This is a genomic window from Streptomyces sp. NPDC094448 (assembly GCF_044763775.1).
Taxonomy (GTDB): domain Bacteria; phylum Actinomycetota; class Actinomycetes; order Streptomycetales; family Streptomycetaceae; genus Streptomyces.
Genome location: NZ_JBIWGU010000006.1, coordinates 241,397 through 299,067, shown reverse-complemented (window position 1 = coordinate 299,067; position 57,671 = coordinate 241,397). Strand labels below are relative to the sequence as shown.

Genomic DNA, 57,671 nt, shown 5'->3' with positions numbered 1-57,671 from the left:
CCCCGGCCGCCGGTCCGGCGGTGGACGAACCCCTGAGGTACGCCCGGTTCCGCCCCCTCCGGCCCGACCGGTGCCGCGCCGTCCGGACGCCGGGCGGACGGTGACGCCCCGGGGCGCCGGGAACCGTCGCGACGGCCTTCGCGGATAGGAACGCCACAACCGGTGAACATGTGTGCAATACGGGTGGCCGGATCGGCGGGACCGGGTCGGCGGCGGTTGTCCACAGGGCCCCCACGGGCCGTCCCCGGACGCCTACCCTGGCGGACATGGCCACCCTGATTCTCGTACGCCACGGACGCTCCACCGCCAATACGGCGGGCGTGCTCGCGGGCCGGACCCCCGGAGTCCATCTCGACGAACGCGGAGTCGAACAGGCGGCGGCACTGCCCGGACGCCTCGCCGCCGTCCCCCTCGTCCTCGCCGTCTCCAGCCCCCAGGAGCGCTGCCGGGAGACCCTCGGGCCGCTTCTCGGCGCCCGCCCCGGGCTGGAGCTGCGGACCGACGAGCGCGTCGCCGAATGCGACTACGGCGACTGGTCCGGGCGCAAGCTCGGAGAGCTGGCCGACGACCCCCTGATGGCGGTGGTCCAGCAGCACCCCTCGGCGGCCGCCTTCCCCGGCGGGGAATCCCTGCGCGGGATGCAGGCCCGCGCCGTCGACGCCGTCCGCGACTGGAACGCCCGGGTGACCGCCGAGCACGGCGAGGACGCGGCCTATCTCGTCTGCACCCACGGCGACATCATCAAATCCCTCGTCGCCGACGCCCTCGGCCTCCATCTCGACCTCTTCCAGCGGATCCATGCCGAACCGTGCTCCGTCACCGCCGTCCGGTACACCGGGACCCGCCCCTTCCTGCTGCGTCTCGGAGACACCGGCGAATTCGGCTCCCTCGTACCCCGTCACGACCGCCGGACCGGCGCGGGTACGACCGGCGGTGACCCCGCCCCCGAGGGGAACGCGGTGGTAGGGGGTGGTGCGGGCGCCCCGTGATCGTCCGGCGCAGTAGGGTGGACGGGCGGTCGGCGCATACGGCCGTACAGCCCGTGACACCGTGCCCGCGCGGCCGGACCGCCGTCGTCAACAGCACAGCCACTCCGCCGTCACCGCACCGGCCCCGGCCGCCGGAGCACGGCCCGGCGGCTGTCCCCGAGCCCGAGGGAGTCAGAGCGTGTCCCGTCAGGTGTTCCTCTACGACCCGCCGGACCGGTTCGTGGCCGGTACGGTCGGGCTCCCCGGACGCCGTACGTTCTTCCTCCAGGCGTCAGCCGGAGGCCGTGTCACCAGCGTCGCCCTGGAGAAGACCCAGGTGGCGGCGTTGGCCGAGCGCATCGACGAGCTTCTCGACGAAGTCGTACGGCGTACCGGAGGCAATGCCCCGGTGCCCGCGGTGGCCCCCGCCGACATCGCCGACACCGCACCGCTCGACGCCCCCGTCGAGGAGGAGTTCCGGGTCGGGACCATGGCGCTGGCCTGGGACGGCGAGGAACAGCGCATGATCGTCGAAGCCCAGGCCCTGGTCGAGCTGGAAGCCGATTCGGAGGAAGACCTCGCCGAGGCCGAGGAGCGGCTGCTCCAGGACGAGGAGAACGGCCCCCCGATGCTCCGGGTCCGGCTCACCGGCGCCCAGGCACGGGCCTTCGCCAAACGCGCTCTCGACGTCGTCAACGCGGGCCGCCCGCCGTGCCCCCTGTGCAGCCTCCCGCTCGACCCGGAAGGACATGTATGCCCGCGCCAGAACGGATACCGCCGGGGGGCATGACCGCCCCCGACGGCCGTACCGGGGCGCTCCGCCTGCTCGCCGAAGGCGAGCTGACCGTACGCGGCCGGATCCCCGGGGCGTCCAACGCGGTACTCCTCTGCACGGTGGCGTACCAGGGCGAGGAGGCGAGCTGCGTCTACAAGCCCGTCACCGGTGAGCGCCCCCTGTGGGACTTCCCCGACGGCACCCTCGCCGAGCGCGAGATCGCCGCCTGGGAGGTCTCCGAGGCGCTCGGCTGGGGACTCGTCCCGCCGACCGTGCTGCGCGACGGCCCCCACGGCCGCGGCATGGTCCAGCTCTGGATCGAAGCGGACCCCGACGCCGGACTGCTCGCCCTGGTCGACGGCGACGAACCCGGCGACGGCTGGAAGGCGGTCGGCTTCGCCGAGGTCGGCGAGGGCCGCACCGCCCTCCTGGTCCACGCGGACGACGACCGCCTCCGCAGGCTCGCCGTACTCGACGCGGTGATCAACAACGGTGACCGCAAGGGCGGCCATCTCCTCCCCGCCGTGGACGGGGCGCTGTACGCGATCGACCACGGCGTCACCTTCAACGCCGAAGCCAGGCTCCGCACCCTCCTGTGGGGCTGGGCGGGGGAGCCGCTGCCGCCCGACGCCGTGGCGGCCCTGGCCCGGCTCGCGGACGCCCTGCGCCCGGACGGGCCCCTGGCCGCCCGGCTGGCCGAGCTGCTGACCGCCACCGAAGTCCACGCCGTCCGCGTGCGCGTGGACCGCCTCCGGGCCACCGGCACCCACCCGGCGCCGACGGGGGAGTGGCCGGCCATCCCCTGGCCCCCGGTCTGACCCGTCCCGATCCGCGGCCGGGCGGCGCTCGCCCGCAGCTCCGCGGCCCCGGGGGGTTTCGCCGGGCGGGGCCCGGGGAAGCCTGGGGCACGGAGGCTCACGCCAGGATCGTTGCACCCCGCGGCAGCGTCGGCGCGGGGGCTGAGGTTAGGCTCGGATGCATGCATGCCTGGCCCGCTTCCGAGGTCCCCGCCCTGCCCGGCAAGGGCCGCGACCTCAGGATTCACGACACCGCGACCGGTGAACGAGTCACCCTCGCACCCGGTCCCGTCGCCCGTCTCTACGTCTGCGGTATCACCCCGTACGACGCGACCCATCTGGGTCACGCGGCGACTTACAACGCGTTCGACCTCGTCCAGCGCGTGTGGCTCGACACGAAGCGACAGGTTCACTACGTCCAGAACGTCACGGACATCGACGATCCGCTCCTGGAGCGCGCCGTCCGGGACGGCGAGGACTGGACGGAGCTGGCACAGCGCGAGACCAAGCTGTTCCGCGAGGACATGACGGCCCTGCGGATGCTGCCCCCGCGCCACTACATCGGTGCGGTCGAGTCGATACCCCGCATCGTCCCGCTCGTGGAACGGCTCCGCGACGCCGGGGCCGCCTACGACCTCGACGGCGACACCTACTTCTCGGTGGAGAGCGACCCGCACTTCGGCGAGGTGTCCCGCCTCGACGCCGAGGCCATGAGGCTGCTCTCCGCCGAACGCGGCGGCGACCCGGACCGGCCCGGCAAGAAGAACCCCCTCGACCCGGTCCTGTGGCTGGCCGCCCGGGACGGCGAACCGCACTGGGACGGCGGCACCCTCGGCCCCGGCCGCCCCGGCTGGCACATCGAGTGCGTGGCCATCGCCCTCGACCACCTCGGCATGGGCTTCGACATCCAGGGCGGCGGCTCCGACCTGGTCTTCCCCCATCATGAGATGGGCGCGTCGCACGCCCAGGCACTCACCGGCGAGCATCCCTTCGCCCAGGCGTACGTCCACGCCGGAATGGTCGCGCTGGACGGCGAGAAGATGTCGAAGTCCCGGGGCAACCTGGTCTTCGTCTCGGCCCTGCGCCGGGCCGGCACCGACCCGGCCGCCATCCGGCTCGCGCTCCTCGCCCACCACTACCGCAGCGACTGGGAGTGGACGGACGCGGACCTCACGGCCGCCGAAGAGCGTCTCGCCCACTGGCGTGCCGCGGTGTCCCGCCCCGACGGACCGTCCGCCGACGGGATGCTGGAGGAGGTCCGTACCGCACTCGCCGACGATCTCGACACACCCGCCGCGCTCGCCGCGGTCGACCGCTGGGCCGAACTCCAGCGGTCGGCGGGCGGTACGGAAGAGGACGCCCCGGGCCTTGTCTCACGGACCGTGGACGCGCTGCTGGGCGTGGCGCTCTGAACCGAGCGGCCTCACCGGGGGAGACGACTCCCCGGTGAGGCCCTTGCGGCCGACGGTCCGGGGCCGCGCTGAGGGAGAACACAGCACGGCGGGGACGCGCCCGCGGTGTGCGGGCGGCGTCCCCGCCGGGTAGCCGACGCCGTCGGCGTCAGGTGTCTTCCTCGTCGGAGTCGGAGTCGGAGTCGGAGTCGGAACCGGGGCCCGTACCGGATTCGGCACCGGAGCCCGCGCCGGGGCCCTTGTCGGACTCCGGTGCCGGGCCCGACTCGGCCCCGTCCCCGGAATCCGTATCCGAACCGGATCCGGAGCCGCCGGAGCCGCCGGAGCCGCCGGAGTCCGTGGATCCGTCCGGCCGTCCGTCGGCGGTCGCGTCCGCCTGCCCATCGCCGGCATCATCGCCGCCCCCGTCGCCGGGCCCGGTCTCGCCGTCCGGCTCCCGGTCCCGCGCATCGGCCGCCTCGTCGCGCTCCGGCCACCGCGCCTTGGACGGACGTCCGAGCCCGCCCGACGGATCGCGCAGATACGATCCACCGGCCGTACCGGCGGAACCGCCCGGTCCCGGCTCGCCCGGATCGGGCCCGACACCCGGCCCCGGCCCCAGTCCGCCCACCGCGCCAGGACCGCCGTCCCGTCGCCGCAGATAGCGTTCGAACTCGCGGGCGATGGCCTCGCCCGAGGCCTCCGGCAGTTCCGCCGTGTCGCGCGCCTCCTCCAGCGTCTGGACGTACTCGGCGACCTCGGAGTCCTCGGCCGCGAGCTGATCCACCCCCAACTGCCAGGCCCGAGCGTCCTCGGGCAGTTCGCCCAGCGGGATCCGTAGCCCGATCAGATCCTCCAGCCGGTTCAGCAGTGCCAGCGTCGCCTTGGGGTTCGGCGGCTGCGACACATAGTGCGGCACCGCCGCCCACAGGCTCACGGCGGGCACCCCGGCATGTGTGCACGCCTCCTGGAGGATGCCGACGATGCCCGTCGGCCCCTCGTACCGGGTCTCCTCCAGGTCCAGCGTCCGGGCCAGATCGGGATCGGAGGTGATGCCGCTGACCGGGACCGGCCGGGTGTGCGGGGTGTCCCCGAGCAGTGCGCCGAGGATCACCACCATCTCCACGCCCAGTTCATGGGCGAATCCGAGGATCTCATTGCAGAACGAACGCCAGCGCATGGACGGTTCGATACCGCGCACCAGCACCAGATCACGGGGCTTGTCGCCGCCCACCCGGACCACCGACAGCCGGGTCGTGGGCCAGGTGATCTTCCGTACTCCGCCGTCCATGTACACCGTGGGCCGGTTGACCTGGAAGTCGTAGTAGTCCTCGGCGTCGAGTGCCGCGAAGACCTCGCCCTTCCACTCCCGGTCCAGATGTGCGACCGCGGTGGAGGCAGCGTCGCCGGCGTCGTTCCAGCCCTCGAACGCGGCCACCATGACCGGGTCGATCAGCTCGGGTACCCCCTCGAGCTCGATCACCCAGTGCCTCCTTCCGAAGTTCCCTCTCGTACGCCCCAACCTTACGGCTTTCGGGCGGTGCCACCGCAGCCCCTGTGCACGGCCGGGTGAACGGGTGTCCGTCCGTTTCCTTGCCCCCAACGCCGCTGATTCATCCGAGCTGTTACCAGGAGATTCCCAGCATTTTCCGATTGCACAGGGCGGCGTCCGCGGCAGCCGGTCGCCGGAGCGGTCCGGGGAACGCGCCGTCTCAGTGCGCCGAGCGGAGCCACCGCTCCGCACTCGCGATATGCACCGTCGCCCAGGAGCGGGCCGCTTCCGCGTCCCCGTCGCGCAGTGCGGCCAGGATCGCCCGGTGTTCGTCGACCGCGGTCCCGATGGCACTCTCCCGGCTCGGCCCCCGCCAGATCCTGGCCCGGCTCGCAGGTCCTGCCAGCCCGTCGAGGAGGGCGCACAGGACCGAATTGCCCGACCAGCGGACGATGCCGCGGTGGAAGGCGAGATCGGCTTCGACCAGCTCGTCCACCGAGGTCTCCGGGCCCAGCGCGTCCACCTGCGCGTCCAGCTCCGCGAGCGCCGCACCGGTGATCCGGCCGGCCGCGAGACCCGTCGCCGCGGGCTCCAGGATCCGGCGTACGGCAAGGAACTCCGGCGCCGTGTCGTCGCGGTGGCAGTCCGCGACGAAGCGGAGCGCCTCCCTCAGCATCCGGGCGTCGAGACCGGTCACATAGGTGCCGTCGCCCTGCCGGACGTCGAGGATCCGGAGCACCGAGAGCGCCCGGACGGCCTCCCGCAGCGAATTGCGCGACAGTCCGAGACCCGCGGCCAGTTCGCTCTCCCGGGGGAGCCGGTCGCCGGGCCGCAGCTCGCCCGAGACGATCATGTCTTTGATCTTCTCGATCGCGTCGTCCGTGACGGCCATGAGGCGCCCCCGTCCCGTGAGTCATCGGACGTCTGACGGTGTCCGAGAGTACCGCGTGGGCGGCTCCGGCGGAGCCGCCCACGACGGGGGTGCGACCGGGTGCCCGCGGGGAGGGCGGGCACCCGCGGGGGGTCAGGACCGCTGCGCCAGCAGACCCTCCACCCGGCCCCGGATCTCGTCCGTGGCCAGGCCGCGAATGGTCAGCGTGGTACGGCGGCGCAGCACGTCGTCCGCGGTCTCGGCCCACTCGTGGTCGCGCGCGTACACGACCTGGGCCCAGATCTCCGGGGCGTCGGGGTGGATCCGCTCGGCCAGCGCGCGGTCGTCGTTGGCGAGCCGGGCGATGTCGAACGCCAGCGAACCGTAGTGGGTGGCGAGATGGCGGGCGGTGTCCGCGGCCATCCGGGGGCCGGGCGCCGGCCCGTCGACCAGCAGCCGGTGCTCGACCGCGCGCGGATTGGCTATGCCGGGCAGCGGCAGCTTCCGCGGCAGGCTCCCGATCGGGGTCATGTCCTCGGACAGCGGCTGTCCGGGCAGAGCCGCCAGCTTGTTCATGATCGTACGGCCGATATGGCGGAAGGTCGTCCACTTGCCGCCCGCGATCGACAGCATGCCGCCCGCGCCCTCGGTGACCACGGTCTCCCGCTTGGCCCGGGAGGTGTCGCCGGGGCCGCCCGGCAGCACCCGCAGTCCGGCGAAGGAGTAGGTGATCAGATCGCGCGAGAGCTGCTGGTCCCGGACCGAGAAGGCGGCCTCGTCGAGGATCTGCGCGGTGTCCTTCTCGGTGACCGACACATCGGCGGGGTCGCCCTCGTACATCTCGTCCGTCGTACCGAGCAGGAGCATGTCCTCCCACGGCAGGGCGAAGGTGATCCGGTACTTGTCGATCGGGGTGGCCAGCGCCGCCCGCCAGGGGGAGGTGCGCTTGAGGACCAGGTGCGCGCCCTTGGAGAGCCGGATCGACGGGGCCGCGTTCGGGTCCTCCATCCGCCGCAGGTGGTCCACCCACGGGCCGGTGGCGTTGAGGACCAGCCGGGCGGTGACCCCGAACTCGGTTCCGTCGGTACGGTCCCTGAGGTCGGCACCGCTCACCCGGCCCTTGGTGAACCGCAGTCCGGTGACCTCCGCGTGGTTGAGGACGGTGGCACCGGCGGCGACGGCCGCGCGGACCGTCATCAGCGCCATCCGGGCGTCGTTCATCTGGTCGTCGCCGTAGACCGCGACGGCCTTCAGCCCGTCGGTGCGCAGCTCGGGCACGTCCCGGCGGGCCCGGGACGGGCTGATCACATGGCCGACGCCGTCGCCGAAGGCGGAGAGGGCCGAGTACGCGAAGACACCGGCGCCCAGCTTGGCCGCACCGTGCGGTCCGCCCTTGTAGACGGGCAGATAGAAGGTGAGCGGGTTGGAGAGATGCGGGGCGACCTCGCGGGAGACCGCCCGCCGCTCGAAGTGGTTCTCCGCGACCAGCTTCACCGCACCGGTCTGGAGGTAGCGCAGACCGCCGTGGAGCAGTTTGGAGGAGGCGGAGGAGGTGGCGCCGGCGAAGTCGCCGGCGTCCACCAGGGCCACCCGCAGCCCGGCCTGGGCGGCGTGCCAGGCGGTGGAGATGCCCAGGATGCCGCCGCCGATCACCAGGAGATCGTAGGTGGCCCGGGCCAGCTGCTCCCGGGTCTCGGCACGGCCCGGCAGGGAGCCTGCGGCCGGGTGCGTCCCGAGGGCCGGAACGCTCTGCAGGGTGGTCATTTCGATTACTCCTCGTGCTCGATCCAGCCCATGGTCCGCTCGACGGCCTTGAGCCAGTTCTTGTACTCGCTCCGGCGCCGGTCGGCGTCCATGCGAGGGGTCCATTCGGCGGCCCGGCGCCAGTTGGCGCGGAGCGCGTCGGTGTCCGGCCAGAAGCCGACCGCGAGGCCGGCGGCGTAGGCCGCGCCGAGGCAGGTGGTCTCGGCGACCATCGGGCGCACGACGGGTGCGTCCAGAACGTCGGCGAGGGTCTGCATCAGCAGGTTGTTGGAGGTCATTCCGCCGTCGACCTTGAGGGCGGTCAGTTCGACGCCGGAGTCCTTGGTCATGGCGTCCGTGATCTCACGGGTCTGCCAGGCCGTGGCCTCCAGCACGGCACGGGCGATATGCGCCTTGGTGACGTACCTGGTCAGACCGGCGATCACACCGCGGGCGTCCGACCGCCAGTAGGGGGCGAAGAGCCCGGAGAAGGCGGGGACGACATAGGCGCCGCCGTTGTCCTCCACCGACAGGGCGAGGGTCTCGATCTCGGCGGCCGACTTGATCAGCCCCATCTGGTCGCGCATCCACTGCACCAGCGAGCCGGTGACGGCGATGGAGCCTTCCAGGGCGTAGACCGGGGCCTGGTCGCCGATCCGGTAGCCGACCGTGGTCAGCAGTCCGTTGTACGAGTTCACCGGGGTGCCGCCGGTGTTCATCAGCATGAAGGTGCCGGTGCCGTACGTGGACTTGGCCTCGCCCTCGGAGAAGCAGGTCTGGCCGAAGAGGGCGGCCTGCTGGTCACCGAGAGCGGAGGCGACGGGCACACCGTCGAGTACGCCGCCCTTGGCGGTGCCGTACACCTCGGAGGAGGAGCGGATCTCCGGCAGGACCGCCGCGGGCACCTCCATGGAGGTGAGGATCTTGTCGTCCCACGCCATGGTGTGGAGGTTCATCAGCATGGTGCGCGACGCATTGGTCACATCCGTGACATGGACACCGCCGTCGACTCCACCGGTGAGGTTCCAGATGACCCAGGAGTCCATGGTGCCGAAGAGGATGTCACCGCGTTCGGCGCGCTCGCGCAGGCCCTCGACGTTGTCCAGCAGCCAGCGGACCTTCGGCCCGGCGAAGTAGCTGGCGAGCGGCAGCCCGGTCTCGCGGCGGAAGCGGTCCTGGCCGACGTTGCGGCCCAGTTCCCGGCAGAGCGCGTCGGTACGGGTGTCCTGCCAGACGATCGCGTTGTGCACCGGCTCACCGGTGGCGCGGTCCCACAGCAGCGTGGTCTCGCGCTGGTTGGTGATGCCGATCGCCTGCACGTCGTCCCGGGTGATCCCGGCCTTCGCGAGGGCGCCCGCCACCACCTCCTGGACATTGGTCCAGATCTCGGCGGCGTCGTGCTCGACCCAGCCCGGCTTCGGGAAGATCTGCTCGTGTTCCTTCTGGTCGACCGAGACGATCCGGCCGTCCTTGTCGAAGACGATGCAGCGACTGGACGTGGTGCCCTGGTCGATGGCGGCGATGAACGGTCCGGCGGTGTGTGCGTCGGTCACGGGGTGCTCCTGCTCGGAAGGCTCGGTGGTCGATGGGGTCTCACGGGACTCGGATCCCGTCTCAGGCGAACGCGAGATCGTAGATACCCGCTGCGAGGGCACCGCCCGCAAGCGGTCCCACCACGGGGATCCACGCATAGGTCCAGTCCGAGCCGCCCTTGTTGGGCAGCGGGAGGAGGGCGTGGACGATCCGGGGACCGAGGTCACGGGCCGGGTTGATGGCGTAGCCCGTCGGGCCGCCGAGGGAGAGGCCGATACCGACCACGACGAAGGCGGTGATCAGGGCGCCGAGGGTGCTCAGCCCCTTGCCCTCGGCATTCAGGCCCTGGGTGAGCACGGCGAGCACGAGGACGGCCGTACCGAGGATTTCGGTGGCGAGGTTCTGCCAGACGACGCGGATCTCGGGGCCGGTGGAGAAGATGCCGAGGACCGGCCCGGCGTTTCCGCCCCCGGAGCCTTCGATGACCGGCTTGTCCGCGGGATCGCCGATGATCTCGCGGTCGGTGAGATGCGCCATGAACTGTCCGTAGTAGGCGACCACGACGAGCGCGGAGCCGATCATCGCGCCGAGGATCTGGCCCAGGACGTAGTAGGGGACGTTCGACCAGGTTCCGTCCGTGATGGCGATACCGATGGTGACGGCGGGGTTCAGATGGGCGCCGGAGAGGGAACTCGTCATGTACACGGCGGTCATCACGGCGAAGCCCCAGCCGAAGGTGATGGCCAGCCAGCCCGCACCGCGCGCTTTGGACTTCTTCAGCGAGACGGCGGCGACCACACCGCCGCCGAGCAGGATCAGGACGGCGGTACCGATGACTTCGCCGATGAAGATATTGGAGCTGGACACCGCGACTCCTTTGTCCTTTGTCCAGGTGTGGCGAACCCCGGTTCCTCCGGTGGCTCGCGTCCCGCGGCGGGAGCCGGCGGGGCGGGTATCGGTCCTTGGGCGCTGTCACACTCTAACGCGGATTTTCGTCAGTTGTTCGACAATGCCGACCGATGAACGGCAGTTTTCCTCCGCCTCAACATGCCGTCAAGGCCTGGACGCCCTGAGGTTCGGAAAAACCGGAACCGAGGCCACCGTTCCGGCGTGTGGTGACTCTATGGAAATGTGCGGTTATCCGATGATGCGCCCGGAATTGCCGTTGCGCTCGATGTCATGCGCCGGTCCGGTGTGCGGCCCTGCTCCGGCGGAGCCGGGAACGGTCCGGCGCGCGGCAGGTGGGGCCCGGATCCGGTGCCGCGCGGCGAGTGCGCCGCCGCGCGGGGGCCGGGCCTTCTGCGGGTATGCCCCGGTGCGGAGCCGGCCCCGGCCCTGCCTGCGATGCTGTGCGGCCGGGTACGAAGGGCGCGGGACGCGCCGGGCCCGGCGGCGGCTCAGAAGCGTCCGGCGCCCAGATCGCGCGAGACCGCCCTGGCGCACTCCCGTACGGCCGTGATCAGCTCGGGGCGCAGCTCCCGCCGCTCCTCCCGGAACTCGCACACCCGTTCCACGGCCCCTGTGATGGCGACCGCGCCCACCGGCATCCGGCGCCGGTCGTGGACGGGCGCCGCGACCGCCGCCACGCCCTCCCAGGTCTCCTCCACGTCCGCGCCCCAGCCCCGGGCCCTGGTCTCCGCCAGGACGGACTCGAACGCGGTCAGTCCGGTCACGGTCAGCGGGGTGAAGGTCTTGCGCTCCGCCTCGACCGCCTCCGAGTGCGCCACCGGGTCGTACGCGGCCAGCACCTTCCCCAGGGCAGTGGAGTGCAGCGGCTGCATCGCGCCGACCTCCAGCACCTGACGGCTGTCGTCGGGCCGGAAGACGTGGTGGACGATGAGGACCCCGTGCTGGTGCAGCACCCCGAGGTGGACGCTCTCGCCGCTGGAGCGGGCCAGATCGTCCGTCCACACCAGGGCGCGGGCGCGCAGCTCGTGGACGTCGAGGTAGCTGTTGCCCAGCCGGAGCAGCTCCGCGCCGAGCTGGTAGCGGCCGGACGCCGGGTCCTGTTCGACGAAGCCCTCGGCCTGGAGCGTACGGAGAATGCCGTGGGCGGTCCCCTTGGCCAGATCGAGCGACGAGGCGATGTCCGACAGGCCGAGCCGGCGCTCGCCGCCCGCGAGCAGCCGCAGCATCGCCGCCGCGCGCTCCAGCGACTGGATGTTCTTCGCCATCGGATCGGGCCCTCTCCACTGCTGTTCGACAATGCTGAACACTATCGGCCGATGTCGACCATGCCCGCTGTGGAGTGAGTATCTCGCGGCCGAAAGCTTCACGAGAACCCCATAAACCCCATAAACCTGGGAGTCGGCCGCCGGAGCCGCCGGCCGGTCCGCCCTACCGCCCGGTATCCGGCCGGGGAATCAGCCGCACGGCCGTACTCGCCGGGTTCCCTGTACCGGCGCCGGACCCGGCCGGAAGGCGGCGGCCGGCCCCGGACCGTACCCCGGCATCCGGCGGAGGGGCTTATTCCGTGCGTCCGCCGGATGGGACGGCCTCACCGTCCGGCGCCGGGCCCGGTTACCCTGACTCCGTGCGCCTTCTCGCCGGAAGCCGCAAAGCCGACAGCCGTCGCAGCCCAGGGAGCCCGTTCATGGCCTCGTCGCCCACCCCTTCCGTACCCTCCGCAGACAGCCGGGCCCGGATCGCCGGTCTCCGCGAGGCCCTCGCCAACCGGGTTGTCGTCGCCGACGGTGCCATGGGCACGATGCTCCAGGCCCAGGACCCCACGATGGAGGACTTCCAGGATCTGGAGGGCTGCAACGAAGTCCTCAACGTCACCCGTCCGGACATCGTCCGTTCGGTCCACGAGGCCTACTTCGACGCCGGTGTCGACTGCGTCGAGACCAATACCTTCGGTGCCAACCAGTCCGCCCTGGGCGAGTACGAGATCGCCGACCGCATCCACGAACTGTCCGAGGCGGGCGCCCGGATCGCCCGTGAGGTCGCCGACGCCTACACCGCGTCCGGCGGCGGGCAGCGCTGGGTCCTCGGCTCCATCGGGCCCGGCACCAAACTGCCGACCCTCGGCCACGCTCCGTACACCGCCCTGCGCGACGGTTTCCAGGCCAACGCCGAGGGGCTGATCGCCGGCGGTGCGGACGCCCTGCTGGTCGAGACCACTCAGGACCTGCTCCAGACCAAGGCCGCGATCCTCGGCTCCCGGCGGGCCATGGAGGCCACCGGCATCGAGCTGCCGCTGCTGTGTTCGATGGCCTTCGAGACCACCGGCACCATGCTGCTGGGCTCCGAGATCGGTGCCGCGCTGACCGCGCTGGAACCGCTCGGCATCGACATGATCGGGCTGAACTGCTCCACCGGCCCGGCCGAGATGAGCGAGCACCTGCGCTATCTCGCCCGCCACTCCCGTATCCCGCTGCTCTGCATGCCCAATGCCGGCCTCCCCGTCCTCGGCAAGGACGGCGCCTACTTCCCGCTGGACGCCGAGGGCCTGGCCGATGCCCAGGAGACCTTCGTCCAGGAGTACGGGCTCTCCCTGATCGGCGGCTGCTGCGGTACGACCCCCGAGCATCTGCGCCAGGTCGTCGAGCGGGTCCGCGGGCTGACGCCCCCCGAGCGCGAGCCGCGCCCGGAGCCGGGTGCCGCCTCCCTCTACCAGACCGTGCCGTTCCGCCAGGACACCTCGTACCTCGCGATCGGCGAGCGGACCAACGCCAACGGCTCCAAGAAGTTCCGTGAGGCGATGCTGGAGGCCCGCTGGGACGACTGCGTCGAGATGGCCCGCGACCAGATCCGCGAAGGCGCCCATATGCTCGACCTCTGCGTCGACTACGTGGGCCGGGACGGCGTCGCGGACATGGCCGAACTGGCCGGCCGGTTCGCCACCGCCTCCACCCTCCCGATCGTGCTGGACTCCACCGAGGTCGACGTCATCCGGGCCGGACTGGAAAAGCTCGGCGGCCGGGCCGTCATCAACTCCGTCAACTACGAGGACGGCGACGGCCCCGAATCCCGCTTCGCCCAGGTCACCCGGCTGGCGCAGGAGCACGGCGCCGCGCTGATCGCGCTCACCATCGACGAGGAGGGCCAGGCCCGTACCGTCGAGAACAAGGTCGCCGTCGCCCAGCGACTGATCGCCGACCTCACGGGCAACTGGGGCATCCACGAGTCCGACATCCTCGTCGACACCCTCACCTTCACCATCTGCACCGGCCAGGAGGAGTCCCGCCGCGACGGTGTGCACACCATCGAGGCCATCCGGGAGCTGAAGCGACGGCACCCGGACGTCCAGACCACCCTCGGTCTGTCCAATATCTCCTTCGGCCTCAACCCGGCCGCCCGGATCCTGCTGAACTCGGTCTTCCTCGACGAATGCGTCAAGGCCGGACTCGACTCCGCCATTGTCCACGCCTCCAAGATCCTGCCGATCGCCCGCTTCGACGACGAGCAGGTCGGCACCGCGCTCGACCTCATCTACGACCGGCGCCGCGAGGGCTACGACCCGCTCCAGAAGCTGATGGAGCTGTTCGAAGGCGTCGACACCAAATCCCTGAAGGCGGGCAAGGCCCAGGAACTGCTCACCCTGCCGCTGGAGGAGCGGCTCCAGCGCCGGATCATCGACGGCGAGAAGAACGGTCTGGAGGCCGACCTCGACGAGGCGCTGCGCGACCGGCCCGCCCTCGACATCGTCAACGACACCCTCCTGGAGGGTATGAAGGTCGTCGGCGAACTCTTCGGCTCGGGCCGGATGCAGCTGCCGTTCGTCCTCCAGTCCGCCGAGGTCATGAAGAACGCGGTGGCCCATCTGGAGCCGCATATGGAGAAGTCGGACGCCGAGGGCAAGGGCACGATCGTGCTCGCCACCGTGCGCGGCGACGTCCACGACATCGGCAAGAACCTCGTCGACATCATCCTCTCCAACAACGGCTACAACGTCGTCAACCTCGGGATCAAGCAGCCCGTCTCCGCGATCCTGGAGGCCGCCGAGGAGCACCGGGCCGATGTCATCGGCATGTCCGGTCTGCTGGTCAAATCCACGGTGATCATGAAGGAGAACCTGGAGGAGATGAACCAGCGGAAGATCGCGGCGGACTACCCCGTGATCCTCGGCGGTGCCGCCCTGACCCGGGCCTATGTCGAACAGGACCTGCACGAGCTGTACGAGGGAGAGGTCCGCTACGCCCGGGATGCCTTCGAGGGCCTCCGGCTGATGGATGCCCTGATCGGGGTCAAGCGCGGGGTCCCCGGCGCCGCCCTGCCCGAGCTGAAGCAGCGCCGGGTACGGCCCGCCGCGACCGCGGTTGAGGAGCGCCCCGAGGAGGGCGCGGCCCGCTCCGACGTCGCCGTCGACAACCCCGTACCGGAACCGCCGTTCTGGGGCACCCGGGTCATCAAGGGCATCCAGCTCAAGGAGTACGCGTCCTGGCTGGACGAGGGCGCGCTCTTCAAGGGGCAGTGGGGCCTCAAGCAGAACCGCACCGGCGACGGCCCGAGCTACGAGGAACTGGTCGAGACCGAGGGGCGGCCGCGGCTGCGCGGGCTGCTGGACCAGCTCCACACCCGGAACCTGCTCGAAGCGGCCGTCGTGTACGGCTACTTCCCCTGCGTCTCCAAGGGCGACGACCTCATCGTCCTCAACGAGGACGGCTCCGAGCGGACCCGCTTCTCCTTCCCGCGCCAGCGCCGCGGCCGCCGGCTCTGCCTGGCCGACTTCTTCCGGCCCGAGGAGTCGGGGGAGCGGGACGTCGTCGGCTTCCAGGTCGTCACCGTCGGATCGAGGATCGGCGAGGCCACCGCCGAACTGTTCGCGGGCGACGCCTACCGCGACTATCTGGAGCTGCACGGGCTCTCCGTCCAGCTGGCCGAGGCGCTGGCCGAGTACTGGCACGCCAGGGTCCGGGCCGAGCTGGGCTTCGGCGGCGAGGACCCGGACGCCGTGGAGGACATGTTCGCGCTCAAGTACCGCGGCGCGCGCTTCTCCCTCGGCTACGGGGCCTGCCCCGATCTGGAGGACCGGGCGAAGATCGCCGAACTGCTGCAGCCCGAGCGGATCGGCGTCCGGCTCTCCGAGGAGTTCCAGCTCCACCCCGAGCAGTCCACGGACGCCATCGTGATCCACCACCCGGAGGCCAAGTACTTCAACGCCCGCTGACCGGCGGCATCCGCCCCACCCCGGCGGCCGCGGCCGCCGACACGGTCTGCTCGTCCCCCGGCGACACCCGGTGACCGGAATCATCCGGTAGTCGGACCATCATGCGAACAGCCGATGCCGGTGGGTAAAACAGCGCATTCAGGCCGCCCGAGTCGTACACTTGTCGGTCCAACGCAGGCCGGTCGCCTGTCCCGGCGGGGAAGCCGAGGGGAGAGGCGGCCGGCCTTCTCGTCCCTTCCGGAGGTATGCCGATGACCAGCGCGATCCCCGCGTCCCTCGCCCCTGCGGCGGACGGGTCGGCCCTCGGCGCCGTTCTGCTGGACATGGACGGCACCCTGGTGGACACGGAGGGTTTCTGGTGGGACGCGGAGGTCCGGGTCTTCGCCGACCTCGGCCACCGGCTGGACGACGCCTGGCGCGAGGTCGTCGTCGGCGGCCCGATGACCCGCAGCGCCGGCTATCTGATCGAGGTCACCGGCGCCGATATCGCCCTGCCGGAGCTGACCGTCCTGCTCAACGACGCCTTCGAGAAGCGCATCAGTGAAGGGGTGCCGCTGATGCCGGGCGCGGCCGGGCTCCTGACCGAACTGGCCTCGGCCGGTATGCCGACGGCCCTGGTCTCCGCCTCCCACCGGCGGATCATCGACCGGGTCCTGGACTCCCTCCCGCACGATTTCGCGCTCTCCGTCGCCGGTGACGAGGTGCCGCGGACCAAGCCGCACCCGGACCCCTATCTGCTGGCCGCCCAGGGCCTGGGAGTGGCGCCGTGGCGCTGCGCCGTCGTCGAGGACACCGCGACCGGGGTGGCCTCCGCCGAGGCGGCGGGCTGCCGCGTGGTCGCCGTGCCCTCCGTGGCACCCATCCCCGCCGCCCCCGGCCGGGTCGTCGTGGACTCCCTCCGCTCCGTGGACCTGGCCTTCCTCCGGGCCTTGATGACCGAACCCCGCCCATAAGTTTTCCTGCGTGACATTCGTCACTCTGTGTGTGCTGGACGGTATGCCGATATCCGCCCCGCCGGCTCCCCTCGGTGCCCGGGGCGGATCCTTGTGTCCGTATTGATGGAGTCGTGTACGAATCATTCCGGGTGATGGGTGTTGCGGCCGGGATATGACCGGTCACTCAGCGATTACACCCCAACTGCAGCCCGGTCCAACCGTCCTGACGGCGCCGACTAATGTCTTCGCGAGTCCTCACCGCACCACCGAAACGCCCCGGCGCCGTACCACCGTCGCGAAACCGGGGCCGACCGCGCCGGATTCCCGGATGGCTCGCACCGTCCCGAACGGGCGGCGCGGCGGGGGCTTCTCGCACGCAGTACCCAGTGCCGGATGAGGAGAACGTCCAGGATGAACCGTAAGACTTTGGTGCTGCCGGCCGTGGTCGGCCTGCTCGCGCCCGTGCTCGTCGCCTGCGGCGACTCGAAGGGCGGCGCCTCCGGCGGGGGAACCATTGTCGTGGGCACCACGGACCAGATCGCCGGCGGCAAGGACAACCCCGCCCCCCTCGACCCGGCACACGCCTACGACACCGGCGCCTGGAACGTCCTGCGGCCCAGCCTCCAGACCCTGATGCGCACCCCGCACGGCGGAGGACTGCCCACCCCCGAGGCCGCCGAATCCTGCTCCTTCACCGACAACGCCAGCCAGAGCTTCCGCTGCAAGCTCCGCAGCGGTCTGAAGTTCGCCGACGGCACCGCGGTCACCGCCGAGGACGTCAAGTTCTCCATCGAGCGGGTCCGGGCCATCGACTCGGACAACGGCACCGCCGGTCTGCTCTCCACCGTCGACAAGATCGAGACCAAGGGCGACCACGATGTCGTCTTCCATCTCTCCATCCCGGACGCGACCTTCCCGTTCAAGCTCTCCACGCCCGTCGCGAGCATCGTCAGCAAGAAGAAGTACGAGGGCAAGAAGCTCCGCGACGGCTTCCAGGTCGACGGCTCCGGTCCGTACACCATGAAGGCGACGGTCAAGGACAACCGGATCAGCAAGGTCGTCTTCAGCCGCAACGAGTCCTACAAGGGCGATATCAAGGTCCTCAACCAGAAGGTCGAGATGAGGGTCTTCGCCGACGCCAAGGCCATGGGCCAGGCGCTGGAGACGGGGGAGATCGACGTGATGACCCGGGAGATGTCCCCGGAGCAGATCAAAACCCTCAGCACGAACCGGAACAAGGACATCGAACTCGTCGAGATGCCCGGACTCTCCATCCGCTACCTCGCCTTCAACACCGCCGACCCGTCCGTGAAGGACAAGGCGGTACGGCAGGCCATGGCGTCGGTCATCGACCGCGGCCAGATCGCCGGACAGGTCTACGGCTCCGCCGCCGAGCCGCTGTACTCCCTCATCCCGGCCAGTATCGGCGCGCACAAGAACTCCTTCTACAACGAGTACGGCGAGCCGAGCGTCGAGAAGGCCGAGAAGATCCTCAAGAAGGCCGGTATCCGCACCCCGGTCAAGCTCAAGCTCCACTACACCACCGACCGCTACGGGGCCGGCACCGCCCGCGAGTTCGAGGTGCTGCGGAGCCAGCTCAACAAGTCCGGACTCTTCCAGGTGACCGTCCAGGGCGCCGAATGGTCCGCCTTCCGGGCCGCCCAGAAGCGCGGCGAGTACCCCGTCTACGGCATGGGCTGGTTCCCCGACTTCCCGGACCCCGACAACTACATCGCGCCCTTCCTCGACAAGGACAACTTCCTCAACTCGCCCTACGTCAGCAACGAGATCCGCAGCCTGATCCCGCAGTCGCGCCGCCACGCCGACCGGACCGCGGCCGCCGGGGCGTTCAGCACCATGCAGGACATCGTCGCCGACGACGTGCCCGTGCTGCCGCTCTGGCAGGGCAGGCAGTACGTCGCCGCCCGCAAGGGCGTCGGCGGTATCGAACTGCTGCTCAACTCCACCTCCGACCTTCAGATCTGGGAGCTGAAGGCGGTCAAGAAGTAACCGGCGGCCCGCCCGTCCCGGGGCGGGCCGTCCACAGACGCCGAAGCGGCGGCGGGCCCGGCCCGCCGCCGCTTCACCGTCCGTCCCCCCTCCGAGGGAGAGGGGCGCCTACTGTGCGCCCGGGCGGACCAGACCGCTCTCGTACGCGTACACCGCGGCCTGGACCCGGTCCCGCAGCCCGAGCTTGGTCAGCACATGCCCCACATGCGTCTTCACCGTCGTCTCGCTGACGAACAGATCCGCCGCGATCTCGGCATTCGACAGACCCCGCGCGACCAGCTTCAGGACCTCCACCTCACGGTCGGTCAGCGTATGCAGCGTGTCCGGCACCGGCTCCTCGCCCGACGGCAGATGCCCCGCGTACTTGTCGAGCAGCCGCCGGGTGATGCTGGGCGCCAGCATCGCCTCACCCGCCGCGACCACCCGGATCGCCTGCACCAGTTCGTTCGCCGGGGCGTCCTTGAGCAGAAACCCGCTGGCCCCCGCCCGCAGCGCCTCCACCACGTACTCGTCGAGATCGAAGGTCGTCAGCACCAGCACCTTCGCCGGACCGTCCCGACCCGGACCCGTGATCTGCCGGGTCGCCTCCACCCCGTCCATCCGCGGCATCCGGATGTCCATCAGCACCACATCGGGCTGGAGCGCTCTCACCTGGTCGAGCGCCTGAAGGCCGTCACCGGCCTCGCCGACGACCGCGATGTCCTGCTCCGCTTCGAGAATCATCCGGAAGCCGGTTCGCAGCAGCGGCTGATCGTCGACCAGCAGAACGCGGATTGCCACGGAAACTCCTCACACTCGGTCGGAGCCCATTCTGCCCTGCGGGACATCGGCCGGAGCGGCGGGGGAAACACTCAGCGGATACACCGGCGGAACCCCGCCGAACTCAGGACAGAACGCCTGATGATCACACCAGCCGCACAGCTTCGTCGGCCGCGGCCGCCACTCACCCGTCTCGGTCGCCAGCCTGATCGCGTCCCAGAGCGCCAGCAGCTTCCGCTCCACCCGCTCCAGATCCGCCGGCACCGGATCGTAGGTGATCACATCGCCGCTGCCCAGATAGACCAGCTGCAAACGGCGCGGCAGCACCTTCTTCAGCTTCCAGACCACCAGCGCGTAGAACTTCATCTGGAAGAGCGCCCCCTCCCCGTACTCCGGACGCGGCGCCTTCCCCGTCTTGTAGTCGACGATCCGCACCTCGCCCGTCGGCGCCACATCCACCCGGTCGATCACCCCGCGCAGCCGCAGCCCCGACTCCAGCTCGGCCTCCACGAACAGCTCCCGCTCCGCCGGTTCGAGACGCGTCGGATCCTCCAGCCCGAACCACCGCTCCACCAGCGCCTCGGCCTCGCCCAGCCAGCGCGCCAGCTGCTCCCCGCCCGCATCGTCCGCGAACAGCCCGCCCAGCTCGGGCCGGCCCGCCAGCAGCCGGTCCCACTGCCCCGGCACCAGCGCCTTCGCCCGCGGAGCCGTCCGCTCCGCCGCGGGCGCGTCGAAGAGCCGCTCCAGCACCGCATGCACCAGCGTCCCCCGGGTGGCAGCCGGACTCGGCTTCTCCGGCAGCTTGTCGATCACCCGGAACCGGTAGAGCAGCGGGCACTGCATGAAATCGTTCGCCCGCGACGGCGACAGCGACGTCGGCGCCGCCGCGGGCACCGGGCCCGCGGGCTCCCCGGAAACGGCCTGACTCGTACTCATGACTCAGACCCTACGGCCCGCCACTGACAGCGAGCGCAATACCATCGACGTCATAGGACCGGACACTGCACGATCAGAGCGTTACGTCACCCGGCGGGCGACGATCGAAGCAGAGGACCACCGGCGACTTCGCGACGAAGGGACCCCGTGAACGACCACGACTCGAGGAACGACTCGAGCAGCGAGCGCTCACGCGCGTCGTCCGGCGCCCCCGGCACACCCCCGGACGGCGACCGGCGCAAGCGCCCCGACGGCCCCGGAGGCGGCATCCTCATGGGCCGCCCCTTCGGCGTACCCGTCTATGTCGCCCCGAGCTGGTTCCTCGTCGCCGCCCTGATCACCTGGGTCTTCGGCGACCAGCTCAACCGGGTGCTCCCCGAGCTGGGCGGCCTGAACTACCTGGTCTCCCTCTTCTTCGCCGTCGCCTTCTACGCCTCCGTACTCGTCCACGAACTCGCCCACACCGTCGCCGCCCTCCACTACAAACTCCCGGTGCGCCGTATCCAGCTCCAGTTCTTCGGCGGCTCCTCCGAGATCGAGAAGGAGTCCGAAACCCCCGGCCGGGAATTCGTCATCGCCTTCGTCGGGCCCCTGCTCTCCCTCGTCCTGGCCGGGGTCTTCTACCTCGGCATGAGGGCGGTCGAACCCGGTACGGTCCCCGGGGTCCTGCTCGCCGGACTGATGATCTCCAACCTGATCGTCGCGGCCTTCAACCTCCTCCCCGGGCTCCCCCTCGACGGCGGACGCATGCTCAGGGCCGTCGTCTGGAAGATCACCGGCAAGCCCATGAGCGGCACCGTCGCCGCCGCCTGGGTCGGCCGCGCCCTCGCCGTCGCCGTCCTCATCGGACTCCCGCTCTTCACCCATTCGGGTGCCCTCGGCACCCCCGGCCAGGAAATCGGCGGCGTGCAGTCCGTCACCGACGCCCTGCTGGCCGCCATCCTGGCCGCGATCATCTGGACCGGCGCCGGAAACAGCCTCCGCAGCGCCCGCCTCCGCGAACACCTCCCCGAACTCGCCGCCCGTACCCTCACCCGCCGCGCCGTCCCCGTCGAAGCGGACACCCCGCTCTCCGAGGCGCTGCGACGCGCCAACGAGGCCGGCGCCCGCGCCCTCGTCGTCGTCGACGGCCAGGGCAGCCCGACCGCCCTCGTCCGCGAAGCCGCGATCGTCGGCGTACCCCAGCACCGCCGCCCCTGGGTCGCCGTCGGCGGCCTCGCCCAGGAACTCACCGACGGCATGCGGATCCCCGCGGACCTCGTCGGCGAATCCCTCCTCGAACACCTCAGGACCACCCCCGCCACGGAGTACCTCGTCGTCGAGGACAGCGGGGCGATCTACGGAGTCCTCTCGACGGCCGACGTGGAACGCGCCTTCGTCGCCGCCATGACCCGGTAACCCGGGGCTCGCTCCGCCTCCGGGGCGCCCCGGGGGCGGACCGCCCCGAGCCGTGACCCGGTCCCCCGGGAAGCGGGCGCCACCGCCCCGGCCCCTGGTCATGCTCCCGGTCACGGGCCGGTAGGCTGGTCACATGTCCGAACCGACCGGTGCCGCCCGCCGTCGCGGGCCCTTCAAGGTCGGGGACCAGGTCCAGCTCACCGATCCCAAGGGACGCCACTACACCTTCACGCTCGAAGCCGGGAAGAATTTCCACACCCACAAGGGGTCCTTCCCGCACGACGAGCTGATCGGCGCCCCCGAGGGCAGTGTGGTCCGAACCACGGGAAACGTTGCCTATCTCGCGCTGCGCCCCCTGCTCCCCGACTACGTCCTGTCCATGCCCCGCGGCGCCGCCGTGGTCTACCCCAAGGACGCGGGGCAGATCCTGGCCTTCGCCGATATCTTCGCCGGCGCCCGCGTCGTCGAGGCGGGCGTGGGCTCGGGCTCGCTCAGCGCGTTCCTCCTGCGCGCCATCGGCGACCAGGGCATGCTGCACTCGTACGAGCGGCGCGCCGACTTCGCCGAGATCGCCCGGCAGAACGTCGAACGCTACTTCGGCGGCGAGCACCCCGCCTGGCAGCTCACCGTCGGTGACCTCCAGGACAACCTCTCGGACACCGACGTCGACCGTGTCGTCCTCGACATGCTCGCCCCGTGGGAGTGCCTGGAGGCCGTCTCCAAGGCGCTCGTCCCCGGCGGCATCCTCTGCTGCTACGTCGCCACGACCACCCAGCTCGCCCGGACCGTCGAGGCCCTCCGGGACATCGGCTGCTTCGCGGAGCCGCAGCCCTGGGAGTCGATGATCCGCAACTGGCACGTCGAAGGACTCGCCGTCCGCCCCGACCACCGGATGATCGGCCACACCGGTTTCCTGGTCACCGCCCGCCGGCTCGCCGACGGAGTGGAACCGCCGATGCGCCGCCGCCGGCCCGCCAAGGGCGCCTACGGCGAGGACTACACCGGCTGGGGCGGCAAGGATGCCAAAGACACCAAAGACGCCAAGAGCGCTGCGGCCGAGGACACCGCGTCCGGTACGGACTGACACACCCCCCAACGACACGGCGCCGCCGCCGGATTGCCCCGCACCGGGGATTCCGGCGGCGGCGCCTTCGTGTGCGACCCCGCTGTTCCGCGCCCCTGTGACGTGTGGCACGATCGGGCTCCACCTCCGCCCCCGCCCCACTGCGCCGGTCCCGCACCGGCTCCGCCGCCACAGGAGACCTCACGCGTGCAGCACTCGGAGCTCCCGGACCTCGCGCACACCCGCACCCGACCCGCGCACTGGATCGCCACGGCCGCCGCCATGGCCGCCGTCGTCGCTCTGGCGGGACTGCTCCAGCCCGACGATGCCACCGCGAAGGCGTCGGCCCGGCCCGGCCCGGGGGCACCGGCGCCCGACCCCGCCGGCCTCGTACTGCCGCTGGACTGCGGAGCCACCGGCACCATGATCACGCGGAAGGCCATCGGGGACCTCGACGGCGACGGCGGCGCCGAGACCGTGGCGGCCGCCCGCTGTGCGGCGGGTTCCGGGACCCCGCCGGAGGGCATCTATGTCCTTGCGCGAACCAGAGAGGGCGGAGCCCGGGTCGTCGCGACCCTTGTCGCGCCCGCGGAACGACGGTCCCTTACGGCGCTGACCGTACGGAAGGGGGAGATCGGCGCGACCCTGCTCGGCTACTCGTCGCCCGAGGTCCCGCTCTGCTGCCCGGACGAGACCGAGAACGTCACCTGGCGCTGGCAGGACGGCAGGTTCCTGCGCGCATCCGACGACGCCGAAGGGGAGGGCGCCACCGCCGCCCTCTGAGGCGGGCGGGCCGGGCCCGGCAGTGGCACCGGCAGGGCGGTACGGAGCACGAACGAATCGTTACTCCGCGTCGGGGCCGTACACCTCGACGCTGTCCGAAACCCGGCGGACATGGATGCAGTCGCCCGGACACTCCTTGGCGGAATCCACCACGTCCCGCAGCAGCGGCAGCGGAACCGGGGTGGTCGCCCCCGGCTCCTGGAGCAGTTCGTCGTCGGCGCTCTTCACATACGCCAGCCCGTCGATGTCCAGCTCGAAGACGTCCGGGGCGTACTGGGCGCAGATCCCGTCGCCGGTGCAGAGGTCCTGGTCGATCCAGACCTCCAGCGCCTCGGCGGCCTCCGGGGGCGGGGCCTCGTGCTGCACGGTCATGTCTCCTGCCGTTCCTGCGTGGGGTGAAACATCCGCGAGGCGCCGGGCGAGCAAGTCGCGCCAGCCCCGACGGGTGTTGAACACCCCCGACGATACAACCGCCCGCTTTCGGAGGGTGCTGGGTGGGTATTCCCCTGGCGTGAGGGAGAGCGCAAGGGTGAAGATCGGACACGCCCCGACCGTCTTTGTGATCTAGGGGTTTCAATCATCACCCACCCAGGTAGGGTCAGGAAGCGTCCAGCTCCCCTTGGAGGAGGTGAGGACCGTGGCAGCCCACGACGACGACATCAACCGCGGCATCCGGCCCGGGCGGGGGTCTGAGGACCCAGCCGGCCAGGTTGCCTATCTCGAGCAGGAAATCGCCGTCCTGCGCCGCAAGCTCGCCGACTCTCCGCGGCACACGAGGATTCTCGAAGAGCGGATCGTCGAGCTCCAGACCAATCTGGCCGGCGTGTCCGCGCAGAACGAGCGGCTCGCCAATACGCTCCGTGAGGCCCGCGACCAGATCGTGGCCCTCAAGGAGGAGGTCGACCGGCTCGCCCAGCCGCCGGCCGGTTTCGGTGTCTTCCTCCAGGCCAACGAGGACGGCACCTGTGACCTCTTCACCGGCGGCCGCAAACTCCGGGTCAACGTCAGCCCCAGCGTCGAACTCGACGAGCTGCGGCGCGGCCAGGAGGTCATGCTCAACGAAGCGCTCAACGTGGTCGAGGCCATGGCCTTCGAGCGCGCCGGGGACATCGTCACCCTCAAGGAGATCCTGGAGGACGGCGAGCGGGCCCTGGTGGTCGGGCACACCGACGAGGAGCGGGTGGTACGGCTCGCCGAGCCGCTGCTGGACGCCACCATCCGCCCCGGCGACGCCCTGCTGCTGGAACCGCGCTCCGGTTACGTCTACGAGGTGGTGCCCAAGAGCGAGGTCGAGGAACTCGTCCTCGAAGAGGTCCCCGACGTCGACTACGACAAGATCGGCGGCCTCGGCGGCCAGATCGAGATGATCCGCGACGCCGTCGAGCTCCCGTATCTCTACCCCGATCTCTTCAAGGAGCACGAACTGCGGCCGCCGAAGGGCATCCTGCTCTACGGGCCGCCCGGCTGCGGCAAGACACTGATCGCCAAGGCCGTCGCCAACTCCCTTGCCAAGAAGGTCGCCGAGGTGACCGGGCAGCCCGCGGGCAAGAGCTACTTCCTCAACATCAAGGGCCCCGAACTCCTCAACAAGTACGTCGGCGAGACCGAGCGCCATATCCGGCTGGTCTTCCAGCGGGCCCGGGAGAAGGCGTCCGAGGGCACCCCGGTGATCGTCTTCTTCGACGAGATGGAGTCGCTCTTCCGCACCCGCGGCTCCGGGGTCAGCTCGGACGTCGAGAACACCATCGTCCCCCAGCTCCTCGCCGAGATCGACGGCGTCGAGGGCCTGGAGAACGTGATCGTGATCGGCGCCTCCAACCGAGAGGACATGATCGACCCCGCGATCCTGCGGCCCGGCCGGCTCGATGTGAAGATCAAAATCGAGCGCCCGGACGCGGAAGCGGCAAAGGACATCTTCGCCAAGTACCTCACCGCCTCGCTGCCGCTGCACGCCGACGACCTCGGCGAGCACAACGGCTCCAAGGAGGCCGCGGCACAGGCGATGATCCAGTCCGTCGTCGAGCAGATGTACGCAGAGTCCGAGGAGAACCGCTTCCTGGAGGTCACCTATGCCAACGGTGACAAGGAGGTTCTCTACTTCAAGGACTTCAACTCGGGCGCGATGATCCAGAACATCGTCGACCGGGCCAAGAAGATGGCGATCAAGGCCTTCCTCGACCACAACCAGAAGGGTCTGCGGGTCGCGCACCTCCTCCAGGCCTGCGTGGACGAGTTCAAGGAGAACGAGGACCTGCCCAACACCACCAACCCGGACGACTGGGCCCGTATCTCCGGAAAGAAGGGCGAACGGATCGTGTTCATCCGGACGCTCGTCACCGGAAAGCAGGGCGCGGACACCGGCCGCTCCATCGACACCGTCGCGAACACCGGTCAGTACCTGTGAGAGCGGACACCGGCTGCGGATGCCCGGCCGGGGCATCCGCAGCCGGTGTCGTTTCCGGCCGCCCCGGCCGTATCCACTCATGATGAGAACGATCTCCCCGCGGGCACGGAGACCACCGGCATGATCCGGAAGCGAGGGCCTAGGCTCATCGGTACCGCCGGGTCGCGGCGTGCGGGGTCGGGCACCGCATGCGCACCGGAGCACCAGCGGTACTTGAGCGCCGTTCCCGGACGGGAGCGCCGCCGGGCAAGGAGGACCGCATGACCGTACGGCGAGTAATGGGCATCGAGACGGAGTACGGAATCTCCGTCCCGGGGCATCCGAACGCCAATGCCATGCTCACCTCGTCCCAGATCGTCAACGCCTACGCGGCGGCGATGCACCGGGCGCGGCGCGCCCGCTGGGACTTCGAGGAGGAGAATCCGCTGCGGGACGCCCGCGGCTTCGACCTCGCCCGCGAGGCCGCCGACTCCAGCCAGCTCACGGACGAGGACATCGGGCTGGCGAATGTGATCCTCACCAACGGCGCCCGGCTCTACGTCGACCACGCCCACCCCGAGTACAGCTCCCCCGAGGTCACCAACCCGAGGGACGCCGTCCTCTGGGACAAGGCGGGGGAGCGGATCATGGCGGCCGCCGCCGAGCGCGCCGCGCTGCTCCCCGGTGCCCAGCCGATCCACCTCTACAAGAACAACACCGACAACAAGGGCGCGTCCTACGGCACCCACGAGAATTACCTGATGAAGCGGGAGACCCCGTTCTCGGACATCGTGCGCCATCTGACGCCGTTCTTCGTCTGCCGCCAGGTGGTCACCGGCGCCGGCCGGGTCGGCATCGGCCAGGACGGCCACGAACACGGTTTCCAGATCAGTCAGCGGGCCGACTACTTCGAGGTCGAGGTCGGTCTGGAGACCACGCTGAAGCGGCCCATCATCAACACCCGGGACGAGCCGCACTCCGACGCCGAGAAGTACCGGCGGCTTCATGTGATCATCGGCGATGCGAATCTCTCGGAGATTTCCACCTATCTCAAACTCGGCACCACGGCTCTGGTGCTCTCCATGATCGAGGACAATTTCATCGCGGTCGATCTGGCGGTGGACCAGCCGGTGCGGACCCTGCACCGGGTCTCCCACGACCCCGGCCTGAAGCAGCTGATCACGCTCCGCAGTGGACGGACCCTGACCGCCGTCCAGCTCCAGATGGAGTACTACGAGCTGGCCAGGAAGTATGTCGAGGAGCGGTACGGCGCCGACGCCGACGAGCAGACCACCGATGTGCTCAGCCGCTGGGAGGACACCCTCAACCGGCTGGAGAACGATCCGATGAGCCTGGCCGGGGAGCTGGACTGGGTGGCCAAACGGGAGCTGATGGAGGGCTACCGCCGCCGGGACGGTCTGGACTGGGACGCGGCCCGCCTCCATCTGGTGGACCTCCAGTACGCCGACGTACGCCCCGAGAAGGGCCTGTACAACCGTCTGGCGGCCCGCGGCAGGATGAAGCGGCTGCTGGCCGAGGACGATGTGGTACGGGCGGAGACCGAGCCTCCGGAGGACACCCGGGCCTACTTCCGGGGCCGCTGCCTGGCGCAGTACGCGGACGACGTGGCGGCGGCGAGCTGGGACTCGGTGATCTTCGATCTGCCGGGCCGGGATTCCCTCCAGCGGGTGCCGACCCTGGAGCCGCTGCGCGGCACCCGGAGCCACGTCAAGGACCTGCTGGACCGCTGCCGTACGGCGGAGGACCTGGTCAGGGTGCTCTCGGGCCATTGAATCCGGCCCCGGTGGCCCGGCGGGATCCGGAGGAGCGGGCGGGTCTAAAGGGCCGGTGCCCGGGAATCATCTCGGGAACGGTGGATCACGGAAACCGGCGAAGGGCGGAACTGCGGAAACACGAACCGTGGAACCGCGGAATCACAGAGGAGGTCCTCCGGCGTTGAGAAAGTACAGGGCCGTTGTCGGACGCTCCTTGTAATGTCCGGGTAGCGTCTGATCATGACCGGACGGATCACGTCAGGGCCAACCGAGCGGGGTGAGGGACATGGCGACCAAGGACACCGGCGGCGGACAGCAGAAGGCCACGCGTTCCACGGAGGAGGTCGAGGAGCAGACCCAGGACGCACAGGCGTCCGAGGACCTCAAGGAGCGGCAGGAGAAGCTCTCCGACGACGTCGACTCCGTACTCGACGAGATCGACGACGTCCTGGAGGAGAACGCGGAGGACTTCGTGCGCTCCTTTGTGCAGAAGGGCGGCGAGTGACCTCCTGAGCGCAGGAGGAGAGCGCCGGACGTCCGCCCCGTGCCCCCGCCCGCCGGGGGAAAGGGGGCACCGGGGCGGATGACCGGTCACGGCGCGGGTAAGGTCCGTGCACAGTTCGTAAGATCGGCCCGCGCTCCCGAGCCGGGCCGCCGCCTACCCGGAAGGGATCGCGTGGAAGCCAATTCCCGTAGCACCGGGCGTCTGCCGGCAGCCTTCCTGACGCCCGGCTCGTCGTCGTTCATGGATTTCCTCGGCGAGCACTCCCCGGAGCTGCTCCCGGGCAACCGGGAGCTCCCGGCGGTGCAGGGCGCCTTCGAAGCCCCGCATGGCACCACCATCGTCGCGGTCACCTTTCCCGGCGGTGTGGTGATCGCCGGTGACCGGCGGGCCACGATGGGCAACATGATCTCCCAGCGGGACATGGAGAAGGTGTTCCCGGCCGACGAGTATTCGGCCGTGGGAATCGCCGGCACCGCCGGGCTCGCGGTGGAGATGGTGAAGCTCTTCCAGCTGGAGCTGGAGCACTTCGAGAAGGTCGAGGGCGCCCAGCTGTCCCTGGAGGGCAAGGCCAACCGTCTCTCCACCATGATCCGCGGCAATCTGGGCATGGCCATGCAGGGCCTGGCCGTGGTGCCGCTGTTCGCGGGGTACGACGTCGGCCGTGAGCGGGGCCGGATCTTCTCGTACGACGTCACCGGCGGCCGCTTCGAGGAGCAGGGCTACACCGCTACCGGATCCGGTTCGGTCTTCGCCCGCGGCTCCCTGAAGAAGCTCTACCGTGACGATCTGACCAAGGACCAGGCCGTCACCCTGGTGGTCCAGGCGCTGTACGACGCAGCCGACGACGATTCGGCGACCGGCGGACCCGATGTGGCGCGCCGGATCTACCCGATCGTCGTGGTCATCGACGACGAAGGCGTCGACCGCCTGACCGCGGAGCGGTCCTCGGAGGTGGCCCGTTCGGTCGTCCAGCACCGGATGGAACAGCCGGACGGCCCGCGCGCCGCGCTCCTCTGATGCTCCCGCCACTGACAGAAAACTGGAAGAAAGGGTCGGATAGCCGGTGACGACACCGTTCTACGTCTCGCCCGCCCAGGCCATGCAGGACCGGGCGGAATACGCCCGCAAGGGCATTGCCCGGGGCCGCAGCCTCGTGGTGCTGCAGTACGCCGACGGCATTGTGTTCGTCGGCGAGAATCCGTCCCGCGCGCTGCACAAGTTCAGCGAGATCTACGACCGGATCGGCTTTGCGGCCGCCGGTAAGTACAACGAGTACGAGAACCTCAGGATCGGCGGTGTCCGCTATGCCGACCTGCGGGGTTACACCTACGATCGCGACGATGTGACCGCGCGCGGGCTGGCGAACGTCTACGCCCAGACGCTCGGCACCATCTTCTCCAGCCAGGCCGAGAAGCCCTACGAGGTGGAGCTGGTGGTCGCCGAGGTCGGCGACACCGCCGAAGGCGACCAGATCTACCGGCTGCCGCACGACGGTTCGATCGTGGACGAGCACGGCTCGGTCGCGGTCGGCGGCAACGCCGAGCAGATCAGCACCTATCTCGACCAGCGGCACAATGACGGGATGTCCCTGTCGGAGGCGCTGAAGCTGGCCGTCCAGGCGCTCTCCAACCAGACCAACGGCAGCGAGCGGGAGATCCCCGCGGACCGGCTGGAGGTCGCGGTCCTCGACCGTACGAGACCGCAGAAGCGCAAGTTCAAGAGGATCGTCGGCAGCCGGCTCTCGCGGCTGCTGGAGGAGCCCGGCGGTGCCGCAGCGCCCCCGTCGGAACCTTCCGCCGACCCTGCCGGGGAGTCCGGGGAGGGCTCCGCCGGACCGGAGGAGAGCGGACAGTAGTCCGGCCGCCCCACCGGCCGCCCGCCGGTGGGGCCCGCCCGGGTCAGCTCTCGGGCAGTGACCAGCGGCGGAAGCCCCGGGGGCCCTCGGTGAGCCAGGTGCCGTCGCCCAGCGCGGTCGCCGGGCCCGGCGGCTCCGGATAACGCAGGGCGCCCAGCGGGCGCAGAGTGGCCGCCGAGCAGAGCCAGTGCCGGGCCGTCGGCCGGCGCCCCGGCCGCTGCTGCCGCGCCGCGACCAGCAGCTTTCCGGCGTTCAGGGTGCAGACGTCCTCGAAGACCGCATCGGACTCCCGGTGGCCCCCATCGGCACGGTCGGCACCGTCTGCGTGGCGGTTTTCCGGCTCCCGGCCGGTGAGTTCCGCCAGGTCGTAACGGACGACGGGTTCGTCGGCGGTGATGTCGTGGACCGCGAGTTCGTCGCGGTCGTCGTCCGGGGCGAGCCGTTCGGCGCGGCGCAGGGTCAGCGGGCGCTCCGTGCCGGGGACGAAGCCCACGACCTCCCGCATCCGGGTGCCGCCGCGCAGATGGAGTCCGTCGCGTCGCGGCGCCACCCACCAGGTCGACCAGGAGTACCAGGCTGTCCAGCACGACAGGCCGAGCAGCCGCCCGCCGGGGTGCCAGCGCTGGGTGACGACGGAGGCCCGGCTGTTCAGGGGGCGGGCGGCCCGGATCCGGCCGTCCGCGGCGTCCACCAGCAGCAGCACGTCCCGCCCCCGGCAGAGCCGGGGCAGCCCGTCGGGCAGCGGCTCCCCGCACTCCGTATCGCCGTCCGGAGCGGGGACGAGCACCCCGATCAGGGTGCCGTCGGGGCTGACGGCCGGAGTGCCGGGGGCCATCGGCGGCCCCGAGCCGCCGCGCCACGGCGGATGCGGCAGCTCCCAGCGGAGGCCGCCGTCCGCACCGACGGACCGGATCCGGTCGGCCTCGGCGATCACCGCTCCGCCGCCGAGCGGGGCGGCGGGCGCCGTGGCCGGTACGTCCACCGCGCTCAGGGGCGCACCGCCGCCGAGGAAGGCCTCGGTGTCGTAGATCTCCAGGCGGTCCTCGCGCCGCACTGCCAGCAGGGTGCCCGCGGCCGTCACCACCGTGCCCGGAGCCGTGTCCACCGCCCCCGCCGGGACGGCGTCGATGGGTGTCTCCGCCGGGCTCGTCATGATCGTGATCGTGGCACGCCCCGCGCGCACCCTCAAGGGCCTGCGGTTCACCGCAATGCGGCGGTCACGCCACCGGGACGGGGCCGTACGGACGGTACGGTTCCGTCCCGGCCCCGGTCGGGTGCCGCTCGGTGGCCGGTCCGGTGGTCAGTCCGGGGGCGGCGGGGCGGTGGAGCCCCGCACGACCAGCTCGACCGGGAGGTCGCCGCCCGGGGACCGTTCGCCGTCCAGGGCGGCCAGCAGGGCGGTCATCCCGCGTTCGCCGACGCGTTCGGCGGGCAGGGCGACCGTGGTCAGTTCGGGTTCCAGGGCCGTGGCGAGGGTCAGATCGTCGAATCCGGTGACCGAGATATCGCCGGGGATGCGCAGCCCCAGCCGCCGTACGGCCTTGGTGACACCGGCGGCCTGGAAATCCCCGTCGCAGACGATCGCGGTCGGCAGCGGACCGGGTTCGCGCAGGGCCGCCTCGGCCGCGGCGCGGGCCGGATCGACGGCGAGCGGGGCGCGTACGGTCCGTACCGCGGTGCCGGGGGCCCGGCCGAGCGCCTCGGCCAGGGCCCGGGCGCGGACGTCGAAGGTCCAGGACCTCACATCCGACGCCAGATGGAGGAAGCGGCGGTGGCCGAGGCCCAGCAGATGGTCCGCGATCCGCCGCATTCCGTCGGCGATGTCGATGTTCACCCGGGCGGCGGCCGTCCGGTCGGCGGGGTCGCTGTCCAGCATCACCAGCGGAAGACCGGAGTCGTGCAGCGTCCGCAGCGCCTCGGTGGCCATCGAGGAGGCGATCACCCCGTCCAGCGCGGCACGCGCCGACGCGAACGGGTCCCGGGCGCGTTCCTGCACATCGGGGGCGGGGTAGACGACGACGCCGAAGCCGTGTTCGGCGGCGACCGACGCCGCTCCCGTGTACACGCGGGCGAAGAACTCGTTGGTGAGCGCCGGGACGACCAGCAACGCGGTACGGGTGCGGCCGAGCCGTAGGCTCCGGGCCGCCAGATTGGGGCGGTAGCCCAGGTCACGGGCGGCGCCGCGGACCGTGTCCGCGGTCCGCTCGGAGACCCGGCCGCGCCATTTGCCGCCGAGGACGAGGGAGACCGTGGCCTGCGAGACGCCGGCGGCCCGCGCCACGTCCCTGCTGGTGGGCCGGGTAGCGGCCGTGGAGCCGCCCGCGGCGGGGCCCTCTGCCATGGGTGCCTTTCCTCGGGCGCAGGTGAACGCCTTCAACATAGCGCCGGGACCCGGCCCGGCCCCGGCCAGGGGCCGCGGGGGAGGACTCGACCGGGAGCCCCCGGCCGTGATACGTATAACGCGTTGGGTTATACGTAACACTTCGCCGGGGCGAAGGGGAAGGCCGGGACAGCATGGGGGCAGGGGGTGCCGGCGCGGGCCGGACCGGTTACGGGGATGTGCTCCGGATGCCGTACGCCGCGCGGTTGCTCGGCGGGACGCTGGTCGGGCGGCTGCCGCACGCCACCGGACCGGTGGCCGTGGTGCTGTTCACCCGGGCCGAAGGCGGCAGTTACAGCCTCGCGGGCGCCCTGGCCGCGGTATACGGAGTCGCCACGGCGGTCGGGCAGCCGCTGCTCGGCCGGGCCGTCGACCTCAAGGGGCAGCTCCGGGTGCAGCTGCCGGCCGCCGTGGTGTCCGCGCTGGGCATGGTGCTGCTGGCCGTCGCCGGGATCGGTTCGCTGCCGGTCGCCTTCGGGGCCGTCGCGGTGGCCGGACTCTTCACCCCGCCCCTGGAGGGCGGGCTGCGGGCGCTGTGGCCCACGGTGCTGCGCGACGAGGAGCGGGTCCACCGGGCGTACGCCCTTGACGCGGTCGCCCAGGAGGTCATGTTCACCGTGGGGCCGCTGCTGGTGACCCTGCTGGTATCGCTCCGTTCCGAGGCCGCCGCCCTGGTGGTGATCAACGTCCTCGGGGTGCTCGGCGCCCTGGCGGTCGTCTCCAGCGAACCCTCGCGCACCTGGCGGTCCGCGCCCCGCGAGGCCCACTGGCTGGGTGCACTGCGCTCACCCGGGCTGCTGGCCCTCTTCGGCGCCTTCTTCTTCGTCGGGCTCGCCCTCGGCTCCATCACCGTCGCCGGGGTCGCCTACGCCGACGACCACGGCCGGGACGAGATCTACGGCTGGCTGCTGGCGGCGCTGAGCTTCGGCGCCCTGGTCGGCGGCGTGGTGTACGGCGCGCGGCACTGGCCCGGCACCCCCGAGAGCAGGCTCAGGGCGATCACGGCCCTGCTGGCCCTCGGCTATCTGCCGCTGGCGCTCACCCCGGGAGTCGTCCCCATGCTCGGCCTCGCCGCGCTGTCCGGCGTCTTCCTCGCCCCCGCGCTGGCCTGCTCCTTCGTCGTGGTCGACCGGCACGCCCCGGCGGGGACGGTCACCGAGGCCTTCTCCTGGCTGGTGACGGCCTTCGGAGTGGGGGCCGCGGCCGGGACCGCCGTGGCCGGGCCCGTGGTCGAAGGGGCGGGTACCGCGTGGAGCTTCTCCGTCGCGGGCGCGGCCGGACTCGCCGCGCTGCTGGTGCTGACGGCCACTTCGCGGGTGCTCGCGGCGCCCGCTGCCGCCGGGTGCCCGGTACGTTCCGGCTCCGTTCCGGCGGCCCCGGAACCGGACGACTTCGCGGACACGCGTTTCGGCTCCGGGGAAAATGATCGCAACGGTGCGGCCGAACCCGGTTTCAGCTCCGGGCGTGAGGCGTAATGTTCAGACATGGACCGCCGCATTTTCGGGCTGGAGAACGAGTACGGCGTCACGTGCACGTTCAGGGGACAGCGCCGACTGTCACCTGACGAAGTGGCGCGCTACCTCTTCCGCCGTGTCGTGTCATGGGGCCGCAGCAGCAATGTGTTTCTGCGCAACGGCGCCCGCCTCTACCTCGATGTGGGTTCGCATCCGGAGTACGCGACACCGGAATGCGACAACGTGACCGAGCTGGTCACGCACGACAAGGCGGGCGAGCGCATTCTGGAAGGTCTGCTCGTCGACGCGGAACGCCGCCTGCACGAGGAGGGGATCGCGGGCGACGTCTATCTCTTCAAGAACAACACCGATTCCGCCGGAAACTCCTACGGCTGCCACGAAAACTATCTCGTCGCCCGCCACGGGGAGTTCTCGCGCCTCGCCGACATCCTCATCCCCTTCCTGGTCACCCGGCAGCTGCTCTGCGGCGCCGGAAAGGTGCTCCAGACCCCGCGCGGCGCGGTCTACTGCGTCAGCCAGCGCGCCGAGCACATCTGGGAGGGCGTCAGCTCCGCCACCACCCGCTCCCGCCCCATCATCAACACCCGGGACGAGCCGCACGCCGATGCCGAGCGCTACCGCCGGCTGCATGTGATCGTCGGCGACTCCAACATGTCCGAAACCACGATGCTGCTGAAGGTCGGGGCGACGGATCTGGTGCTCCGGATGATCGAAGCCGGGACCGTGATGCGGGATCTCACCCTGGAGAACCCGATCCGGGCGATCCGCGAGGTCAGCCATGACACCACGGGGCAGCGCAAGGTCCGTCTGGCCAGCGGCCGGGAGGCCTCCGCGCTGGAGGTGCAGCGGGAGTACTACGAGAAGGCCGTCGACTTCGTGGAGCGGCGCGGAATCCGCACCGGCACCGTCGAACAGGTGCTGGAGCTCTGGGGCCGTACCCTCGACGCCATCGAGGAGCAGGACCTCGACCGGATCGCGACCGAAATCGACTGGGTCATGAAGTACCAGCTCATCGAGCAGTACCGGGCCAAGCACAATATGAGCATGTCGCATCCCCGGGTCGCGCAGATAGACCTCGCGTACCACGACATCCACCGCCGCCGGGGGCTCTACTACCTGCTGGAGCGGAAGGGGCGGGCCGCCCGGATCTGCAACGACCTGAAGATCTTCGAGGGCAAGTCGGTGCCGCCGCAGACCACCAGGGCGCGGCTGCGCGGCGACTTCATCCGCCGGGCCCAGGAGCAGCGCCGGGACTTCACCGTCGACTGGGTGCACCTCAAGCTCAACGACCAGGCGCAGCGCACGGTCCTCTGCAAGGACCCGTTCCGTTCGGTCGACGACCGGGTGGAGAAGCTCATCGCCGGAATGTGACCCGCGGCGGGAGTGATCCCCGTCACCCGCGCATCCGGCGGTCCGATCTGTCACACCAAACGGTGGAACGCCGCCCGGGCCCCGTACGTTCTGCGTGCGGGGCCCTCCGCACGCCCTAGAGTGTCGGGGACTCTCCACCCGTGACGTCTGAGATCTGAGGAACACGTGCGTCGACCTGCCGGCCTCCGGGCCCTCTGCGGCCTCCTCGTCGTACCCGCACTGCTGCTGTCGACAGCGGCGTGCGGGAGCGAGGACAAGGGCTCCGATTCCATCTCGTCCAAGGGCGGCCTCCCCGCCATCACCGACGGGGCCGCCTTCGGCGAGAAGCCCACCCTGGCCAAGGGCGAGGGCACCCCGCCCAAGGAGCTGAAGATCGAAGTTCTCAGCGAGGGCAAGGGCGCCGTCCTGAAGAAGGGCGACCAGGCCCAGGTCAACTACTACGGCCAGGAGTGGGACGAGACCGAGCCGTTCGACACCAGTTTCGGCAAGGGCCAGCCCTTCCCGGTCACCATCGGCGGCGGCGGGGTCATCGAGGGCTGGCAGAAGGCGCTGGACAAGCAGAAGGTCGGCAGCCGGCTGGAGGTTTCGATCCCGCCGGACCTCGCCTACGGCAAGACCGCCCGCGGTGACATCAAGGCCAACGCCACCCTGGTGTTCGTGATGGACATCGTCAAGGGGACGACCGTTCCGCAGGCCGCCAAGGGCACCGCCGTACCGCAGACGGACGCCGCGCTGCCGAAGGTCGGCGTCAACACCGACGGCAAGGCACCCTCGGTGACCTTCCCGAAGGACGCCGAGGCCCCGAAGAAGCTGGTCTCGGAGTACGTGCTGGAGGGCTCCGGCCCGGCGGTGACCGACAAGGACAGCGTCGTCGTGAAGTACGACGCCTTCCTGTGGGACGGTGCCAAGAAGTTCGGCGGCACCTACGCGATGGACATGACCGAGACGCTCAACCTGCAGAACCTCGGTGTCAAGGGCCTCAAGGACGGTCTGGTCGGCAAGAAGGTCGGCAGCCGGGTGCTGCTCGTCGTCCCGCCGGACCAGGGCTTCGGCGACCAGGAGCAGCAGGGCATCCCGAAGAACTCCACGATGGTCTTCGCGATGGACATTCTGGCGAAGGTGTAAGACTGTCCCGGTTGTCCGTTCATCATTCGAGGAGCAAGCAGCAGTGAGCATCGAGAAGCCCGAGATCGACTTCCCGGGCGGCGAGCCGCCGAAGGACCTGGAGATCAAGGAGATCTGGGAGGGCGACGGCGCCGAGGCCAAGGCCGGCAACTTCGTCTCCGTTCACTATGTGGGCGTGGCCTTCTCCACCGGCGAGGAGTTCGACGCCTCCTGGAACCGGGGCCAGGCGTTCCAGTTCCAGCTGGGTGCCGGTCAGGTCATCGCCGGCTGGGACAAGGGCGTGCAGGGGATGAAGGTCGGCGGCCGCCGTCAGCTCACCATCCCCGCCCACCTCGGCTACGGAGACCGGGGCGCGGGCGGCCGGATCAAGCCCGGCGAGACGCTGATCTTCGTCGTGGACCTGATCTCCGTCTGAGGTCATCCGCGTTTTCAGTGGGCTCCGCGGGTTCCGCGGTTCTCTGCTTCCGCCGCTCCGGGTTCCCTCGCGAGTACGCGGCCGGCCGCTCCGTGCGGCCGGGTCATTGGCCCGCGCCCCTTTCCGGGGGTGCGGGCCTCTGCCGTTTCCGGGCGGCCTCGCCCGGAGCCCTCCCCGGGCGCCGTACCGCCCGGGTGATTCGTCCCTTCCATCCGGAACATCCCGTCGTTGTCCCCAGGGCGTCGGCCCAACTTTCACCCGGACGCCCCGGGGCGGTACGGTCGTCGGGCGGGACCCGGGATCCGACCGGAACGATCCGAAGAACCAGAAGAGGTGCGGGGCGTCGATGGCGATTGCCAAGGCCGAGCGGCTGATGAATCTGGCGCTGTGCCTGCTCGGAACGCGCCGCCCGCTCAGCAAGCGCGAGCTGCGCGAGTCCATCGAGGCCTATGTCGAGGCCTTCCGGCCCACCGACCCCTCGGCCGGATCGGACGAGTCCTTCAACCGGATGTTCGAACGCGACAAGGACGATCTGCGCGAACTCGGCCTGGTCATCGAGACGGTGGAGAACCTCGACGGAGAGGTCGGCTATCTCGCCCGCCGTGACAGCAACCGGCTGCCGCCGATCACCTTCGACGCCGAGGAGGCGGCCGCTCTCGGGGTCGCCGCCCGGGTCTGGCAGCAGGCCCGGCTCGCCGGAGCCGCCAGCGGGGCGCTCCAGAAGCTGCGGGCCGCCGGAATGCCGGAGGCCGAGGAGGCGTACGAGGAGCGGCCCAGCGCGCTGGAGCCGAGGATCCCCGTCCACGAGGCCGCGTTCGAACCGCTGATGCTCGCCTGCCGTGACCGGCGGCCCGTCGTCTTCGACTACCGCAAGTCCAGCGCCGCCCGTCCCGAACAGCGCCAGATCGAACCGTGGACCCTGGAGTGCTGGCGCGGGCACTGGTACCTCGCGGGCTGGGACCGCGACCGGGGTGCCGAGCGGGTGTTCCGGCTCTCCCGGATCACCGGCCGGGTCCGCTCCAGGACCGGCTCCTTCACCGCACCCGTACCCGATGTCTCCACGGTCCGCGAGACCGTGGAGAGCTGGGCGGGGGAGACGGCCACCCGCACGGCACTGATCAGGCTCCGCTCCGGCGCCGGCTATCCGCTGCGTGCCCGCGCGTCCTCCGTCCGCGCCGCCGGACCGGACTGGGACGAGCTGGAGATTCCGTACGGACACGGACTCGACGCCTGGCTCGTCGAGTTCGGTCCCGATGTCGTCGTGGTGGAACCGGCCGGTCTGCGGGCCGATGTCATGGACCGGCTGCGTGCCGTGGCCCAGGGTTGAGAGAGGTGGGCTGAGCCGTGGCGGCCAATGCCATCGACCAGACCAGGCGGATGCTCTCCCTGGTCACCTATCTGCGGGAACGTCCCGGCGCACGCGTCGAGGACGTGGCGCGGGCCTTCGGGATCACCGAGGACGAACTGATCTCCGATCTCGATCTGCTGCCGATGTGCGGGACGAGCTTCCGCGGCGGCGATCTGCTGGACATCGACACCGACGGCGACCGGATCTGGTGGCACAACCCGGACGATGTCGCGGAGCCGCTGCGGCTGGCGGCGGACGAGGCGACCGCGCTGCTGGTCGCCGCCCGGGCGGTGGCCACCCTGCCGGGTCTGCGCGAGAGCGACCGGGAAGCGCTGCTGCGGGCCACCGCCAAACTGGAGACGGCGGCCGGAGAGGCGGCCGGGGCGTCCTCCCGGCTCTCGGTGACCTTCGAATCCGAGGGCGGGGTCTTCGCCGCCGTCGACCGGGCGATCACCGAGAAGCGGCGGCTCTGGCTCCGCTACTACTCACCGGCGCGCGACGAACTCACCGAGCGCGAGGTGGACCCGGTCCGGCTGTTCGCCGTCGGGCACACCTATCTGGAGGGGTGGTGCCGGCTCTCCGAGGCGCGCCGCACCTTCCGGCTCGACCGGGTCGCCGAGATCAGGCTGCTGGATGCCCCGGCCGCCCCGCCCGAGATCGAACCGCGGGATCTGTCGGATCTGTCGAAGGGGCTGGTCCAGCCGTCCGCCGACGATCCCGAGGTGGTGGTCGAGGTGGGGCTCGGCGGGCGCTGGGTCGCCGAGTACTATCCGCACGACCGGGCCGAGGAACTGCCCGGCGGCGGACTCCGGATCACGCTGCGCACCTCATCGCCCGCCTCCCTGCGGCGGCTCGCACTGCGGCTGGGCGCGGACGGGCGGATCACGGAGCCCGCGGATCTGGCGGAGAGCGCGCGGCGGGCGGCCCGGGAGGCGCTGGCCGCCTACGAGGGCCTCGGATAGCGGTTCCCGTCTCCGGGCCGGGGCGGGCCGGTCCCGCCGCCCGGTGCGGCGATCCGGTCCGGTTCGGCCCTTCGGGGCCGTGTTCGCGGCGGATCCCGGAATTGTCCGGAAACGATGCCTTGTTGTGGCGGGTGTTGTGCCGATTTCCGTCCACGGGCGGACAGCGGGACCCCCCGCGCGAGATCATTCGGCCGGGACGTCGGCCGGGACGTACCGACCAAGGTTGAGGAGATTCGTGTCACATGTCACTCATGTCCGATATTGCGGGCGCCGCTTCGGCGGCCGGGTCCGTGCTCTTCAGGGCCATGTGCCCCGACTGCCGCGCCCGGTGTGAGCTGAGCGCGCAGGCCCTGCGGCTGGCCATCGGCGGCAGCCGCCGTACCACCTTCTACTCCTTCACCTGCCCCGAATGCGGTTCCGCCGTCCGCAGGCCCGCGGGGGAGCGGATCGTCGAACTCCTCACCGGCGGCGGGGTCAGCACCCTCCGCCTTCAGCCCGTGGCCGCGCCCGCGGCCCGTACCCCCTCCAACCTCCAGGTGTAACGCCCATGCTCTGGCCCGTGCTCGCCATCGTCCTCGGCTTCGCCGGGATCGCCGTCCTCGGCGCCCTCGGTATCAGGGTCTTCGTCGAAGCCCGGCGGCTGGGGCGGGAGGTGGCCCGGGCGACGGAGCGGATCGGGCAGGCGTCGGAGAGCCTGGAGCGGGCCGCCGGAGACCTCGCCCGCAACGGCGGCCGCACCCTCTGAACCGCACCGGGCGCAGGGCCCGGCCCGCTACCGGGCGCCCGCTCGGGGGAATCGCCCCCGACCGGGGCTTCTCCGGCCGGGGCGCCGTGGGCCCGACGGTTTGCGGACGATCTTCGTTGGGCGGGTTCAGGCCGTGTCCCCGAGAGCCGGTACCCACGGTGTTCGCGCGGTAACCGGCCAGGTCGCCGGGGGTTCCCGGCCATATGGCGGATGCACGGGCATTGCCCTGTGTTCACTGCTTGGGGTTACGATCGCTGACAGCATCGTGGTCGGACGTCTGTCCGCCCACCGCGCGCCCGCCACACCCCAGCCGCCTCGGTGAGAAGGTACACGCTTATGTTCGGTGGAAAGATTGGCCCCGGTGAGATCGTTCTGATCCTCGTCGTGATCATCCTCCTGTTCGGCGCCAAGAAGCTTCCGGACATGGCCCGTTCCCTGGGCAAGTCGGCTCGCATCCTCAAGAGCGAGGCCAAGGCGATGAAGGCCGAGAGTCAGGACACCGCGGCAGCCGCCCCGCCGCAGCCCGGCCCCGGCCAGGAGCAGCAGCCCGGCCAGCGGACGATCCAGGCCGCGCCCGGCGATGTGACGAGTTCCCGCCCGGTGTCGGAGCCGACGGACTCCGCCCAGCGCTGAGACAGGGCCGCCCACAGGCCCGCCGGGAGAGGCGGGCCTGCCGCACGAGATGAGGACGTGGGTTGCTCAAGCCTGCCCGCAAGAAGGAGAAGGACCCCGAGGGGCGGATGCCTCTCGTGGAGCATCTGCGCGAGCTGAGGAACCGGCTGGCGAAGGGCATCCTGGCCATCCTGGTCGTCACGGTCGTGGCCGCCTTCTTCTACAACGACATCATCAACTTCATCACCAAGCCGATCCTGGACTCGGTGGGCTGTGACGCCTCCTTCTCGGAGCTGCAGAAGAAGCCCGAGGGCACCACCTGTGCCCAGATCACCATCAACGGCCTGCTCACCCCCTTCACCCTCGCGCTGAAGGTGTCGCTGATGGCGGGCATCGTCCTCGCCTCGCCGGTCTGGCTGTACCAGTTGTGGGCCTTCGTGGCACCGGGGCTCCACCGCGGCGAGAAGAAGTACGCCCTCGCGTTCGTCGGTGCGGGTTCCCCGCTCTTCTTCATGGGCGCCTACTTCGCCTACACGGTCCTGCCGACCACGGCGGAGGTCCTCATCCAGTTCACGCCCACGGACGTGGACAACCTCCTGCCGTTGGACGATCTGCTCGACCTGGTGACCCGGATGGTGGTCGTCTTCGGGCTCGCCTTCGAACTGCCCCTGCTGCTGGTGATGCTGAACTTCGGCGGGGTCGTCACCGGGCGGCGGATGCTCGGCTGGTGGCGCGCGATGATCATGGGCATCACGGTCTTCTCGGCGATCGCCACCCCCAGCACCGAGCCGCTGACGATGATGGCCCTCGCGGCCCCCATCGTCGTCCTGTACTTCCTCGCCACCGGTGTCTCCCTCCTCAACGACCGGCGGCGCAGGCTGCGGGAGCTGCGGGGGCCGCGCGACGACGAGGCCTCCGACCTCGACCTCTCACCCTCCGAGATCGGAGAGGTCGAGACGATCGGTGCCCCGCGCAGTTCGCCGGAGCAGACGGGCCGCGAGGGCGACGGCGGCCGGGCCCACCGGGTGAACGGCTACGACGACATCACCTGAGACGGGCCGTATCCCCCGGCGAGCGGGCGCAGGGGAACGATGCGGAAGCGGGGCCGGACGGGATTCTCCGTCCGGCCCCGTGCCCTGTCCGGCCCCGTGCCGGCCCGTCCCTGTCCGGCCGCGTGCCGGGTCCGGGCCGGACCCGGGCCGTGGGGCCCTGCCCCGGGCTCCACGTGCGGTCCCGGATCCCTTCGCCCGCCTTGCCGTAACCTCACCCCGGTGACCAGTGAGATCACGCTCTTCGTCAATCCCACGGCGGGCCGCGGCCGCGGCGCCGGGGCTGCCCGGCCGGCGGCCCGCGTCCTGCGCGACGCCGGATACTCCGTGCGTACCGTTCTCGGCGAGGACGCCCCCGACGCCCTGCGCCGGGCCCGGGAAGCCGTCGCCGGGGGCACCGGAGGGCTGATCGCCGTCGGCGGCGACGGACTGGTCTCCCTCGCCCTCCAGGCCGTCGCCGGGACCCCCACGCCCCTCGGTGTGGTCGCCGTCGGCACCGGCAACGACTTCGCCCGCTCCCTGCGGCTGCCGGTCCGCGACCCCGCCGCGGCCGCCCGGATCGCCGCCGACGCCCTCAAGGGCGGCGGCGGGCGCGAGATCGACCTCGGGCGGGTGGGGGACCGCTGGTTCGGCACCGTCCTGGCCTCCGGCTTCGACTCCCGTGTCAGCGAACGCGGCAACCGCATGGGCCGGATCGCCGGCCGCTTCACCTACGAGGCCGCGCTGCTCGCCGAACTCGCGGCGCTGCGGCCCGTCCCGTACCGCCTCACCCTCGACGGCGGCCGGACCCGGGCCGTGGAGGCGATCCTGATCGCCGTCGGCAACGGCGATTCCTACGGCGGCGGCATGCGGATCTGCGCCGGAGCCGTACCCGACGACGGACTGCTGGACGTGATCGTGGTGGCGGCGTGCAGCCGGACCACCCTGCTCCGGGTCTTCCCCCGGGTCTACCGCGGCACCCATCTCGGCCATCCGAAGGTCACCGTGTACCGGGCCCGCTCGGTCGCGCTGGCCGCGGAGGGACTGACCGGCTGGGCGGACGGCGAACGCGTCGGCCCGCTGCCGCTGACCGCGGAGTGCGTGCCCGCGGCCGTCCGGGTGCTCGCACACCGGGAGTGACCGGCGGATCACCTGTCGTACCGGAACCGCCGGGGGAGCCGGGCCGTTCGGCCGCTCCCCGGCGCTCCCCGGCGGCGAAGCAATAAGGCCGGGCTGAGTGTCGTACCCGGCGGGTAGGCTCGTGGACAAGATGACCGAAGATCTCTCTCCCGCCGAGCGCTATGCCGCCGCCCGTGTCCGGGCCGCGGAGCAGGCCACCGCGCTGGCCCCCTTCCGCGAGATGTACGAGTTCGACCTGGACCCCTTCCAGATCGACGCCTGCCGGGCGCTGGAGGCCGGCCGCGGCGTGCTCGTGGCCGCGCCCACCGGCTCCGGCAAGACCATCGTCGGCGAATTCGCCGTCCACCTCGCCCTCCAGCAGGGCCGGAAGTGTTTCTACACCACCCCGATCAAAGCCCTGTCCAACCAGAAGTACGCGGATCTCGTCAAGCGGTACGGCGCCGGCAAGGTCGGCCTCCTCACCGGTGACAACAGCGTCAATTCCGAGGCGCCCGTGGTCGTCATGACCACCGAGGTGCTGCGGAACATGCTGTACGCGGGATCGCAGTCGCTGCGCGGACTCGGCTATGTGGTCATGGACGAGGTCCACTACCTCTCGGACCGCTTCCGGGGCGCCGTCTGGGAAGAGGTGATCATCCACCTCCCCGATTCGGTCACTCTGGTGTCACTGAGCGCCACCGTGTCGAACGCGGAGGAGTTCGGCGACTGGCTGGATACCGTCCGCGGCGATACCGCGGTCATCGTCTCCGAGGAGCGGCCCGTTCCGCTCTGGCAGCACGTGATGGCCGGACGGCGGATGTACGACCTCTTCGAGGAGGAGACCGACCACGGCGGCCGGGGCACCGGGCGGCGCGAGGTCAATCCCGATCTGGTCCGGCTGGCCCGGACCGAGAACCAGCGTTCGTACAACCCCCGGGACCGGCGCCGCGGCAAGATGGTCCGCGAGGCCGACCGGGAGCGGGAGCGGCGCAGCCGGTCCCGGATCTGGACACCGGGCCGCCCCGAGGTCATCGAGCGGCTCGACGCCGAGGGCCTGCTGCCCGCGATCACGTTCATCTTCAGCCGCGCGGCCTGCGAAGCGGCCGTCCAGCAGTGCCTCTACGCGGGCCTGAGGCTCAACGACGACACGGCCCGGCTCCGGGTCCGGGAGATCGTCGAGGAGCGGACGTCCGCGATCCCCACCGAGGACCTCAACGTCCTCGGGTACTACGAATGGCTGGAGGGCCTGGAGCGCGGTATCGCCGCCCACCACGCCGGAATGCTGCCCACCTTCAAGGAGGTGGTCGAGGAGCTGTTCGTCCGCGGACTGGTCAAGGCGGTCTTCGCCACCGAGACCCTGGCGCTCGGCATCAACATGCCCGCGCGCTCCGTCGTCCTGGAGAAGCTCGTCAAGTGGAACGGCGAACAGCACGCCGATATCACCCCCGGTGAGTACACCCAGCTCACCGGACGGGCCGGGCGGCGCGGTATCGACGTCGAAGGCCATGCGGTGGTCCTCTGGCAGCGGGCCATGGACCCGGCCGCGCTGGCCGGTCTGGCCGGCACCCGGACCTATCCGCTGCGCTCCAGCTTCCGGCCGTCGTACAACATGGCGGTCAATCTGGTCGAGCAGTTCGGGCGCCACCGTTCGCGGGAGCTGCTGGAGACCTCCTTCGCGCAGTTCCAGGCCGACCGCTCGGTGGTCGGCATCTCGCGCCAGGTCCAGAAGAACGAGACGGGCCTGGAGGGTTACCGCGAGGGCATGACCTGCCACCTCGGTGACTTCGAGGAGTACGCGCGGCTCCGCCGCGAGCTGAAGGACCGGGAGAACGAGCTGGCCAAGCAGGGCGCGGCCCAGCGGCGCGCGGCCGCGGCGGTCTCCCTGGAGAAGCTGAAGCCGGGCGATGTCATCCATGTCCCGACGGGCAAGTTCGCCGGTCTCGCGCTCGTTCTCGACCCCGGTATCCCGGCCGGCCGGACCAACGGACACCGCGGCTTCGAGCACCACGACGGTCCCCGCCCGCTGGTCCTCACGGCGGAGCGGCAGGTCAAGCGGCTGGCCTCGATGGACTTCCCGGTGCCCGTCGAACCGCTGGAGCGGATGCGGATCCCGAAGTCCTTCAATCCGCGATCCCCGCAGTCGCGGCGCGATCTGGCGTCCGCGCTGCGCACCAAGGCCGGGCATATCGTGCCCGACCGGCACCGCAAGCAGCGGTCCGCCGCGGCGGACGACCGGGACATCACCCGGCTGCGGTCGGAGCTGCGGGCGCATCCGTGCCACGGCTGCTCGGAGCGCGAGGACCATGCCCGCTGGGCGGAGCGCTACCACCGGCTGCTGCGGGACACCCGCCAGCTGGAGCGGCGGATCGAAGGCCGGACGAACACCATCGCGCGTACCTTCGACCGGATCGTCGCCCTGCTGACGGAGCTGGACTACCTCCGTGCCGACGAGGTCACCCCGCACGGCCGCCGCCTCGCCCGGCTCTACGGCGAACTCGACCTGCTGGCCAGCGAATGCCTGCGGGACGGGGTCTGGGAGGGCCTGACCCCGGCCGAACTGGCGGCGTGCGCCTCCGCCCTGGTCTACGAGTCGCGGCAGTCCGACGACGCGGTGGCCCCCAAGGTGCCCGGCGGGGCGGCGAAGACGGCCCTCGGCCGGATGGTCCGGATCTGGGGGAAGCTGGACGCCCTGGAGGAGGACTTCAAGATCAACCAGGCGGAGGGGGTCGGCCAGCGCGAGCCCGACCTCGGCTTCGCCTGGGCGGCGTACCAGTGGGCGTCGGACAAGAGCCTGGACGAGGTGCTGCGGGAGACCGAGATGCCCGCGGGCGACTTCGTCCGCTGGACGAAGCAGGTCATCGACGTCCTCGGGCAGATCGCGGCGGCCGCCCCCCGGGAGGGGAGCACGGTCGCGAAGAACGCCCGCAAGGCGGTGGACGCGGTGCTGAGGGGGGTCGTGGCCTACAGCTCGGTGGGCTGAGCCTTTCCCTTCGGCCGGACCGGCCGGAAATCCGTGGGCCGGTGACGAGCGTCACCGGCCCACGGACGTTCCCCGGGTGCGGGATCCGGACGCCGGGTCAGGCGTCGAGGCCGCGGGCCCGGCTGAAGCGGTCCCGGGCCTCGCCCAGATCGACCAGGGGAGCCGGATAGCCGAGCCGGGCGCGGTCGTCCGGGGCGGGGTCGTGGACCGCGGGTCCCGGCACGGAGGCGAGTTCGGGGACCCAGCGGCGGACGTACGAGCCGTCGGGGTCGAAACGGCGGGCCTGGGCCAGGGGGTTGAGGATCCGGTTCGGGCGGGTGTCCGTGCCGGTGCCCGCCACCCACTGCCAGTTGAGCTGGTTGTTCGCCAGGTCCCCGTCGACCAGCAGGCTCAGGAAATGGGCGGCGCCCGTCCGCCAGTCCGCGTACAGGGTCTTGGCGAGATAGCTCGCCGTCAGCAGCCGGGCCCGGTTGTGCATCCAGCCCTCGTGCCGGAGCTGGCGCATGCCCGCGTCCACGACGGGACAGCCGGTACGGCCCTCCCGCCACGCGGTGATCTCCTTCTCGTCGTCGCGCCAGCGGTCGCCGCGGGTCCGGTAGTCGGCCTTGGCGGCGTCCGGACGGGCCGCCAGCACCTGGTGGTGGAAGTCCCGCCAGGCCAGTTGGCGGACGAAGGCCTCGGCCCCGGCTCCGCCGCGGTCCCCGGCCCGCCGCACCAGTTCGGCCGCCGAAAGGCTGCCGAAGTGGAGGTGCGGGGAGAGCCGGGAGGTCGCGTCGCCCGCCAGATCGTCATGGCGCTCCTCGTACGCGTCCACCCCGGAACCCGTCCTGGCCAGCCAGCTCTTCACCTGCTGCCGCCCCTCTTCCTCGCCGCCGCGGGCGAGTCCGGGCGACACTCCGGTGACCTCGGCACGGGCGGGCAGCGGCTCGCCCGCCATGTCCGGGACCGCGATCCGGCGCGGTGCGGTGACCACCGGACGGATCCCGGCCGCCGCCCAGCGGCGGAAGTAGGGCGTGAAGACGGCGAAGTGGTCGCGGTTCGCGGGGGTCACCCCGCCCGGTGGCAGAGCGGTCACCACACCGTCGTGGACCCGCAGCGCACAGCCCAGCGGGGCCAGCGCGGCCTCCAGGGCCTTCTCCCGCCCGGCCGCGTACGCGCTGACCCCGGCGGCGAGGTGCACCGACCGCGCCCCGGTCTCGGTGACGATCCGGCCCACCGCGGCGACGACGTCACCGGAGCGGACCACCAGCCGCCCGCCGCGCCCGCGCAGCCCTGCGTCGAGCGAGGCGAGACAGTCGGCGAGGAAGGCACGGCGGTTGGGCGCGTCAAAACCGGCCCGGTGGATCCCCGGATCGCGGACGAACAGGGGCACCACCTCATCGGCTTCGCGAACGGCGGCGGCGAGCGCGGGCTGATCGTGCACCCGCAGATCGGAGGTGAAGAGCATGACGGAGACGGGCATGTGCCGTCCCTACCAGCTACAGCACCGCGCGGGCCGGATTTCGGCCGAATCGGGGCGGGCGGGTCGGCGCGGAACCGGCGGCAGCGGCCGTCCGGGGCGGTCGACAGCGGCCCCCGGCGCTCCGGGAGGGTGCGGCTTCACGACGAGCCGACAAGATCACCGGCGGGACGGCGGTGAACGGGTGTGCCGGTCCGCGGGCCGGTTCTCCGGCCCCGGGGTTACGCCGCGCGGGGCGCCGGACCGGGGGGCGGTGACTCCTGCTCCCGCTCCACCTGGTCGTTCCACTCGCGCTTCACCGCGCGCCACGCCTCGTCGGACTGGCCGAGTCGCCAGTAGCCGGAGATCGACAGCTGCTCCCGGGGGACCCCTCGCTCCAGCCGCAGATAACGGCGCAGCTCCTTCACACACGCAGCCTCCCCGTGGACGAAGGCGCAGACCCGGCCCTCGGGGAAGTCGAGCCCGGTCACGGCCTCGACCAGCGCCTCACCCACCGGCCGGGCGCCGCGGTGCAGCCAGTGCACGGCGATCCCGTCCGGGGTGACGATCTTCTGCTCCTCCGCCGGGCCCTCCACCTCCACGAAGGCGTGGACGACCGCGCCCTCCGGCATCTGCTCCAGCGCTGCCGCGATCGCGGGCAGCGCACTCTCGTCACCGGCCAGCAGATGCCAGTCGGCGGCCGGATCGGGGGCATAGCCGCCGCCGGGGCCGAGGATCCGGATCGGGTCGCCGGTCCGGGCCCGCGCCGCCCACGGGCCCGCCAGACCCTCGTCGCCGTGGACGACGAAGTCGATGGTCAGCTCGCCGGCCGGGGCGTCCCAGCTCCGTACCGTGTACGTCCGGTTGGCGGGCCACTGCTCGCGCGGGAACTCGGCCTTGATCCGGTCGATGTCCCACGGCTCCGGATAGGACACGCCCGCCGCCGGGAAGACCAGCTTCACATAGCTGTCGGTGGAGCCGTCCGTACGGAACCCGGCCAGGCCCTCGCCGCCGAAGACGAGCCGGACCATATGCGGGGTGAGCCGTTCGGTGTGCACCACACGGGCCTCGTGGAGCGTCGGTGACTTTCGGGCGGGTCGTTCTGTCACGGCGCTCTCCCTGGAATCGTGTGCGTGCTTAGGCTTACCTAAGTTAACACCAGGCCCGGGAAACAACAGCCCGGGAACGCCGTACGGACACGGCTGAACACCGCCGGATCTGCGGCGGCCGGTGGTGGAACGCGTCCGGCCGGACCGGACACGGCCCGGCGGATCAGGCGCGCAGCACCGCCAGCAGTCGCTGGAGGGCGTTTCCCAGCCCCCACTGCCGGGCCAGTTCCTCCAGTGCCGCCGGATCACGCGGCTCCGAAGGCAGCGCCGGATCGAACTCCGGCAGCGGTACGTCCGCCGCCACCCGCACCACCTTCGGCGCGACCGCCAGATACTCCCGGGCCTCGTCCAGTCTGCGGCGCTGCGCCGGGGTCAGCTTCGACCGCGGATCACCGGCCGCGGCGATGATCCCGGCCAGATCGCCGTACGCCTCCAGCAGTTTGGCCGCGGTCTTCTCGCCGATGCCCGGAACGCCCGGCAGCCCGTCGCTCGGATCGCCGCGCAGCAGCGCCAGATCCGCGTAGCCGGGGCCGTCCACGCCGTACTTCCCGCGCAGCCAGGCCTCGTCCGTCGTCTGGAGGGTGCCCACCCCTTTCAGGGGGTAGAGCACCCGGCGGGACCGGGCGTCGTCGACCAGCTGGAACAGGTCGCGGTCGCCCGTGACGATGTCGACCGGGCCGGTGGCCCGAGCGGTGAGCGTGCCGATGACATCGTCCGCCTCGTATCCGTCGGCGCCGACCCGGGCGATGCCGAGGGCGTCGAGGACGTCCACGATCACGGGCACCTGGGGCGCCAGGGTGTCGGGGGTCTCCTCCTCGTCCGGCCCGGACTCGGTCTCCTCGGCGACGCGGTGCGCCTTGTAGGAGGGGATCAGCTCGACCCGCCACTGCGGCCGCCAGTCGTTGTCCCAGCAGGCGACGAGATCGTCCGGCCGGTGGTCCTGCACCAGGCGCGCGATGAAGTCGAGCAGCCCGCGCACGGCGTTGACCGGGGTGCCGTCGGGAGCGCGGACCGAGTCGGGGACCCCGAAATAGGCCCGGAAGTACAGGGATGCGGTGTCGAGGAGCATCAGGCGTCGCGTCACACCCCGATGATGCCGTACACCACCGACACCGTCCCGGAGCCACGGCCCCGCTCCCCGCTCCCCGCTCCGGCCGGGCCCACTCCCGGCCCCCCTCGGCCCCGCCGTGCTCCGCGCCTGCCGCCGCCGGGCCCCGCTGTCCCGCCCCGGTACGGCCGGGGAAGCTCCACTGTTGCGTGATGTGAGTCACTGTTGCGTTTGGCGCTACGGGCCGGGGGCAGGCGCGCCGCCGGAGCCGAACCGGCGGTTTCCGGCCGCAGGGCCGGAGGCGGACGGCGGCGGCGGGCCGATCCCGCCAGGCTCCACGGTCCGCCCGGATGGGGGCGGCGGACCGTTCCGGCACGAGACGCGAGGTGTATGTGTCCAGGCTCCAGGCGGAGCATCTGTACAAGGTGTTCGGCAGACGATCCGACGAAGCGGTGCGGCGGCTCGAAAGCGGCGCGACCCGCGACGAGCTGCGTGCCGACGGCGCGACGGCGGCGGTCATCGACGCCTCCTTCACCGTCGACCCGGGGCAGATCTTCGTGGTCATGGGCCTTTCGGGCTCCGGTAAGTCGACCCTGCTGCGGATGCTCAACGGACTGCTCGAACCCACCGCCGGCCGCGTCCTGTTCGACGGCCGCGACCTGACCGCGCTGAACCGCCGGGAGCTGCGGTCCGTCCGCTCCCGCCGGATCAGCATGGTCTTCCAGCACTTCGCGCTCTTCCCCCATCGCAGCGTGTCGGAGAACGCCGCGTACGGGCTCGAAGTGCAGGGCATCGACCGTGCCGAACGGGAGGAGCGGGCCCGGGAGGCACTGGCCCTGGCCGGTCTCGCGGGCTGGGAGGACTCCTGGCCCGACGAGCTGTCCGGCGGGATGCAGCAGCGCGTGGGCCTGGCCCGGGCCCTGGCCACCGACGCCGACCTGCTGCTGATGGACGAGTCCTTCAGCGCGCTGGACCCGCTGATCCGCCGCGATATGCAGGATCAGCTCCTGGAACTCCAGAAGACCCTGAAGAAGACCATCGTCTTCATCACCCACGACCTCAACGAGGCGATGCGTCTCGGTGACCGGATCGCGGTGATGCGCGACGGCAGGGTCGTCCAGCAGGGCACGGCGGAGGACATCCTCATCAACCCCGCCGACGACTACGTCGCCTCCTTCACCCAGGACGTCGACCGCACCCGGGTGCTGACCGCGGGCGCGATCATGGCCGATCCGGAGAGCGCCTACGGCACCCGGACCGACGAGGGCACGGAACTGCGGTCCGCCGCCGAGGTGCTCGGCGCGGCGCCCGCCGTCGTCCGCGCGGACACCCCCATCACCGAGCTGTTCACCCCGTGCTCGCGCAGCGGGGCCGCCGTGGCCGTCGCCTGCGAGCGGGGCGAACTGATCGGTGTCGTACCGAGGGCGAGGCTGCTCGCCGTGCTGGGCGAGCCGATGAAGCCGGAACCGGATCCGGCTTCCGGGACCGACGGCACCGACGGGACCGACGGCACCGACGGGACCGACGGGACCGACGCGACTGCCGACCGGGCCGGAACCACGGCCGCCGAGGCGGTGGCCCATGCCTAGACTCCCCCTCGGAGAGTGGATCGACAGCGCCGTCGACTGGCTCCAAACCCATCTCACCTGGCTGTTCGACGCCATCAGCAGTGTCGTCACCGGAATGTACGACGGTCTCGACGCGGCCCTGTCCGCGCCCGAGCCGCTGCTCTTCGCCGGAATCCTGGCCGTGCTCGCCTGGTGGCTGCGCGGACTCCTCGCCGGAGCCCTTGCTTTCGCCGGCTTCGCCCTGATCGACTCGGTCGCCCTCTGGGACGAGGCGATGTCGACGCTCGCGCTGGTGCTCGTCGCCACGATCGTCACCCTGGCGATCGCCGTACCGCTCGGTGTCTGGGCGTCCCGATCGGACCGGGTCAGCGCCGTCGTCCGGCCCGTACTCGACTTCATGCAGACCATGCCGGCGATGGTCTACCTCATTCCGGGCATCATCTTCTTCGGGGTCGGCGTGGTCCCGGGGATCATCGCCACCATCGTGTTCGCCCTGCCCCCCGGCGTACGGATGACCGAACTCGGCATCCGCCAGGTCGACGGGGAGCTGGTCGAGGCCGCCGAGGCGTTCGGCACCACCCCCCGCGACACCCTGTTCCGGGTGCAGCTCCCGCTGGCGCTGCCGACGATCATGGCCGGGGTCAACCAGGTCATCATGCTGGGCCTGTCCATGGTCGTCATCGCGGGCATGGTCGGCGGCGGCGGTCTCGGCGGCGAGGTCTACAGCGCCATCGGCAATATCGACATCGGCCTCGGTTTCGAGGCGGGCGTGTCCATCGTGATCCTCGCCATGTACCTCGACCGGATCACCGGTCAGCTGGGCCGCCAGGTCTCCCCGCTGGGCCGCCGGGCGATCGCCCGCGCCCGGTCGCTGGCGGGCGGCCCCGGCCTGTGGAACCACCGGCCCCAGCCGGCCGTCGCGATGGTCGGTGTGGTCGTCCTGGCGCTGGTCGCGGGCGGTATGAACGTCTTCGGCGGGTCCGGCACCGGCGCGAACACCGTCACGGGCGCCGCGAACGTCGGCAAGGGCAAGAAGCTGACGATGGGCTATATCCCGTGGGACGAGGCCGTGGCCTCCACCTATCTGTGGAAGGAGCTGCTGGAGCGGCGCGGCTTCGAGGTCGAGGCCGGGCAGCTGGAGACCGGCGCCCTCTACACGGGGCTCGCCAACGGCCAGATCGACTTCCAGACCGACTCCTGGCTGCCGGTGACCCATGCCTCGTACTGGAAGAAGTACGGCGACCGGCTGGAGGATCTCGGCGCCTGGTACGGGCCGACCTCGCTGGAGCTGGCGGTCCCCTCGTACGTCAAGGGCATCGACTCCCTCGACGACCTCAAGGGGAAGGGCGGGACCTTCAAGGGCCGGATCATCGGCATCGAGCCGAGCGCCGGGATGATGGGCCTGCTGAAGGAGAAGGTGCTCGGCGGGTACGGTCTCGACGGCGAGTACCGGGTCGTCGACGGCTCCACGCCCGGCATGCTCGCCGAGCTGAAGCGGGCGTACGCGAAGAAGGAACCGGTCGTGGTCACGCTCTGGTCCCCGCACTGGGCCTACAGCAGTTACGAGCTGAAGAAGCTGGAGGACCCCCGGGGCGCCTGGGGCACCGGTGACGGGGTGCACACCCTGGCCCGCAAGGGCTTCACCGCGGATCACCCCGAGGCCGGGAAGTGGCTTAAGGACTTCCGGATGACCGAGAAGCAGCTCACCGATCTGGAGGCGGAGATCCAGCGGACCGGCAAGGGCAAGGAGCAGCAGGCCGTCCGCACCTGGCTCAACGACAATCCGGGCTTCGTGGACAAGACGGTCCCGGTGGCGGGCTGACCCTTCCCGTACCCGGTGGCACGGGGTGGTTCCGGACAGTGTCCGGGCCACCCCGTCCGTAATTCGCCCTGATCGCGGAGGAAGCCGCGCGGGAAGCTGCGTAAGGTTGTACAGAACGCAGGAAGGGGGCCGGCGCATGGACGCTGACGCCAAGGACGGCAAGGACCCGAAGGAGACCGAGCGTCTTCGGGTGGGCACCGCCGTGCGCAGGCGGCGGCGGGCCCTCGACCTGACGCTGGCCTCGGTCGCCGAACGCTCCGGCCTCTCGGTGCCCTTCCTCAGCCAGATCGAGAACGACCGGGCGCGGCCCAGCGACCGCTCCCTCCAGCGGCTCGCGGATGCCCTGGAGACCAGTGCGGACCGGCTGATCGCCGCCTCCGACGCGGCCCGGACGGTCGCCGTCTCCCGTTCCGGGACCGGCGACGGCGCCGGGGCGGCGGGCACGCGCCGGCTGGTCCACGGCAGGCACCAGCTCGAAGCGCTGGAGTTCAGCGGGGAGCACGACACCGAGGGCGAGTTCCAGCACCGCAACGACGAGCTGATGTACGTCGCGGACGGTTCGGTCGAGGTCGAGGCCGAGGGCCGGGCCTACCGGCTGGGCCGGGGCGACACGCTGTTCCTGTCCGGCGGGGTACGGCACCGGTGGCGCTCCGGCGGCCCGGAGACCCGGGTGGTCGTGGTGACCGTCGCCGACCATATCGAGACGCCTCCGCCTCCGGAGGGCTGAGTCCGGTGCGGGTGGTCTCCCTCGTCCCGTCGCTCACGGAGGCGATCGCGGTCACCGCCCCCGGGCTGCTGGTCGGGGCGACCGACTGGTGCACCCACCCCGCCGGTCTCGACGTCGTCCGGATCGGCGGGACGAAGAACCCCGACCTGGAGGCCGTGGCGGGGCTGCGGCCGGATCTGGTCGTCGCCAACGAGGAGGAGAACCGCGCCGGGGATCTGGAGCTGCTGCGTACGGCGGGGTTCGAGGTGCTGGTCACCGAGGTCCGCGGGCTGGATCAGGGGCTGCGGGAACTGCACCGGGTGCTGGTCGACGGCTGCGGTGCCGCCCGGCCCCGCTGGCTGGACGAGGCCGGACGGGCCTGGGCCGCCGTGGTCCCCGGCGAGCTGCCCGCCGCGGTGGTTCCGGTCTGGCGCCGGCCGTGGATGGTCCTCGGCCGGGACACCTTCGCCGGGGATCTGCTGGCCCGGCTGGGCGTCCGGAACGTCTACGCCGGCCACTCCGACCGCTATCCGCGGGTGACGCTCGACGATGTGCGGTCCCGCGGCGCCGGACTGGTGGTGCTGCCGGACGAGCCGTACCGCTTCACCGCCGGCGACGGTCCCGAGTCCTTTCCCGGGCTGCCCGCCGCGCTCGTCAGCGGGCGGAGTCTGACCTGGTACGGGCCGTCGCTGGTGACGGCGCCCCGGGTGCTGGGGGCGGCCCTGCGAGCAGCGACCCGCTGAACAGACCGCGTACGGTCCGCACTCCGGCCACCGCCCACGCGGCCACCAGCAGTCCGTACAGCGCCACCGCAACGGCGGACAGGGCGCCCAGCTCCGTCCGGTGGGCCAGTCCGGCCGCGCCGGTGACACAGGTGCCGACCGGGAAGGTGAAGGCCCACCAGCCGAGGGTGAACGGCAGGCCCCGGCGGACGGCCCGCAGCACCAGCGCCCCGGCCACCGCCAGCCACAGCAGCGCGAAGCCCGTCACGGGCACGCCGTACAGCACCGCCGTCACATCCGCGTACGGCCGTCCCGGCAGCGCGTCCGCCAGATACCCGGCCGCGGTCGCCGACTGGCCGAGCGGCCCGAGGACCAGGAACAGCGACGGGGTGAGCGCGAGCGGCAGCGGGCCGTGGTGGATCAGCCGGGCCACCACCGCGGGCAGCACCACCAGGGTCGCCAGCGCGCTCGCCCCGGCCAGGCCGAGGCTCGCCGCCAGCAGCGTCCGGCGGCCGTCCCCGGGCGGCAGCTCCGCGGCCAGCAGCGGGGCGAAGGCCGCCGCCACCATGGGGGCGACCAGCGGCAGCAGCCAGACCGGGGAGGCGCTGCCCGGCGGGGTGCGGTGCCGGACGATCAGCAGATACGGCACGACGGCCGCGGCCATGAGCGCCAGGGCGCACCCGAGGGCGAACAGCGCGGCGGCGACCGGGACCGCGGCCCCCTCGCCGACGATGTCCCGGCCGGGCCCGAGCGCCCCCATGCCGACGGCGAGCGGAGCCATCGCCGCGCAGCCGTAGAAGGGGGCGACGGCGGGGTCGAGGAGGTGGGCGCGGGCCTGGTCGCGATGGTGGCGCCAGTGTGCCGCCCGGGCCGCCCAGACGGCGACGAGCAGCAGCGCGGCGAGTGCCCAGACGGCTGCGAGGAGGGGCCGGGCGACCGGATGGGGCCCGTCCGCACCCAGCGCCGTACCGGCCCCGGCGACGCTCGCGGTCCCCATGACGGCGGCGTACCACTGCGGTCCGAAGTGCCGCAGGGACGGCAGGGGTACGGAGACGGGTTCCGCGACCGGGGAGGATCCGGCGCCCGGGGTGGTCGCGCCGGGGTGCCCGTCCCCGGAGGTCCGGCCGCGGCCCCTTCCGGGCCGGCGGCGCACGCCATGGACCGGAGCGGACCCGGTGGAGCCCGAGGGCCGGCCGGGGCCCCGGGACGCTCCGGGCGCGGCGGCCGGGCCGGAGTCCCGGGCGGGGAAGTCGGCGCCGGAACCCCGGGCGGGGAAGTCGGACGTCCCGGCGGGCCCGGAGCGCGGGGTCGTTGTCCGGGGTGCGGGGGAGTGGCGGGCGGCGGTAGCCATGGAGTCACTGTTGCCGCAGGTCAGCCGTCCCGCCAGGGGGCTTCGGCCGATGACCCCATAAGCTGGGCCTATGGCCGAGGCTGCCGGAAGTGCGGGGTGGGTGCCGCTGGCGCACCGGGTGCCCGATCTGGGCGCCCTCGAACTGCTGCTCGCCGTCGCCCGGCACGGCAGTCTGGGCCGGGCCGCCCGGGAACTCGGCATCAGCCAGCCCGCGGCGAGCGGCCGCCTCCGGTCGATGGAGACGCTGCTGGGTGTGGCCCTCGTCGACCGGTCGCCGACGGGATCCCGGCTCACCCCGGCCGGGGTGCTGGTCACCGACTGGGCGCGCCGGGTCGTGGAGGCGGCGGAGGAGTTCGACGCCGGGGCCCAGGCGCTGCGGTCCCGCCGGGACTCCCGGCTGCGGATCGCCGCGTCGATGACGATCGCCGAGTACCTCCTTCCGGGCTGGCTGGTCGCCCTGCGGTCCCGCTGCCCCGGAACCGCCGTCTCCCTGTTCGCCGGGAATTCGGCCGCGGTCGCCGAACGGCTCGGCGCGGGCGGGGCGGACCTCGGTTTCGTCGAGGGGCTGCGGATTCCGGCCGGGCTCGACGGGGTGACCGTCGCCGAGGACCGGCTGCTGGTGGTCGCCGCGCCGGGCCATCCCTGGGCCCGGCGCCGTACCCCCCTGTCCCCGGCCGAACTCGCCGCCGCGCCCCTGGTACTGCGCGAACCCGGCTCCGGCACCCGGCAGGTCCTCGACGCGGCCCTCGCCGGACACGGCGGGCTCTGCGCGCCCCTGCTCGAACTCGCCTCCACCACGGCGGTGAAGGCCTCGGCGGTCAGCGGCGCTGGCCCCGCGGTCCTGAGCGAACTGGCCGTGACGGAGGAGCTGACCGCACGGCGGCTGGTGGCGGTGCCGGTGGCGGACGTCGTCCTGCGGCGGTCCCTCCGGGCGGTGTGGCGCCGCTCGCAGAAGCCGGCCGGAGCGGCCCGGGAGCTGCTGAGCCTCACCACCGCCCCTCGCCCTCCTGTGTGACAACCCCATGAACCCCCGGCGCCCGTCAACCGCCTTCAGGGGTACGGATTTTGCCGGCCAGCCCCCTGGAACTCCGCCCCGGCCTGGGTAAACGTCCCGCCTTACGGTCCGTCCACGACCGCGTCTCACCATCTGGTTGTACTTGACATTAGTTCACCTTATGGAAGATAAAGATCAGGCTTTGGGTTGAACGTCGCGCCCTGTGACGAATGCGCGGAAGGCACCCCCGAGCATCCGTATGTCCGTATGGCCGTATGTCCGTATGGTCGTCCGTGCGTCCGTGCGTATATCCGTCTGCCGTCCGTTCCCGTCTCTCCGTACCAAGTGAGCGAGTGCCGCCGTGTCCCACCCCGCCGCCCCCGTCCCTCCGGCCAGCGACCCCGTGGCGGAGTGGGAGGCCTGGTGCGCCGGGCGGCGCCGGTCCGTCACCGCCGCCACCGGCAACCTCGCCCTCGTGGAGACCCGGTGGCTCCCGGCCGGGGAGCGGCCCGACCTCGCCGCGGCCCGTACCGCCGCACCCGAGGGGGTGACCGTGACCACCGTCGAACGGACCGACCTCGTCACCGGCGCCCCCGAACACGGGCTCCGCTTCTGGGCCGCCGACGCCCCCGCCCTGCGCGCCTACGAGCGCACCGAGGTCTTCCCGTACCACCCCGACTGGGTCCTGGACGCCCGCTACACCCCCGTCCCCGGCGCCCGGAAGGTCTCCTTCGAACACATCCGGGACAACGGCGGCACCCGCGACCTCGCCGTCCCCGGCGATATCACCCTCACCCTCGACGGCCGCGACTACACCCTCAGCGCCTTCGACGACGGCGGCACCCTGCTGCTGGTCTTCGGCGACCCCACCAACGGCGCCGAAGGCGACGACGGAACCTACGGCGCCGGGCGCTTCCTCTTCGTCACCCGCACCGGCGAGGACTCCGTACGCCTCGACTTCAACCGGGCGTTCGTGCCGCCCTGCGGATTCTCCGATCAGTACAACTGTCCGATGCCGCCGTGGCAGAACCGCCTCCACCTGCCCGTCACGGCCGGTGAGAAGCGTGTCGTCAGCCGCGGCGGCGCGACCGCAGCGCACTGATCCCCGCCTCCGCATCCACCACCTCGCACGAAAGCGCAGCCTCCTCATGAGCACCCGCAGCGTCCGCTACGCCCTGCCCGCCGTCACCGCCGCCGCCCTGGCCCTCACCCTCACCGCCTGCGGCGGGGCCCCGGCCGGCGGCACCGGATCCGGGAAGCACGACCCCG

At 71.5% G+C, this 57,671-nt stretch carries 49 protein-coding genes (1 of these 49 cut by a window edge); 34 read left to right on the top strand and 15 right to left on the bottom strand.

From position 1 onward, the window contains the following. The first annotated feature begins 266 nt into the window (after window positions 1-266). The 4 genes from ACIQ9E_RS14315 to mshC all read left to right on the top strand — a co-directional run bounded on the left by ACIQ9E_RS14315 (window position 267) and on the right by mshC (window position 3,952). Window positions 267-989, top strand: coding sequence for a histidine phosphatase family protein (locus ACIQ9E_RS14315; protein ID WP_403706635.1), 723 nt, complete (start codon window positions 267-269; stop codon window positions 987-989). A gap of 178 nt (window positions 990-1,167) precedes the next feature. Further along, window positions 1,168-1,758 carry a DUF3090 domain-containing protein gene (locus ACIQ9E_RS14310; protein WP_006350178.1) on the top strand — a complete coding sequence of 197 codons (591 nt, stop codon included), beginning with the start codon at window positions 1,168-1,170 and terminating at the stop codon, window positions 1,756-1,758. Continuing rightward, a complete protein-coding gene (locus ACIQ9E_RS14305) occupies window positions 1,722-2,561 on the top strand; it encodes an SCO1664 family protein (RefSeq protein ID WP_403706633.1) in 840 nt (279 codons plus the stop codon). The genes ACIQ9E_RS14310 and ACIQ9E_RS14305 overlap by 37 nt, the downstream gene beginning before the upstream one ends. 161 nt (window positions 2,562-2,722) lie before the next feature. Then, entirely contained in the window at window positions 2,723-3,952 is a 1,230-nt protein-coding gene (mshC, locus tag ACIQ9E_RS14300; RefSeq protein WP_403706631.1) for a cysteine--1-D-myo-inosityl 2-amino-2-deoxy-alpha-D-glucopyranoside ligase, read from the top strand. Between the two features lie 148 nt (window positions 3,953-4,100). Here the strand turns inward: mshC and ACIQ9E_RS14295 are convergent, their stop codons facing one another. The 6 genes from ACIQ9E_RS14295 to ACIQ9E_RS14270 all read right to left on the bottom strand — a co-directional run bounded on the left by ACIQ9E_RS14295 (window position 4,101) and on the right by ACIQ9E_RS14270 (window position 11,744). After that, window positions 4,101-5,414 carry a PAC2 family protein gene (locus tag ACIQ9E_RS14295; RefSeq protein WP_403706629.1) on the bottom strand — a complete coding sequence of 438 codons (1,314 nt, stop codon included), beginning with the start codon at window positions 5,412-5,414 and terminating at the stop codon, window positions 4,101-4,103. Between the two features lie 229 nt (window positions 5,415-5,643). Further along, on the bottom strand, window positions 5,644-6,315 hold the full coding sequence (locus tag ACIQ9E_RS14290; RefSeq protein WP_403706626.1) for a FadR/GntR family transcriptional regulator: 672 nt from the start codon (window positions 6,313-6,315) through the stop codon (window positions 5,644-5,646). Window positions 6,316-6,447: 132 nt separating this feature from the next. Further along, window positions 6,448-8,058: an FAD-dependent oxidoreductase gene (locus tag ACIQ9E_RS14285; protein WP_403706625.1), complete on the bottom strand. Its 1,611-nt coding sequence runs from the start codon at window positions 8,056-8,058 to the stop codon at window positions 6,448-6,450. Between the two features lie 5 nt (window positions 8,059-8,063). Next, window positions 8,064-9,590 (bottom strand): glycerol kinase GlpK, encoded by a 1,527-nt coding sequence (glpK, locus tag ACIQ9E_RS14280; protein WP_403706623.1) that lies wholly within the window; start codon window positions 9,588-9,590, stop codon window positions 8,064-8,066. A gap of 61 nt (window positions 9,591-9,651) precedes the next feature. Next, window positions 9,652-10,437 carry an MIP/aquaporin family protein gene (locus ACIQ9E_RS14275; RefSeq protein WP_403706621.1) on the bottom strand — a complete coding sequence of 262 codons (786 nt, stop codon included), beginning with the start codon at window positions 10,435-10,437 and terminating at the stop codon, window positions 9,652-9,654. Window positions 10,438-10,967: 530 nt separating this feature from the next. Further along, window positions 10,968-11,744: an IclR family transcriptional regulator gene (locus tag ACIQ9E_RS14270; RefSeq protein ID WP_403706837.1), complete on the bottom strand. Its 777-nt coding sequence runs from the start codon at window positions 11,742-11,744 to the stop codon at window positions 10,968-10,970. Between the two features lie 419 nt (window positions 11,745-12,163). Here ACIQ9E_RS14270 and metH point away from each other — a divergent pair, with 419 nt between their 5' ends. The 3 genes from metH (at window position 12,164) to ACIQ9E_RS14255 (ending at window position 18,627) form a co-directional block, all read left to right on the top strand. Further along, window positions 12,164-15,682 (top strand): methionine synthase, encoded by a 3,519-nt coding sequence (metH, locus tag ACIQ9E_RS14265; RefSeq protein ID WP_403706619.1) that lies wholly within the window; start codon window positions 12,164-12,166, stop codon window positions 15,680-15,682. Window positions 15,683-15,933: 251 nt separating this feature from the next. After that, window positions 15,934-16,635, top strand: a complete 702-nt coding sequence (locus ACIQ9E_RS14260; protein ID WP_403706618.1) for an HAD family hydrolase — start codon at window positions 15,934-15,936, stop codon at window positions 16,633-16,635. Window positions 16,636-17,028: 393 nt separating this feature from the next. Next, window positions 17,029-18,627, top strand: a complete 1,599-nt coding sequence (locus tag ACIQ9E_RS14255; protein ID WP_403706616.1) for an ABC transporter substrate-binding protein — start codon at window positions 17,029-17,031, stop codon at window positions 18,625-18,627. Window positions 18,628-18,735: 108 nt separating this feature from the next. Here ACIQ9E_RS14255 and ACIQ9E_RS14250 read toward each other — a convergent pair whose 3' ends face one another. Continuing rightward, window positions 18,736-19,407 (bottom strand): response regulator transcription factor, encoded by a 672-nt coding sequence (locus tag ACIQ9E_RS14250; RefSeq protein WP_006350190.1) that lies wholly within the window; start codon window positions 19,405-19,407, stop codon window positions 18,736-18,738. Window positions 19,408-19,416: 9 nt separating this feature from the next. Next, a complete protein-coding gene (locus tag ACIQ9E_RS14245) occupies window positions 19,417-20,322 on the bottom strand; it encodes a RecB family exonuclease (protein WP_403706613.1) in 906 nt (301 codons plus the stop codon). Window positions 20,323-20,469: 147 nt separating this feature from the next. Between ACIQ9E_RS14245 and ACIQ9E_RS14240 the strand changes: the two genes are divergently transcribed. The 3 genes from ACIQ9E_RS14240 to ACIQ9E_RS14230 all read left to right on the top strand — a co-directional run bounded on the left by ACIQ9E_RS14240 (window position 20,470) and on the right by ACIQ9E_RS14230 (window position 23,566). Then, on the top strand, window positions 20,470-21,720 hold the full coding sequence (locus tag ACIQ9E_RS14240; protein ID WP_403706611.1) for a site-2 protease family protein: 1,251 nt from the start codon (window positions 20,470-20,472) through the stop codon (window positions 21,718-21,720). Window positions 21,721-21,853: 133 nt separating this feature from the next. Beyond that, on the top strand, window positions 21,854-22,804 hold the full coding sequence (locus ACIQ9E_RS14235) for a tRNA (adenine-N1)-methyltransferase (protein ID WP_403706610.1): 951 nt from the start codon (window positions 21,854-21,856) through the stop codon (window positions 22,802-22,804). 186 nt (window positions 22,805-22,990) lie between these two features. After that, window positions 22,991-23,566 carry a hypothetical protein gene (locus ACIQ9E_RS14230; protein WP_403706608.1) on the top strand — a complete coding sequence of 192 codons (576 nt, stop codon included), beginning with the start codon at window positions 22,991-22,993 and terminating at the stop codon, window positions 23,564-23,566. A 60-nt stretch (window positions 23,567-23,626) separates the two neighbouring features. Here the strand turns inward: ACIQ9E_RS14230 and ACIQ9E_RS14225 are convergent, their stop codons facing one another. Beyond that, a complete protein-coding gene (locus ACIQ9E_RS14225; protein WP_403706607.1) occupies window positions 23,627-23,938 on the bottom strand; it encodes a ferredoxin in 312 nt (103 codons plus the stop codon). A 265-nt stretch (window positions 23,939-24,203) separates the two neighbouring features. On the opposite strand from ACIQ9E_RS14225, the gene arc reads away from it, so the two are divergent. The 5 genes from arc (at window position 24,204) to prcA (ending at window position 30,084) form a co-directional block, all read left to right on the top strand. Continuing rightward, window positions 24,204-25,970 carry a proteasome ATPase gene (gene arc, locus ACIQ9E_RS14220; RefSeq protein WP_403706606.1) on the top strand — a complete coding sequence of 589 codons (1,767 nt, stop codon included), beginning with the start codon at window positions 24,204-24,206 and terminating at the stop codon, window positions 25,968-25,970. 260 nt (window positions 25,971-26,230) lie between these two features. Further along, on the top strand, window positions 26,231-27,742 hold the full coding sequence (dop, locus tag ACIQ9E_RS14215; RefSeq protein ID WP_403706604.1) for a depupylase/deamidase Dop: 1,512 nt from the start codon (window positions 26,231-26,233) through the stop codon (window positions 27,740-27,742). 268 nt (window positions 27,743-28,010) lie between these two features. Further along, complete coding sequence (locus tag ACIQ9E_RS14210; RefSeq protein ID WP_006350198.1) at window positions 28,011-28,229, top strand: ubiquitin-like protein Pup; 219 nt, start codon at window positions 28,011-28,013, stop codon at window positions 28,227-28,229. A 171-nt stretch (window positions 28,230-28,400) separates the two neighbouring features. Further along, the gene (gene prcB / locus ACIQ9E_RS14205; protein ID WP_403706602.1) at window positions 28,401-29,246 is read left to right on the top strand and encodes a proteasome subunit beta; all 846 of its coding nucleotides are present in this window, start codon (window positions 28,401-28,403) and stop codon (window positions 29,244-29,246) included. A 46-nt stretch (window positions 29,247-29,292) separates the two neighbouring features. Next, the gene (prcA, locus tag ACIQ9E_RS14200; protein ID WP_403706600.1) at window positions 29,293-30,084 is read left to right on the top strand and encodes a proteasome subunit alpha; all 792 of its coding nucleotides are present in this window, start codon (window positions 29,293-29,295) and stop codon (window positions 30,082-30,084) included. 43 nt (window positions 30,085-30,127) lie between these two features. On the opposite strand, the gene ACIQ9E_RS14195 is transcribed toward prcA, so the two are convergent. Both ACIQ9E_RS14195 and ACIQ9E_RS14190 read right to left on the bottom strand, forming a co-directional pair. Next, entirely contained in the window at window positions 30,128-31,237 is a 1,110-nt protein-coding gene (locus ACIQ9E_RS14195; RefSeq protein WP_403706598.1) for a hypothetical protein, read from the bottom strand. 147 nt (window positions 31,238-31,384) lie between these two features. Next, window positions 31,385-32,425, bottom strand: a complete 1,041-nt coding sequence (locus ACIQ9E_RS14190) for a LacI family DNA-binding transcriptional regulator (protein WP_403706596.1) — start codon at window positions 32,423-32,425, stop codon at window positions 31,385-31,387. Window positions 32,426-32,598: 173 nt separating this feature from the next. On the opposite strand from ACIQ9E_RS14190, the gene ACIQ9E_RS14185 reads away from it, so the two are divergent. From ACIQ9E_RS14185 to ACIQ9E_RS14130, 12 genes are all read left to right on the top strand, one after another. After that, window positions 32,599-33,939, top strand: coding sequence for an MFS transporter (locus tag ACIQ9E_RS14185; protein ID WP_403706594.1), 1,341 nt, complete (start codon window positions 32,599-32,601; stop codon window positions 33,937-33,939). Window positions 33,940-33,948: 9 nt separating this feature from the next. After that, window positions 33,949-35,310, top strand: coding sequence for a Pup--protein ligase (gene pafA / locus ACIQ9E_RS14180; protein WP_006350204.1), 1,362 nt, complete (start codon window positions 33,949-33,951; stop codon window positions 35,308-35,310). Between the two features lie 165 nt (window positions 35,311-35,475). After that, a complete protein-coding gene (locus tag ACIQ9E_RS14175; protein ID WP_403706592.1) occupies window positions 35,476-36,435 on the top strand; it encodes an FKBP-type peptidyl-prolyl cis-trans isomerase in 960 nt (319 codons plus the stop codon). Between the two features lie 43 nt (window positions 36,436-36,478). Next, window positions 36,479-36,850 carry an FKBP-type peptidyl-prolyl cis-trans isomerase gene (locus tag ACIQ9E_RS14170; protein WP_366260432.1) on the top strand — a complete coding sequence of 124 codons (372 nt, stop codon included), beginning with the start codon at window positions 36,479-36,481 and terminating at the stop codon, window positions 36,848-36,850. A gap of 346 nt (window positions 36,851-37,196) precedes the next feature. Next, on the top strand, window positions 37,197-38,177 hold the full coding sequence (locus ACIQ9E_RS14165; RefSeq protein WP_403706590.1) for a helix-turn-helix transcriptional regulator: 981 nt from the start codon (window positions 37,197-37,199) through the stop codon (window positions 38,175-38,177). Between the two features lie 17 nt (window positions 38,178-38,194). Further along, window positions 38,195-39,160 (top strand): WYL domain-containing protein, encoded by a 966-nt coding sequence (locus ACIQ9E_RS14160; RefSeq protein ID WP_366260433.1) that lies wholly within the window; start codon window positions 38,195-38,197, stop codon window positions 39,158-39,160. Window positions 39,161-39,402: 242 nt separating this feature from the next. Then, window positions 39,403-39,702, top strand: coding sequence for a hypothetical protein (locus ACIQ9E_RS14155; RefSeq protein WP_403706588.1), 300 nt, complete (start codon window positions 39,403-39,405; stop codon window positions 39,700-39,702). A gap of 5 nt (window positions 39,703-39,707) precedes the next feature. Further along, window positions 39,708-39,905 (top strand): hypothetical protein, encoded by a 198-nt coding sequence (locus ACIQ9E_RS14150; protein ID WP_403706586.1) that lies wholly within the window; start codon window positions 39,708-39,710, stop codon window positions 39,903-39,905. A 336-nt stretch (window positions 39,906-40,241) separates the two neighbouring features. Further along, window positions 40,242-40,538: a Sec-independent protein translocase subunit TatA gene (tatA, locus tag ACIQ9E_RS14145; protein WP_366260435.1), complete on the top strand. Its 297-nt coding sequence runs from the start codon at window positions 40,242-40,244 to the stop codon at window positions 40,536-40,538. 62 nt (window positions 40,539-40,600) lie between these two features. Continuing rightward, window positions 40,601-41,569 carry a twin-arginine translocase subunit TatC gene (gene tatC, locus ACIQ9E_RS14140; RefSeq protein ID WP_403706584.1) on the top strand — a complete coding sequence of 323 codons (969 nt, stop codon included), beginning with the start codon at window positions 40,601-40,603 and terminating at the stop codon, window positions 41,567-41,569. 219 nt (window positions 41,570-41,788) lie between these two features. Next, window positions 41,789-42,685: a diacylglycerol kinase gene (locus ACIQ9E_RS14135; RefSeq protein ID WP_403706582.1), complete on the top strand. Its 897-nt coding sequence runs from the start codon at window positions 41,789-41,791 to the stop codon at window positions 42,683-42,685. Between the two features lie 130 nt (window positions 42,686-42,815). Beyond that, the gene (locus ACIQ9E_RS14130) at window positions 42,816-45,644 is read left to right on the top strand and encodes a DEAD/DEAH box helicase (protein ID WP_403706580.1); all 2,829 of its coding nucleotides are present in this window, start codon (window positions 42,816-42,818) and stop codon (window positions 45,642-45,644) included. 97 nt (window positions 45,645-45,741) lie between these two features. On the opposite strand, the gene ACIQ9E_RS14125 is transcribed toward ACIQ9E_RS14130, so the two are convergent. The 3 genes from ACIQ9E_RS14125 to ACIQ9E_RS14115 all read right to left on the bottom strand — a co-directional run bounded on the left by ACIQ9E_RS14125 (window position 45,742) and on the right by ACIQ9E_RS14115 (window position 49,275). Then, window positions 45,742-47,106, bottom strand: a complete 1,365-nt coding sequence (locus ACIQ9E_RS14125) for a cryptochrome/photolyase family protein (RefSeq protein WP_403706579.1) — start codon at window positions 47,104-47,106, stop codon at window positions 45,742-45,744. Between the two features lie 218 nt (window positions 47,107-47,324). Next, window positions 47,325-48,191, bottom strand: coding sequence for a siderophore-interacting protein (locus tag ACIQ9E_RS14120; protein WP_403706577.1), 867 nt, complete (start codon window positions 48,189-48,191; stop codon window positions 47,325-47,327). 163 nt (window positions 48,192-48,354) lie between these two features. Then, the gene (locus tag ACIQ9E_RS14115; RefSeq protein ID WP_403706575.1) at window positions 48,355-49,275 is read right to left on the bottom strand and encodes a 5'-3' exonuclease H3TH domain-containing protein; all 921 of its coding nucleotides are present in this window, start codon (window positions 49,273-49,275) and stop codon (window positions 48,355-48,357) included. Between the two features lie 356 nt (window positions 49,276-49,631). Between ACIQ9E_RS14115 and ACIQ9E_RS14110 the strand changes: the two genes are divergently transcribed. From ACIQ9E_RS14110 to ACIQ9E_RS14095, 4 genes are all read left to right on the top strand, one after another. Continuing rightward, on the top strand, window positions 49,632-50,828 hold the full coding sequence (locus ACIQ9E_RS14110) for a glycine betaine/L-proline ABC transporter ATP-binding protein (protein WP_403706573.1): 1,197 nt from the start codon (window positions 49,632-49,634) through the stop codon (window positions 50,826-50,828). After that, window positions 50,821-52,629 (top strand): ABC transporter permease/substrate binding protein, encoded by a 1,809-nt coding sequence (locus ACIQ9E_RS14105; RefSeq protein WP_403706571.1) that lies wholly within the window; start codon window positions 50,821-50,823, stop codon window positions 52,627-52,629. Before ACIQ9E_RS14110 ends, ACIQ9E_RS14105 begins: the two co-directional genes overlap by 8 nt. A 136-nt stretch (window positions 52,630-52,765) precedes the next feature. Next, the gene (locus ACIQ9E_RS14100; protein ID WP_403706569.1) at window positions 52,766-53,356 is read left to right on the top strand and encodes a helix-turn-helix domain-containing protein; all 591 of its coding nucleotides are present in this window, start codon (window positions 52,766-52,768) and stop codon (window positions 53,354-53,356) included. A gap of 5 nt (window positions 53,357-53,361) precedes the next feature. Next, window positions 53,362-54,078 (top strand): helical backbone metal receptor, encoded by a 717-nt coding sequence (locus ACIQ9E_RS14095; protein ID WP_403706567.1) that lies wholly within the window; start codon window positions 53,362-53,364, stop codon window positions 54,076-54,078. On the opposite strand, the gene ACIQ9E_RS14090 is transcribed toward ACIQ9E_RS14095, so the two are convergent. After that, a complete protein-coding gene (locus tag ACIQ9E_RS14090) occupies window positions 53,990-55,408 on the bottom strand; it encodes a C4-dicarboxylate ABC transporter (protein WP_403706565.1) in 1,419 nt (472 codons plus the stop codon). The genes ACIQ9E_RS14095 and ACIQ9E_RS14090 overlap by 89 nt on opposite strands. A 70-nt stretch (window positions 55,409-55,478) precedes the next feature. Between ACIQ9E_RS14090 and ACIQ9E_RS14085 the strand changes: the two genes are divergently transcribed. The 3 genes from ACIQ9E_RS14085 to ACIQ9E_RS14075 all read left to right on the top strand — a co-directional run. Next, complete coding sequence (locus ACIQ9E_RS14085) at window positions 55,479-56,423, top strand: LysR family transcriptional regulator (RefSeq protein WP_403706563.1); 945 nt, start codon at window positions 55,479-55,481, stop codon at window positions 56,421-56,423. Window positions 56,424-56,763: 340 nt separating this feature from the next. Continuing rightward, entirely contained in the window at window positions 56,764-57,504 is a 741-nt protein-coding gene (locus tag ACIQ9E_RS14080; RefSeq protein WP_366260447.1) for a DUF1684 domain-containing protein, read from the top strand. Window positions 57,505-57,550: 46 nt separating this feature from the next. Then, window positions 57,551-57,671, top strand: partial view of an ABC transporter substrate-binding protein gene (locus tag ACIQ9E_RS14075; protein WP_403706561.1) — the 5' portion only. Its footprint extends 1,397 nt past the window's final position; only the first 121 of its 1,518 coding nucleotides appear in the window; it begins with the start codon at window positions 57,551-57,553; its stop codon lies off the right edge, out of view.

Coding starts and splice junctions, on each gene's coding strand:
- ACIQ9E_RS14315 (WP_403706635.1), top strand. CDS start 267: ATGGCCACCCTGATTCTCGTACGCCACGGACGCTCCACCGCCAATACG.
- ACIQ9E_RS14305 (WP_403706633.1), top strand. CDS start 1,722: ATGCCCGCGCCAGAACGGATACCGCCGGGGGGCATGACCGCCCCCGAC.
- ACIQ9E_RS14155 (WP_403706588.1), top strand. CDS start 39,403: ATGTCACTCATGTCCGATATTGCGGGCGCCGCTTCGGCGGCCGGGTCC.
- ACIQ9E_RS14165 (WP_403706590.1), top strand. CDS start 37,197: ATGGCGATTGCCAAGGCCGAGCGGCTGATGAATCTGGCGCTGTGCCTG.
- ACIQ9E_RS14210 (WP_006350198.1), top strand. CDS start 28,011: ATGGCGACCAAGGACACCGGCGGCGGACAGCAGAAGGCCACGCGTTCC.
- ACIQ9E_RS14190 (WP_403706596.1), bottom strand. CDS start 32,425: ATGGCAGAGGGCCCCGCCGCGGGCGGCTCCACGGCCGCTACCCGGCCC.
- ACIQ9E_RS14270 (WP_403706837.1), bottom strand. CDS start 11,744: ATGGCGAAGAACATCCAGTCGCTGGAGCGCGCGGCGGCGATGCTGCGG.
- tatA (WP_366260435.1), top strand. CDS start 40,242: ATGTTCGGTGGAAAGATTGGCCCCGGTGAGATCGTTCTGATCCTCGTC.
- ACIQ9E_RS14245 (WP_403706613.1), bottom strand. CDS start 20,322: ATGAGTACGAGTCAGGCCGTTTCCGGGGAGCCCGCGGGCCCGGTGCCC.
- ACIQ9E_RS14195 (WP_403706598.1), bottom strand. CDS start 31,237: ATGACGAGCCCGGCGGAGACACCCATCGACGCCGTCCCGGCGGGGGCG.
- ACIQ9E_RS14090 (WP_403706565.1), bottom strand. CDS start 55,408: ATGGCTACCGCCGCCCGCCACTCCCCCGCACCCCGGACAACGACCCCG.
- ACIQ9E_RS14100 (WP_403706569.1), top strand. CDS start 52,766: ATGGACGCTGACGCCAAGGACGGCAAGGACCCGAAGGAGACCGAGCGT.
- ACIQ9E_RS14255 (WP_403706616.1), top strand. CDS start 17,029: ATGAACCGTAAGACTTTGGTGCTGCCGGCCGTGGTCGGCCTGCTCGCG.
- metH (WP_403706619.1), top strand. CDS start 12,164: ATGGCCTCGTCGCCCACCCCTTCCGTACCCTCCGCAGACAGCCGGGCC.
- ACIQ9E_RS14085 (WP_403706563.1), top strand. CDS start 55,479: ATGGCCGAGGCTGCCGGAAGTGCGGGGTGGGTGCCGCTGGCGCACCGG.
- ACIQ9E_RS14185 (WP_403706594.1), top strand. CDS start 32,599: ATGGGGGCAGGGGGTGCCGGCGCGGGCCGGACCGGTTACGGGGATGTG.
- ACIQ9E_RS14150 (WP_403706586.1), top strand. CDS start 39,708: ATGCTCTGGCCCGTGCTCGCCATCGTCCTCGGCTTCGCCGGGATCGCC.
- ACIQ9E_RS14285 (WP_403706625.1), bottom strand. CDS start 8,058: ATGACCACCCTGCAGAGCGTTCCGGCCCTCGGGACGCACCCGGCCGCA.
- ACIQ9E_RS14105 (WP_403706571.1), top strand. CDS start 50,821: ATGCCTAGACTCCCCCTCGGAGAGTGGATCGACAGCGCCGTCGACTGG.
- ACIQ9E_RS14235 (WP_403706610.1), top strand. CDS start 21,854: ATGTCCGAACCGACCGGTGCCGCCCGCCGTCGCGGGCCCTTCAAGGTC.
- ACIQ9E_RS14130 (WP_403706580.1), top strand. CDS start 42,816: ATGACCGAAGATCTCTCTCCCGCCGAGCGCTATGCCGCCGCCCGTGTC.
- mshC (WP_403706631.1), top strand. CDS start 2,723: ATGCATGCCTGGCCCGCTTCCGAGGTCCCCGCCCTGCCCGGCAAGGGC.
- ACIQ9E_RS14260 (WP_403706618.1), top strand. CDS start 15,934: ATGACCAGCGCGATCCCCGCGTCCCTCGCCCCTGCGGCGGACGGGTCG.
- pafA (WP_006350204.1), top strand. CDS start 33,949: ATGGACCGCCGCATTTTCGGGCTGGAGAACGAGTACGGCGTCACGTGC.
- ACIQ9E_RS14290 (WP_403706626.1), bottom strand. CDS start 6,315: ATGGCCGTCACGGACGACGCGATCGAGAAGATCAAAGACATGATCGTC.
- ACIQ9E_RS14225 (WP_403706607.1), bottom strand. CDS start 23,938: ATGACCGTGCAGCACGAGGCCCCGCCCCCGGAGGCCGCCGAGGCGCTG.
- dop (WP_403706604.1), top strand. CDS start 26,231: ATGACCGTACGGCGAGTAATGGGCATCGAGACGGAGTACGGAATCTCC.
- ACIQ9E_RS14125 (WP_403706579.1), bottom strand. CDS start 47,106: ATGCCCGTCTCCGTCATGCTCTTCACCTCCGATCTGCGGGTGCACGAT.